The organism is Rhodococcus aetherivorans, from assembly GCF_011058165.1.
In the GTDB taxonomy this organism is placed as follows: domain Bacteria; phylum Actinomycetota; class Actinomycetes; order Mycobacteriales; family Mycobacteriaceae; genus Rhodococcus; species Rhodococcus aetherivorans.
On sequence record NZ_JAALEG010000024.1, the window covers coordinates 1 to 56,590 of the forward strand.

Here is a 56,590-nt window from a genome sequence, read left to right on the forward strand (position 1 = left end):
GGCGGCGGCGTGGTCGGTGCTGTCGAAGGTGTAGCTGGTGGTCTGGTAGATCGGCAGGGCGCGGGCGCGGGTGTCGCCGCCGCCGGGCTGGCCCACGTGGATCTGCTTGGTCTCGAAGCTCCAGCCGTCTTCGCGCCGGGTGTTCTCGCTGTCGGTCATGATGTCCTTCTGGCCGTGGTCGGGAGGTCGGGGCGGCTAGGGGCGACAGCTCATGATCACAACCCTCATGACGAATACCTCCATCGGACCGGCTTGTCGTGCGGCGTGGCGCCGGACGACCGGGTCATCACCCGGAGCACCCCACCCTGGCCGGAGGGTTGCCGACCAGCAAGCCGGGGCTTCACGCTGGTACTCATGACCTGGCGCGAGTCTAGCGGCTCGAACGGATGCTTCGGTAGGCGACCCATACCTCCCGGCGGGAGGCGCCTGAGCAGGCGAAAGTTACCCGCCGGTAGCCCGGGGCCCGCTTGGCGGACCGGGTCGATAGCAGTACGCTCGTCTTGTTTGGATCGTGTTCCGCACGTGTGAGCACGCCATAAATGGTTCATTGAGCCGACCACGATCGCACCCACAAAGTGCGATCGACTTGGGACCAGGGACACTTCCTAGGAGGACGCGAAGCGCACATGTCCAAGATCAAGGTTGAAGGAACGGTCGTCGAACTCGACGGCGACGAGATGACCCGCATCATCTGGCAGTTCATCAAAGACAAGCTGATCCATCCCTACCTGGATGTGAATCTCGAGTACTACGACCTCGGCATCGAGCACCGCGATGCAACCGACGACCAGGTCACCGTCGACGCAGCCAACGCCATCAAGAAGCACGGCGTCGGCGTCAAGTGCGCCACCATCACTCCCGACGAGGCCCGGGTCGAGGAGTTCGGCCTGAAGAAGATGTGGCGCTCGCCCAACGGCACAATCCGTAACATCCTGGGCGGCACCATCTTCCGTGCCCCGATCATCATCTCCAACGTGCCCCGCCTGGTGCCCGGCTGGACCAAGCCGGTCATCGTCGGCCGTCACGCCTTCGGTGACCAGTACCGCGCCACCGACTTCAAGGTCGACCGCCCGGGCACCGTCACCATCACCTTCACGCCGGAGGACGGCAGCGAGCCGATCCAGCACGAGGTGTGCCATATCCCCGAGGACGGCGGCGTCGTCATGGGGATGTACAACTACAAGAAGTCCATCCAGGACTTCGCGCGGGCCTCGCTGTCCTACGGTCTGCAGCAGAACTACCCGGTCTACCTCTCCACCAAGAACACGATCCTCAAGGCCTACGACGGCATGTTCAAGGACGAGTTCCAGCGGATCTTCGAGGAAGAGTTCAAGGCCGAGTTCGATGCCGCGGGCCTGACCTACGAGCACCGCCTCATCGACGACATGGTCGCCTCCTCGCTCAAGTGGGAGGGTGGCTACGTCTGGGCCTGCAAGAACTACGACGGCGACGTCCAGTCCGACACCGTCGCGCAGGGCTACGGCTCGCTGGGCCTGATGACGTCCGTGCTCATGACCCCGGACGGCAGGACCGTCGAGGCCGAGGCCGCGCACGGAACCGTCACCCGGCACTTCCGGCAGCATCAGGCGGGCAAGCCGACGTCGACCAACCCGATCGCGTCGATCTTCGCCTGGACCCGTGGCCTCGAGCACCGCGGCAAGCTCGACAACACCCCCGAGGTCATCGACTTCGCGCAGCAGCTCGAGGACGTCGTCATCAAGACCGTCGAAGCGGGACAGATGACCAAGGACCTCGCCCTGCTCATCGGCCCCGAGCAGGCATGGCTGACCACCGAGGAGTTCCTCGCCGCGCTCGACGAGAACCTCCAGAAGGCCCGCGCCTGACGCACGGACCGCACACGACGGGACGCCCCGCACCGGGGCGTCCCGTCGTCGTTTCGGGTCCGGCCCGTCGGCTACCGTGACCGTCGTGCCTCACGTCATCACCACCGTCAACGTCAACGGCGTCCGTGCCGCCGCCGGCAAGGGCCTGCTCGCGTGGCTGGCCACCGCGCAGGCCGACATCGTGTGCCTGCAGGAGGTGCGCGCCACCGAGCAGCAGTTCCACGCGGCGATCGCGCCCGCCCTCGACGCCGGGTGGTACGTGGTGTCCGCCGAATCGGAGGCCAAGGGCCGTGCCGGGGTCGCGATCCTGTCGCGGCGCCCGGCCGACGCCTCGCGCATCGGGTTCGACGAGGACGAGTTCGCGGCCTCCGGCCGGTACGTCGAGGCCGACTTCGGGGACGTGACCGTCGGCAGCCTGTACCTGCCCACCGGCGAGGCCGGCACCCCGAAGCAGGAGGAGAAGGAGCGGTTCATGGCGTCGTTCGCCACGCACCTGAACCACCGCGCCGCCGAGGCCGGGGCCGCGGCCCGGCACATGGTGGTGTGCGGGGACTGGAACATCGCCCACACCGAACGCGACATCAAGAACTGGAAGGGCAACGTCAAGAAGTCCGGATTCCTGCCGAGCGAGCGCGCGTGGCTCGACACGCTGCTCGCCGACGGCCGCTGGGTCGACGTGGTGCGCGCCCTGCACCCGGACGTCGACGGCCCGTACTCGTGGTGGTCCTACCGGGGCAAGGCGTTCGACACCGACGCCGGCTGGCGGATCGACTACCACCTCGTGACGGCGGAACTGGCCGAGCGGGCGAAGGAGGCCCGCGTCGAGCGTGCCGCCACCTATGCCGAGCGGTGGTCGGACCACGCCCCGGTCACCGTGCAGTTCCGCTGATCCGGGCGGATCCGCCGATCGGAGCCGACCTCCCGCGAGCGGCTCTCCGCGCACGTGAAAGTATCGACAACCATGGCGAGCACTGCAGAACAGAACACCACCGCGCCGACCGCCCGGCCCCGGGTGCTGTCGGGTATCCAGCCGACCTCCGACTCGTTCCACCTCGGGAACTTCCTCGGCGCGCTGCAACAGTGGGTTCCGTTGCAGGACGAGTTCGACGCCTACTACTTCATCCCCGATCTGCACGCGATCACCGTGCCGCAGGATCCGAAGGGGCTGCGCCGGCGCACCCTCCGCGCCGCCGCTCAGCTGCTCGCCGTCGGCATCGACCCGGACCGGTCGGTGCTGTTCGTCCAGAGCCAGGTGCCCGAGCACGCCGAGCTGGCGTGGGTTCTGAGCTGCATCACCGGTTTCGGCGAGGCCGGCCGGATGACGCAGTTCAAGGACAAGTCCGCCAAGGAGGGGACCGAGCACGCCAGCGTCGGCCTGTTCACCTATCCGGTGCTGATGGCGGCGGACATCCTGCTGTACCGCCCGCAGCGCGTGCCGGTGGGGGAGGACCAGCGCCAGCACCTCGAGCTGACCCGTGATCTCGCGCAGCGGTTCAACACCCGGTTCGGCAAGACGTTCGTCGTTCCCGAGCCGCAGATCATCAAGGGCACCGCCAAGATCTACGACCTGCAGAACCCCACTGCGAAGATGAGCAAGTCCGCGGCCACCCCGGCCGGTCTGATCAACCTGCTCGACGATCCGAAGGTGTCGGCGAAGAAGATCAAGTCGGCGGTGACGGACAACGAGCGCGAGATCCGTTTCGACCTCGAGAACAAGCCCGGCGTGAGCAACCTGCTCACCATCCAGGCCGCCCTGTCCGGCCGGCCGGTCGACGAACTCGTCGCCGGCTACGCGGGCAAGGGGTACGGCGACCTCAAGGCCGACACCGCGGAGGTGCTCACCGAGTTCGTCGTGCCGCTGCAGGCGAAGGTCGACGAGTACCTCGCCGACGAGGCGGAACTGCTGCGCATCCTGTCGACCGGCGCCGACCAAGCCCGCGAGGTGGCTTCCCGGACACTCGGGCAGGTCTATGACAGGGTGGGATTCCTGCCCCGCAAGTAGCCGGGGGCGTGCCCCGCACACAGCCCGGGGCGACGGAACGCGGAAGGAGTTGCCCACCGATGGCCGACGATTCCACCGAACCGTCGAAACCGGGATTCGTCGACCGGCAACGAGCAGCGCATCCGTCGCTCGACCACCTGGTGCGGGCCGGCCTGCGGTACCAGGAGCAGAAGGGCGACTACTACGCCGCGGGGATCACGTATTTCAGTGTGCTGTCCCTGATTCCCATCCTGATGCTGTCGTTCTCGGTGGCCGGTTTCGTGCTCGCGGGCCGGCCCGAGACCCTCGAGCAGCTGCAGACCGCGATCGCCCAGAACATCCCCGGCGAACTCGGTGCGACGGTGCAGGGTCTGGTGGACTCCGCGATCGCCTCCCGCAGCGCCGTCGGAACACTGGGCCTGCTCACCGCCGCGTATGCGGGGATCGGCTGGATCACCAACCTGCGGGACGCGCTCACGGCGATGTGGGACCATCCGCATGTCAAGGACGGGTTCGTGCGCACCAAGGTCAACGACGCGCTGACCCTCCTCGGCCTGGGCCTCGCCATCGTGGCGTCGCTGGCCCTGTCGGCCGCCAGCAGCGGCCCCGTCATGGACCTCTTCGTCGGGGTGCTGCGGCTCGAGAACGTGCCCGGCATCGGGGTGGCGCTGACGGTGGCGACGATCGCCATCGCCGTGTGCGCGACGTGGTTGCTGTTCACCTGGGTGATCGCCCGGCTGCCCCGGGAGCCCGTCACCTTCCGCAGCGCGATGCGGGCCGGCCTGCTCGCCGCCGTGGCGTTCGAGGTGTTCAAGCAGGTCGGCTCGATCTACCTTTCCCGGGTCACCAGCGGCCCCGCCGGGGTGGCGTTCGGCCCGATCCTCGGCGTGCTGGTCTTCGCGAACCTGACCGCCCGGATGGTGTTGTTCGCCACGGCGTGGGCGGCATCGTCCAAGGAGAATCTGGTCATGGCCCACGTGCCGCCGCCGGAGCTGGCTCGGATCACGCCGCGGGTGGAGGTGCACGAGGGGCCCGGCCTGCGCGGCGGTCTGGCGCTCGTCGGTGCCGGGGCCCTCGGCGGGGTCCTGCTCAGCGAGCGCTCGCGCGCCATTCGTCGAGCTGTGCGATCGCGGCTTCGGCGGTAGCGACCGCCTCGTCGCGGTCGACGCGGGCGAGCAGCAGCGTGCTCAGCGACAGCGACGCCAGCACCCGTACCCGGCGGGCCAGCGCCTCGTCGTCGGCGGCGGGGTCGAGGGCGCGCAGCGCGTGCGTGAACGCGGTGGTCAGTTCGGCGCGGTAGGCGGTGACGACCGCGCGTTGCGTCTCGTCGTGGGCCGCAAGGCCGGCGGTGCTGTTCAGCAGCAGGCAGCCGCGGCGCGGCGAGTCGTCCGGCAGGGCGGCCACGGTGCGGGCCAGTGCCCGGAAGTAGCGTGCCGCGGCATCGGGCGCGGTGGGCTCGTCGGTGAGGACGCGCAGCCGGGGTCGCACCACGCGGTCGAGGTAGTCGCGGACGGCGGCGTCGAACAATCCGCGCTTGCTGGTGAAGGCGTTGTAGAGGCTCGACCGGTTCAGCCCCGTCGCCCGCTCGAGCTCGGGGACGGAGGTGGCCTCGAAGCCTTTGTCCCAGAAAAGATCCCGTGCCCGTTCCACGACGTCTGCGGTGTCGAACTCCGGTGGCCGTCCCATGTGCCCTTCCGTTCCCTGTTGTGCAAAGACCGTTCCAGTATATATTGGAACGGTCAGTTCAATACTTCGGAGGCGCCCGGGGACAGCTCCCGGCGGCTCGGCACGTGAGGAAGGTTCACGCCCTGTGACCTCGAGTACCCAGATCCAGCTGGTCCGACGCCCCGTCGGCTGGCCGACACACGACGATTTCCGCACCGCGACGGTCGATCTGCCCGACCTCGGACCCAACCAGGTCCGCGTCGTCAACGAGTTCGTCTCGGTCGATCCCTACATGCGGGGGCGGATGAACGACGTCAAGTCCTACATCCCGCCGTTCGCGCTGGGGGAGACCATGACCGGCGGCGCGGTCGGCCGCGTCGTGGAGTCGACGTCGCCGGCCCACCCGGTCGACTCGGTCGTGCTGCACGACCTCGGCTGGCGCGACGTCGCGCAGGGCGACGCCGCGGCCTTCCGCGTGGTGGACGAGCTTCCGGGCGTCCCGAACTCCGCGTACCTCGGCATCCTCGGCCTGACGGGACTGACCGCCTACGTCGGCCTGATGCACATCGCCCGCATGCAGCCGGGCGACACCGTCTTCGTCTCCGGGGCCGCGGGCGCCGTGGGCACCGCCGTCGGACAGATCGCCCGGCTCGAGGGTGCGACCCGCGTGCTCGGCTCCGCCGGATCCGCGGACAAGGTCGCGATGCTCACCGAGCGCTACGGCTACGACGACGCGTTCGACTACAAGTCGGCGCCCGTGCGGCGCCAGCTCCGCCGTGCGGCACCCGACGGCATCGACGTGTACTTCGACAACGTCGGTGGCGACCACCTCGAAGCCGCGCTCGACGTCCTGCGCGACGGTGGCCGGGCCGCCCTGTGCGGCGCGATCGCCCTGTACAACAACACCGAGCGCACGCCCGGGCCGGACAACATGGCCAACATCATCACCCGCGGCCTGACCCTGCAGGGCTTCACCCTCGGCCACTACACCCACCTCTTCCCCGAATTCGCGGCGAAGATGGGGCCGTGGCTCGCCGCCGGCGACGTGGTGTTCGACGAGACGATCGTCGACGGGATCGACAACTCGGTCGATGCCTTCCTCGACCTGATGCGCGGGCGCAACGTCGGCAAGATGCTCGTCCGTGTCGCCTGACGTCCGGGGCCGGAACGGCCGGCGCCGCGCAGCGGAAGATTCGCTGCAGTATCGGGCGGGCACGCACCCCCGGCCGTAGAGTCGGGCGCATGAAAGCCGTCCAGTACACCGAGATCGGCTCCGAGCCGGTCGTTGTCGACATCCCCACCCCGACGCCCGGGCCGGGTGAGATCCTGCTGAAGGTCACCGCGGCCGGGCTGTGCCACTCGGACATCTTCGTGATGGACATGCCGGCGGCGCAGTACGCCTACGGCCTGCCGCTCACCCTCGGCCACGAGGGTGTCGGCACCGTCGCCGAACTCGGCGAGGGCGTCACGGGATTCGGGGTGGGGGACGCCGTCGCCGTGTACGGGCCGTGGGGCTGCGGTGCGTGCCACGCCTGCGCGCGCGGCCGGGAGAACTACTGCACCCGCGCCGCCGACCTGGGCATCACGCCACCCGGTCTCGGCTCGCCCGGATCGATGGCCGAGTACATGATCGTCGATTCGGCGCGCCACCTCGTCCCGATCGGAGACCTCGACCCGGTCGCCGCGGCGCCGCTCACCGACGCCGGTCTGACGCCGTACCACGCGATCTCCCGGGTCCTGCCGCTGCTGGGGCCGGGCTCGACGGCCGTCGTCATCGGTGTCGGCGGGCTCGGCCACGTCGGCATCCAGATCCTGCGCGCCGTCAGCGCGGCCCGTGTGATCGCCGTCGACCTCGACGACGACCGTCTCGCCCTCGCCCGCGAGGTCGGCGCCGACGCGGCGGTGAAGTCGGGCGCCGGTGCGGCGGACGCGATCCGGGAACTGACCGGCGGCCAGGGCGCGACGGCGGTGTTCGACTTCGTCGGCGCCCAGTCGACGATCGACACGGCGCAGCAGGTGGTCGCGGTCGACGGGCACATCTCGGTCGTGGGCATCCACGCCGGCGCACACGCCAAGGTCGGGTTCTTCATGATCCCGTTCGGCGCCTCCGTCGTGACCCCGTACTGGGGCACCCGGTCGGAACTGATGGAGGTCGTCGCGCTGGCCCGCGCCGGCCGGCTGGACATCCACACCGAGACGTTCACCCTCGACGAGGGGCCGGCGGCGTACCGGCGGCTGCGCGAGGGCAGCATCCGCGGCCGCGGCGTGGTGGTTCCCTGAAACGGGTGAAGGTCCCCGTCGCCCGGTGGAACCGGGTGACGGGAACCTTCACCGTGGAGCACAAGCAGATCAGCGGGCGAACAGCAGCGCGCGCTTGACCTCCTGGATCGCCTTCGTCACCTGGATGCCACGGGGGCACGCGTCGGTGCAGTTGAAGGTGGTGCGGCAGCGCCACACGCCCTCGACGTCGTTGAGGATGTCGAGGCGCTCGGCGGCACCCTCGTCACGGCTGTCGAAGATGAACCGGTGCGCGTTGACGATCGCGGCGGGGCCGAAGTAGCTGCCGTCGTTCCAGTACACCGGGCACGAGGTGGTGCAGCACGCGCACAGGATGCACTTGGTGGTGTCGTCGAAGCGGGCCCGGTCGGCCTGCGACTGGATCCGCTCGCGGGTCGGCTCGTTGCCGGTGGCGATGAGGAACGGCTTCACCGCGCGGAACGCGTCGAAGAAGGGTTCCATGTCGACGACGAGGTCCTTCTCGACCGGCAGGCCGCGGATCGGCTCGACGGTGATGGTCACCGGCTTGCCGTCCTTGGGCAGCATGTCCTTCATCAGGATCTTGCAGGCCAGGCGGTTGACGCCGTTGATCCGCATGGCGTCCGAGCCGCACACGCCGTGCGCGCAGCTGCGGCGGAACGTGAGGGTGCCGTCGAGGTAGCCCTTCACGTACAGCAGCAGGTTGAGCATGCGGTCCGACGGCAGCGCCGGAACCTGGAAGCTGTCCCAGTGCTGACCCTTGCCGTCCTCGGGGTTGAACCGCGCGATCTTGAGGGTGACCATGGTGGCACCCTCGGGCACGGGAGGCAGGTTCGAGACGTCGGCTTCGTTCTTCTCGAGGGTTGTCATCAGTACTTCCGCTCCATCGGCTCGTAGCGGGTCTGCACCACCGGCTTGTAGTCCAGGCGGATGGGGGAGATCAGCTCCGTCCCCTCCTTGTAGGCCATGGTGTGCTTGAGGAAGTTCTCGTCGTCGCGCGTCGGGTAGTCCTCGCGGGCATGGCCGCCGCGCGACTCCTTCCGGTTGAGCGCACCGGCGACGGTGACCTCGGCCATTTCGAGCAGGAAGCCCAGCTCGACGGCCTCGAGCAGGTCGCTGTTGTAGCGCTTGCCCTTGTCCTGGACGGTGATGTTCTTGTACCGCTCCTTCAGGGCGTGGATGTCCTCGAGCGCCTTGCTGAGCGTCTCCTCGGTGCGGAACACCGAGGCGTTGTTGTCCATGGACTGCTGCAGCTCGCTGCGGATGTCCGCCACGCGCTCCTTGCCACCGGCACCCAGGATCCGCTCGAGCCACTCCACGACGTTGCGGGCCGGGTCCTCCGGCAGGTCCACGTGGTCGTGGGTGTTCGCGTACTCGGCGGCCGCGATGCCGGCGCGGCGGCCGAACACGTTGATGTCGAGCAGCGAGTTGGTGCCGAGGCGGTTGGCGCCGTGGACGGAGACGCAGGCGCACTCGCCGGCGGCGTAGAGGCCCGGGACCTCGTCCTCGTTGTTGCGCAGCACCTCACCGTTGATCTTGGTGGGGATGCCGCCCATCACGTAGTGGCAGGTCGGGTACACCGGCACGAGCTCGGTGACAGGGTCGACGCCGAGGTAGGTGCGGGCGAACTCGGTGATGTCCGGGAGCTTCTCCTCGAGGACGTCCTCACCGAGGTGGGTCACGTCGATGTAGACGTAGTCCTTGTTCGGGCCGGCGCCGCGGCCCTCGAGCACCTCGAGCACCATCGAGCGGGCGACGATGTCGCGGGGCGCGAGGTCCTTGATGGTGGGGGCGTAGCGCTCCATGAAGCGCTCGCCGTCGGCGTTGCGGAGGATGCCGCCCTCGCCGCGCACGGCCTCGGAGATCAGGATGCCCAGGCCCGCGAGTCCCGTCGGATGGAACTGGTGGAACTCCATGTCCTCGAGCGGCAGGCCCTTGCGGAAGATGATGCCCATGCCGTCACCGGTGAGGGTGTGCGCGTTGGACGTCGTCTTGTACATGCGGCCCGAGCCGCCGGTCGCGAACACGATCGACTTGGCATGGAAGACGTGAATCTCGCCGGTGGCGAGCTCGTACGCGATGACGCCGGTCGCGACGGGGCCTTCGGGGGTTTCCGTCAGCGCGATGTCGAGCGCGTAGAACTCGTTGAAGAACTCCACGTCGTGCTTGACGCAGTTCTGGTAGAGCGTCTGCAGGATCATGTGGCCGGTGCGGTCGGCCGCGTAGCAGGCGCGACGCACCGGGGCCTTGCCGTGGTCACGGGTGTGGCCACCGAACCGGCGCTGGTCGATCTTGCCCTCGGGCGTGCGGTTGAACGGAAGCCCCATCTTCTCGAGGTCCAGCACCGCATCGATGGCCTCCTTGGCCATGATCTCCGCCGCGTCCTGGTCGACCAGGTAGTCGCCACCCTTGACGGTGTCGAAGGTGTGCCACTCCCAGTTGTCCTCCTCGACGTTCGCGAGGGCGGCGCACATGCCGCCCTGGGCGGCGCCGGTGTGGCTGCGGGTGGGGTAGAGCTTGGTCAGAACTGCGGTGCGGGCGCGGGGGCCGGCCTCGATGGCCGCACGCATGCCGGCGCCGCCGGCACCGACGATGACCACGTCATAACGATGTTCCTGCATGAAGTCGTAGCTCCCCTAGCTCGCAACGATGTTGGGGTCGAAGGTGAAGATCACATAGGTGCCCAGGCCCATGATCAGGATCATCGACACGACCAGGATCGTGTTGAGCCAGAATCGGGTCGAGTCCTTGCGGGAGTAGTCCGCGATGACCGTGCGCAGGCCGTTGCCGCCGTGCAGCTGGGCGAGCCAGAGCATCGTCAGGTCCCAGAACTGCCAGAACGGGCTGGACCAGCGGCCGGCGACGAACGCGAAGTTGATGCGGTGCACGCCCTCGTCCAGCATCAGCATGATGAACAGGTGGCCGAGCACCAGGATGATCAGTGCAAGGCCGGACAGGCGCATGAACAGCCACGCGTAGAGCTCGAAGTTGTTCTTCGCGGCGCGGCGCGGGGAGCGCGGGTTGTCCAGGCTGGCCGGGCGGTCGTACGCCGTGCCCAGAGTCTTCGCTTCAGTCATGTCAGTGCCCAATTCTTCGTCGCTGCGCTCATGTCAGTGCCCCGCAAACATGTTGTAGAAGATGCGACCGGCGGCGGGGATCATCACCACGAACCAGATCGCCAGGATCGTCCAGAGCATCACCCGCTGGTACTGCGGGCCCTTGGACCAGAAGTCCACGAGCATCACGCGCAGGCCGTTGAGGGCGTGGTAGAGCACCATCGCCACCAACCCGAGCTCCATGAGACCGACGACGGGATTCTTGTAGGTCTCGATGACACTGTCGTAGGTCTCGGGATTGACCCGGACGAGTGCCGTGTCCAGGACGTGAACGAAAAGGAAGAAGAATGTCGCCACGCCTGTGATCCGGTGCAGAACCCAGGACCACATGCCCGGGTCTCCCCGGTAAAGCGACCGTGTGCGCCCCGGTGCGGGAGCGGCTTCAGTCGTGCTGCTCATCGAGTGCTGTGCCTCCAACGTCAATGGTGGACGCGTCGAGCCTCTCCAGCCTCTGGGGGATTCCGCAGCACGGGCTCGACGTGAACCTGAACCGACTTGGACCGACTTTAGTCCTATCCGAAAGTCGGGAACTAATTCGAGTAGCGGTTCGTACGGCCTCCAAATAACAAGTTAGGTTTGCCTTTCCAACTGTGATCTGGCCCGGCCGGGCCGGTGAACCGTGGAATCGGCCACCGTGACAGGATGGACAACCATGCCGGACGTAGACTGGAAAACCTTGCGCGCCAAAGCACATGAGGTGATGGGCCGCGCGTACGCGCCCTACTCCCGATTCCCCGTGGGGGCCGCGGCACTGGTGGACGACGGACGGATCGTCGTCGGATGCAATGTGGAAAATGTCTCACACGGAGTGGGTCTGTGCGCCGAATGTGTACTGGTCGGTAACTTGATTTCCGGTGGTGGCGGGCGGTTGCGGGCCGTCGCCGTCTGCGATGCCCGCGGGGCCGTCCTGAGCCCGTGCGGACGCTGCCGGCAGATCCTCCTCGAACACGGCGGCCCCGAGCTCGAGGTCGACACGCGCCGCGGTCCGCGCCCCATCGCCGAGCTGCTGCCCGACGCGTTCGGCCCCGGTGACCTGGACGCGGTGCGCGAGGCGGGAGGTGCCGACCGTGCCTGACGCCCTGTCCATCATCACCCGCAAACGGGACGGCAAGGAGCTCAGCGGAGCCGAGATCGACTGGATCATCGAGGCGTTCACGCGTGGTGTCGTCGCCGACGAGCAGATGGCCGCCCTCGCGATGGCCGTCTACTTCCGGGGCATGACGCGCGCCGAGACGGCCCGCTGGACCACCGCCATGATCGACTCGGGCCGGCGGCTGGACTTCACCGGCCTGGGCCTGCCCACCGTCGACAAACACTCCACCGGCGGTGTGGGCGACAAGATCACCCTTCCGCTGGCCCCGCTCGTCGCCGCCTGCGGCGTCGCCGTGCCGCAGCTCTCCGGCCGCGGACTCGGCCACACCGGCGGCACCCTCGACAAGCTCGAATCGATCCCGGGCTGGCGCGCCGAGCTGAGCATCGCCGAGATCGCCGAAATCCTCGCCGACCCGGCGGTCGGCGCCGTCGTCTGCGCGGCCGGCGCCGACCTCGCCCCGGCCGACCGCCGGCTCTACGCCCTGCGCGACGTCACCGGCACCGTCGAATCCATCCCCCTGATCGCCAGCTCGATCATGAGCAAGAAGATCGCCGAGGGCACCGGCGCCCTCGTCCTCGACGTCAAGGTCGGTTCCGGGGCCTTCATGAAGGACCTCGGCGACGCCCGGGAACTCGCCCGCACCATGGTCGAGCTGGGCGAGGACGAAGGGCTGCACACCGTCGCGCTCCTCACCCGGATGGACGTCCCGCTCGGCCGGACCGCGGGCAACGCCCTCGAGGTGCGGGAGGCCGTCGAGGTGCTCGCCGGCGACGGCCCGCCCGACGTGGTCGAGCTGACCCTCGCCCTCGCCCGCGAGATGCTCGCCGCCGTCGGCCGGGACGACGTCGACCCCGCGGACAAGTTGCGCGACGGCACCGCCATGGACCGGTGGCGCGCGATGATCGCCGCGCAGGGCGGCGACCCCGACGCGCCCCTGCCGGTCGCCCGGCACACCGAGGTGCTGCGCGCACCCGGCGACGGCGTGCTCGCCGAACTCGACGCGATGGCGGTGGGTGTGGCCGCGTGGCGGCTCGGCGCCGGCCGCGAACGGCAGGGCGAACCCGTGCAGGCCGCGGCGGGGATCGAGCTGCACGTCAAGCCGGGGGACCGGGTCCGCGCCGGGGACGTGATCGCCACCCTGCACACCGACACCCCGGCGAAGTTCCCCGCCGCGATGGCGACGCTCGGTGAGGGCGTGCACATCTCCGACTCCACGCCGGCGACACGGCCGCTCGTCGTCGAGCGGATCACCGCCTAGCCGACTACCGTCGGGGCATGACGGAGCCGGCGACGACGACACTGACCGAATCCGCGCTGCGGACCGCGCCGAAAGTGCTTCTGCACGACCACCTCGACGGCGGTCTGCGGCCGGGAACCGTACTCGAGCTGGCCGATGCCTGCGGCTACCGGCTGCCGGCCGGCACGGAACCCGAGCTGGCGCGCTGGTTCCGGGACTCGGCCGACAGCGGCTCGCTCGAGCGGTACCTCGAGACGTTCGCGCACACCGTGGCCGTCATGCAGACCCCGGACGGCCTCGAGCGGGTCGCCCGCGAATGCGTGCTCGACCTCGCCGCCGACGGCGTCGTCTACGCCGAGGTCCGCTTCGCTCCCGAGCAGCATCTCGAGCGGGGGCTGGACCTGGACTCCGTGGTCGAGCACGTGCTCGAGGGGTTCCGGTCGGGGGAGTCCGCGGTGGAGGCCTCCGGCGCCCAGCCGATCCGGGTGCGGCTGCTGCTCACCGCGATGCGGCACGCGGCCCGGTCCCGGGAGATCGCCGAACTCGCGGTGCGGTTCCGCGACCGCGGCGTCGTCGGGTTCGACATCGCCGGTGCCGAGGCCGGCTACCCACCGAGCCGGCATCTCGACGCCTTCGAGTACATGCGCGCCGCCAACGCGCACTTCACGATCCACGCGGGGGAGGCCTTCGGGCTGCCGTCCATCCACGAGGCCATCGCGTTCTGCGGCACCGACCGCCTCGGCCACGGCGTGCGCATCGTCGACGACATCACCGTCGCCGCGGACGGCACCGCCACCCTCGGCCTGCTGGCGAACTACGTGCGCGACAAGCGGATCCCGCTCGAGCTGTGCCCGAGTTCGAACGTGCAGACCGGCGCCGTGGACACCCTCGAGCAGCATCCGTTCGACCTGCTGGCGCGCCTGCGGTTCCGGGTCACCGTCAACACCGACAACCGCCTGATGAGCGACACGACGATGAGCAAGGAGATGATGCGGCTGGTCGAGACGTTCGGGTACGGGTGGTCCGACCTGGAGCGGTTCACGATCAACGCGATGAAGTCCGCGTTCCTGCCGTTCGACCAGCGGCTCGAGCTCATCGACGACGTGATCAAGCCCGGCTACGCCGTCCTGATCGGCTGACAGTCCCCTCGTCGGACAGTACCCTCGGCGGACCTCACCTCGTAGGGTCGAGGTATGGGCGATCGCGTCCCGCCCTCGGCAACTCTCGGCGACGTGCTCGCCGCGCGCCGGCGGCGCCGGTTCGTCGGTCGTTCGGCCGAGCTCGAACTCGTACGTGCCGCCCTCGACTCGCCCCGGCCCCCGTTCTCGGTGCTGTACCTGTACGGGCCCGGAGGGATCGGTAAGACGAGCCTGCTCGACGAGGTGGCCGATCTCGCCGTCGGGGCCGGTTCGGTCCTCGTGCGTCTCGACGGGCGGGACCTCGTTCCCGCCCCGGCCGCCGTGCTCGCCTCGTTGGCGGAGCATCTCGACCTGGACGCGGATCGAATCGCCACCGCCTCCGGGCAACGGCTGGTGATGGTGATCGACACGTACGAGGCACTCGCACCGATCGACGGCTGGATCCGCCGGGATCTGTTGCCGCGGTTGCCGGACAGCGCGGTGACCGTGATCGCGGGGCGGAGTCCGCCGTCGCCGCAGTGGCGCTCGGACCTCGCATGGGGCGATCTGCTGCGGGTGGTGTCGATGCGCAATCTCGCACCCCGGGAGAGCGTCGACTACCTGCGCGCCGTCGGGGTCCGGGACGACCTGCACGACCGCCTCTGCCGCGTGGCACACGGCCATCCGCTGACGCTGTCGTTGCTCGCCGACGCGGTGCTCCGCGGCGGACGTGCCGACGCGGATCCGCTGAGTCCCGACCTCGTGGGGACGCTGCTGCGCCGGTTCGTCGACGAGGAACCGGGCACCGTGCATCGCCGGGCCCTGGAAGTGTGCGCACTCGCACGCGTGACCACCGAATCGCTCCTGCGGGACGCGCTGGGCACCGGCGACGACTGCGCCCACGACGCATTCCGGTGGCTTCGGGGCCTCTCGTTCGTCGAGACCGGGGCCGACGGCCTCCATCCCCACGACCTGGCCCGGGACGTCATCGACGCCGACCTGTGGTGGCGGGACGCCGACAGCTATGCCGACGTCTTCCGCCGGGTGTGGCGGCACATCCACCGAACCCTCGACTCGGCGACCGGCCGACGGCAACAGCAGGCGATCTTCGACCTGAAGTTCGTGTTCCGTCACCTCGCCGGCGTGCTCTCGCCGGTGCAGTGGGAGAGCTGGGGCCGGTACTATCCGGAACCCGCCACCGCCGCCGAGCACGCGGCGGTCGTCGAGCTGATCCGGACCGCGGAGGGAGCCGAGTCCGCCCGGCTCGCGCAGCGGTGGCTCGACCGGCAACCGGACGGCTTCTTCGTTCTGCGCTGCCCGGACGGAACCGTCCGCGGAGTGATCGGGCTGCTGGACCTCACCCGCGCCTCCGAAGAGGACCGGGACCGCGACCCCGGGGCCGCGGCGGCATGGCGGGCCGCGCGGCGAGGCACGCCGGTGCGCGAGGGCGACGTCGTCACCCAGACCCGATTCGTCGTGGACCGGGAGACGTACCAGGATCCCTCGCCGACGCTCAACGCGGTCCCGATCCTCACGATGCAGCGATACCTCACCACCCGGGGCCTCGCCTACGACGTGCTCGTCCTGGCCGAGCCGGACCGGTGGGACGACTACTTCGCCGTCGCCGACCTCCCACGGGTTGACGGCGGCGACTTCGTCGTCGGTCCCCGCCGATTCGGCCTGTTCGCCCACGATTTCCGGCGCGTCCCGGTCGGCGCCTGGCTCGAACGGGTGACGGAACGGGCGCTGGCCCGCGGTCCGTCGCCGCCGGTGCCCAGCGCACCCGTGCTGCTCGTACTCTCCCAACCCGAGTTCGCGCAGTCGGTCAAGCAGGGCCTGCACGACCTGCGGCAGCACGCTCTGCTCGCCCGCAATCCCCTGCTGCGCACCCGGGTGCTCCACGACCGGGCCGGCGCCGGTGAACCCGACGTCGCGCTGCTCGAGCAGGTGCTGCGCGACGCGGTCGCCACCCTCGCCGACCATCCCCGCGACGACAAACTGCTGCGGGCCGTGGACCGGACGTATCTGCGGCCGGCGGCGACCCAGGAGTCGGCCGCGGCAGCGCTCGGACTGCCGTTCAGCACCTATCGGAGGCACCTGGCCACCGGGGTGGAGCGGATCGTGTCGTGGCTGTGGGACCAGGAGGTGTACGGCCGCCGGCAGTGAGCACAACCGAGCACCGAACGGACTGGTGACCGAGCAGATTCCGGACGCATGCTTCTCGCACTCGAACGAGGAGGTGCCGGAAATGGTGACACGTATCGGTGATCGCGCCGTGGTCCTCGGCGCGGGAACGGCCGGTCTGCTCGCCGCGCGGGTGTTGTCGGATGCGTACTCGGACGTGGTGGTGATCGATCACGACAGACTGCCGGACGGTGCCGCGGCACGGCGCTGCGTACCGCAGGGTCGGCACATCCATGTGCTGGTGGCCGGCGGGATGCGCGCGATGGAGGAACTGCTGCCCGGGCTCACCGCCGATCTCGTCGGCGACGGTGCACCGATGGTGGACCAGTGCGGCGACGTGCGCTGGTATCTCGGTGGCCACCGCCTCCGGCAGGCGGAGAGCGACCTGACGGCGGTGAGCGCGAGCCGGCCGAATCTCGAACATCGGGTGCGGTCCCGCGTCGCCGCACGTCCCGGAGTGCGGATCGTCGATCGTTGCGACGCGCTGGGATTGACCGTGAGCCGGGACGGCCGAAAGGTCACCGGCGTGCGCGTGCTCCGCCGGGCGGACGGCAGCGTCGAGGAGGTTCTCGACGCCGATCTCGTCGTCGACGCCACCGGCCGTGGTTCACGAACCCCGGCGTGGCTCGAGCGGCTCGGATACCACCCGCCCGAGCGGGAGGAGGTGCGCGTCGACCTCACGTACGTCACGCGCACCTACGCCTCCGATCCGGCACTCATGGGCGGCGACCTGGGGATTCTGCTCGCGCCGTCGCCGCCGTACCCGCGCGGTGCCGCCATCCAGACGATCGAGAACGGTCGCTGCCTCGTGACGGCGGTGGGCATGCTCGGGCACCGGCCCCCGTCCTCGCCGGACGGCTGGGTGGACTTCCTGCGGTCCCTGCCCCGCCCGGACGTGTACGACGCGATCCGGGACGCCGAGCCGCTCGACGCGCCCCGGTCGTACCACTTTCCGGCGAGTCGGCGGCAGCGCTACGAACGGTGCCGGCGGCTGCCGGAGGGACTGCTGGTGACCGGCGACGCCGCATGCAGTTTCAACCCGATCTACGCGCAGGGAATGAGCGTCGCGGCGTTCGAAGCCGGGCTGCTCGCCGAACACCTGAAGGGCGGCCGGGAGCCGGACCCGCATCGATGGTTCCGGGATATGGCGAAGGTCGTCGACGTGCCCTGGGACATGGCCACCGGCGGCGACCTCGCCTGGCCGCAGGTCGAGGGCCGGCGCAGCGCGAAAGTGCGCCTGGCCAACCGCTACCTGCCGCTCGTCCACGCCGCCGCCGCGCAGGATCCCGAGGTGGTCCGCGCATTCTTCCGCGTCGCGGCGATGGTGGATCCGCCCGGGACGCTGTTCGCCGCGCCGGTGGTCGGGCGGGTGCTCCGCCGGACGATCAGTGCTTGTGCAGCCGGGTCTCGAACTCCCGCTCGAGAGCCCGCCACGCCTCGGCCTCCGCGGTGAACGGCGCGCTGGGCGCGAGCCGCGTCGGATCCGGCTCGAGCACGTAGTTGACGAACCAGCCCAGCTCCGTCGACCCGGCCAGCGCGGCGTCGGTGCTGTCGTCCTCGGCGTAGTTCGCGGCGTCGGTGAACAGTTCGACCGCCAGATCCAACTGATCGGCGTCCACCGCCTCCGTACCGTGCTCGATGTCGTCCGCGATCCCGGGCAGCACGTACACGTTCTCGTCCGTCACCTCGACCTCGAGGGAACCGTCCGTCGCCGCGTGCCGGATGTCGTCGTAGGTGCTGAGCGCCGCCAGATCGTGGTCGTGGTGGTCGGCCAGGTAGCGCGCCAGCGCCCGCTCCGTGGGGAACACGAGGATCGTCCCGTCGCGGCCGAGGAACAGCGCGTCGTCGTCGAGGTAGCAGCGCAGGGTGAACCACGTGCCGTCGGAGGCGATGATCTTGACCGGGTCGATTCCGACCGCCGTCCAGAAGCTCGTGTCCTCGTTCTCGTCCCCGTCGACGAACTCGTATTCCTCGTCCTCCGCCTCCTCGGCGGCGTCCTCGGCCTCGACGATGTTCTCCTCGGCCGCGACGAGTTCCGCCTCGGCCTCGGCGACGAGCCCGGCGTCGACCTCGGGGGACGTCACGACGGCGTCGAGCGCGTCGATCACCCCGTCCCAGTCCTCGGCGACGGCGGAGCCGACCCGGTTCCACAGCTCCCCGCCCTCGCGGCCCTCGAACGCCGCGACACCGTGGCTCAGCAGCGCCTCGATCTCCGCCCGTTCGAAGAACTTCGTCACCGACTCGAGCTCGCACACGTCGCCGAGGACGGAGACGATGTCGAACGTGTTCTGCAATTCGGCGACGGACTCCGGGTCCGCGTCGTCCGCCACCAGTTCCGGCACGCCGATCAGGTCGTACGAATGGCTCTCGTCCGGCTCGAACTCCTCCGCGGAGAGTTTCGCGACCACCGGCCAGGCCGGATGCTCGACGAGGTCGTTGTCGGCGCCGGAGCGGACGAACGCGACGAGCTCGGCCACCGCACCGAACGCGTACAGATCGTCACCGTGGCCGAGGAACGCCTCCCATTCGTCGTCGCCCTCGCGCCACCGCGGCGCCCAGAGGGTCACGACGTCGCCGTCGGTGAGACCGAGCTCGATCGGGACGATGTCTCCAGCCATGGTCGCCAAGCCTAGCCATGTCCCGGCCGAAGACATAGCTGGGCGCCGATGAGACGACCGTCACCCGAGTGCACCGCGAAGTTCCCCGAGCAGACGAGCTCGTTCGGCGGCGGCGGCCCGTGCCGCCTCGTGCGTCGTGGCCAGGATCGATGCCGCCACGTCGCGCGCGTGGAGCCCGTTCAGCGCCTCGTCGAGCCACAGCCTGGTCAGGGCGCCGTTGCCGTCCACCTCGGCCCGCACGAGGCCGTCCGGGCTCGTCGCGGCGCCCGACACCACGCCGAGTGCGGCCACACAGTCCTGCAGGGCCCCGAGCCGCGTGCGCACACCGTCCACGATCTCCGTGATCCGCTGATCGCTCGCCGACATCGCGCTCACCACCCGGTCGCCGACGGAGAGCCGGCCGTCCGCGCGTCGTCGCGGCGTGCGCGCTGCACGTCGTCGTGGGTGGGCAGTCCCAGCCGGTTCAGCAGTCCCTCCGGCATTCCCCTGCCCGCCAGCTCCTCTCGGTGCAGCGCGGCGGCCTCGAGTGTCGCGCGACGGCACAGCGACACGATCTGTTCGGCCAGTTGTGCTGCCCCGTAACGTAGTTCGCTCTTATCGATGTGCAGGTCGACGGGCAGGCCCTGTTCGGTGGTGCGCACCGAGACGGTGCCGGACCGGTTCCGGGCGGTCGCCGTCGTGATGGTCGTCTCCGCGGTGTCCATACCCGGTTGGACGCGACGCCGCGCCCCTCGGTTCCCGACCTAGCCGGTGGGGCCGGTGGGACGGAAGAAGCCCTGGAACCCCATCCCGCTGTTCGTGGTCCGGATCGGCGACAGCTGCACCGGGTCGCCGGCCTCGACCATGAGGCCGTTTCCGACGATCATCGCGACGTGCCCGTCCCACACCGCGAGGTCGCCGGGCTGCACCGCGCTCGCCTCGACGGGGGTGCCGACGTCCTGCTCCTGCGCAAGGCGCGGAATCTGCACCCCGGCCTGCCCGTACGCCCACTGGGTCAGGCCGCTGCAGTCGAGGCCCTGCCCCGGTGCGGTGCCACCCCACACGTAGGGCGTGCCCTGCTGGGAGAGCGCGTGACGCACCGCCTCGGCCGCCGCCCGATTGGGTGCCACGGCAACGCTGCCGTCGGGCAGCCGCACCTCGGTGCCGTTGCCGCCGAAGGCCCGCAGCTCGCCGGCCGGTGAGGCGGCCGGATCGCCGGCCGTCGGTGCTGCCGGTGCGGGCTCCGAGGGCATCAGCTCCGCCATCCTGGTCGTCTGCTCGGCGAGCGACGAGGTGACCCGGGTAAGCACGTCGAGCCCGGCCGCGATGTGCTCGATCGCCGCGACCAGCAACATCATCTGCCCCTGCGGTAGCGCCGCCAGGGGAGCGGAGCGCTCGGCCAGCGTCGTGAACGATTCGATCAGCCGGGCGATTTCGGCTGCACCGGTCAGGACGGTCGTGGTCGCGTCCGCCGCGACGTCGGCGATGGCCGTCCCGCGGTCGGCGGCGGCGACGAGGTCGGCGAGCGCCCGCTCGCCGCTGCGCACGGCCGTCTCCGCCGCGGCCCCCGCCCAGTCCCACGCGAGTTCGCCCAGCGCAACCCGGCCCACCGAGTGCACGCCGTCGACCAGTTCGGCGCACGACCGCAGCACGGCGGCCGGGTCGGTGCCGACCGCTCCGGCGCCGAACGCCGACAACAGCTCGGCCAGGGGAGCGGTGAGCAGATCCGCCCCCGGCGCCGCGGTCACCGCGGGGCCCCGGCGGCGTTCAGCCGTGCCGCCTGGGCGGCGACGACGCGTTCGTAGGCGGCCGCGGTGGCACCCGCGATGGCGCCCATGGCGTCGAAGGTGTCACCGAGACGGGTCAGTTCCGCTCCGTGGCCGCGGTGGGTGGCCGCGAACGCGGCGAGGAACTCGGCGCCGACCGGGCCGAACACCGTCGCGAGCGGTGCCGGATCGGCCGCGCGTGCGTCGGCGGCGGCGTCGTGCAGCCGCTCGCCCAGGGCCGCGGCGGTGTGCCCGAACGCCGCGATCGTCCCGGGCCGGGCGCGTACCACCTCGTGGTTGCCGTTGCCGGTGCCTGCGTCCATTCGGCCTGCTCCCCTCCGTGGAAACGGATCGTCCTTCCACCGCTTGGACGCAGCGGGCGGCGGCCCGGTTCCCTGCGGCCCCGCGGTACGGACGCCACGGGCGAGCGCGTCCCGCTGTCCCGCCACGCAGAGGGCGAATTTGTTCCCCGTCACGGGGTGTGGGACCGTGGACGCGAGCCTGCCTCACCGGGCTCCCGGACGAGGGGCGCCGTACCCGGTGTGCGACAAGACGGCCCGTCGGAGGCTGTGATGTCGTGGTTGGTTCTGGTGGTGTCCGGGGTGCTGGAGGCGGTGTGGGCCACCGCGTTGGATCGGTCCAGGGGACTCAGCCGGCTCGGCCCGTCGGTGGTGTTCGTCGCGGCGTTGGTCGCGAGCATGGCGGGACTGGCGTATGCCATGCGCCGGCTGCCGGTGGGGACGTCCTACGCGGTGTGGGTGGGGATCGGTGCGGTGCTCACCGTGGCGTTCGCGATGGCCACGGGCGAGGAGGCGGTGTCGGCGTCGAAAGTCGTGTTCCTGGGCATGATCGTCGGGGGCGTGATCGGGCTGAAGCTGGTGCACTGAACCCGTTCCGGAGGGACACCGCAACCGTCGGGGCCGGCCGCGAGGAGCACCGGCCCCGGAACCGGGCGCACGAATCCGCGCACGGCAGTGGCGGATCGGCCGTCACGGCGTGCGCGCGCCGGCGCCGTCGGGTCGTCGCGGCATGAGGAAGAAGACCAGCACCGCGACGACGAGCGGCAGCGCCGAGACGATCAGCATGGTGGTCGCGACGCCCTCGGTGAAGTCGACGCCGAGGGTCAGCCCGTGGGCGAGCTGCACCAGGTTGGGTCGTACCCGGTGGGGCCGCCGCTGTGGGACATCGTCATCGTGACGGCGTGCTCGGCCTGCTCCGCCTCCTGGACCGAGATGCCGCGAGTTTCGGCGTCCTCGAGCACTTCTCGCCGGTAGAACGCGTCGAGCAGCAGGATGTAGACGGTCGGGCCGAGGGCGTAGCCCATCATTCCGAACGCCGGCTGGACGGCGGCGATCGACCCGGTGTTGCCGGTCTCGGCCTGCGAGAGGATCGTGTCGGCGGTCGCGGTTCCGGCCACGAATCCGCCCAGATTGCTGGTCCACGTCGCCACGACGAGCGCCGCGACCGTCATCGTCGGGGCGACCGTCGCCGCCGTCACGAGGCCGCTCAGCACGATGACCAACAGTCCGGTCACCAGCACCGGGCGCGCGGTGTGCGCGGCGATCATCCGGCCGGCCAGCACGCTCGCCGCGGCGATCACGAGCGTGCCGGGAAGGTACAGCAGTCCGACGGCCTGCGAGGACATGCCCAGCACGTAGTCGCCGAGCTGGCCGAGCACGGTTCCCAGACCGGCCGCGAGCAGGTTCACGGTCAGGACCGCGAGCACCGCGAGGACGAAGGCGCGGCGCCCGAACAGCGACAGGTTCAGGGCCGGCTCCGGCGTCCTGCGTTCGTGCCACACGAACATCGCGGCGGCGGCGACGCTGACGCTCAGAGGCACCCAGGCGCGCGGTTCGGTGAGCCCGTCGGGCACCGCTCCGATCCCCGCCACCAGGCCGAGCAGCGCCACCCCGAACAGACTCACACCGAGGACGTCGACTCCGCCCGCGGCCCGGCGCGGTGGTTCGTCGACGAACCGGACGATCAGTGTCAGCGCGATCAGCGCGAGCGGCGGGGTGACGAGGAACAGCGATCGCCAGCCGAACGTCTCCACGACCCACCCGCCGACCGCCGGAGTGATGCCGTACAGGACCGTGTCGACGGCCATGAGGACGCCGAGAGCCGTCGACCGCAGTTCGGCCGGGACGGAGGCGGTGACGAGCGCCAGCGACAGTCCCAGCAGCGCGGTCAGCGCCAGGCCGTCCAGGAAGCGCATCAGCAGCAGCACCGGATAGTTCGGCGCCAGCGACGACAGCAACCCGACGGCGATGTTGGCGACGAGGGCCCACACGAGCATGCGCGCGAGCCCGAACCGGTCGCCGAGAGTCCCGACCGCGAGGACGGATGCGGCCACCATGAGGGTGGAGGCGGCGGCGAGCATCCCGATCCGGTCGGCGGGAACGTCGAGACCGCGGCCCACGGTGGACAGATTGAGGGTCAGCATCAGCGGGTCGACGGCCGCGATCGCGTAGGCGATCGCGGGACCGAGAACGGTCAGGAGGATCCGGCCGGTGAGGCGCGGCGCGGCCTCGGCGCGTTCGGCCATCACGCACACCCCGTCCTACTCGATGAAGCCCTTCTCCACGAGCCAGTCGTAGGCCACCTCGGCCGGCTCCCGGCCGTCGACGTCGATCTGCCCGTTCAGCTCGATGAGGGTCTCGTCGGTCAGCTCCCGGGTGACGGGTGCGAACAGGTCGGCGATCTGCGGATTCTCGGTGAGGGTCTCCTCGCGGACGACGACGGCCACGTTGTAGATGGGGAAGAACGTGCGGTCGTCCTCGAGCACCGCGAGATCGAGCGCCTCGATCCGTCCGTCCGTGGTGAACACCTCCCCGAAGTTGCATTCGCCCCGGGCCGTCGCCTCGTAGATCGCCCCGGTGTCCAGGGTCTTGATGTTCTCCCGCGGGACCCCGGAGCCGAGGGGGATCCCGTACGTCTCGAGCATCGGCTGCAGGCCGTCGTTGCGGTTGGCGAACTCGGATTCCACGCAGAAGGTGCGTTCGGCGACCGGGATGTTCGCGATGTCGGAGAGGGAGTCCACGCCGAGGCGCTGGGCGTTGCGGCTGGTGGCCGCGAAGCCGTAGGTGTTGTTCATGGGGGCGGGCGGCAGCCACGCCAGATCGTTCTCGCGCAGGTCCTCGTCGCGTACGGCCTGGTACTGGGCCTGCTCGTCCGGGATGGCCTCCTCGTGTCCGAGGTAGGCGATCCAGGCCGTTCCGGTGTACTCCCACTGGAGGTCGACCTGTCCCTCGAGGTGCGCCTGGCGGGAACTGGCGCTGCCGGGGATGTTGGTCAGATCCGTGACGTCCGCACCGGCCGAGCGCAGAAGGATCACCGCCATCTTCCCGAGCAGGACTCCTTCCGAGAAGTTCTTCGACCCGACCGCGACGCTCGCCCCGTCGAGCCGTTGGACGGACTGCAGGGGACCGGCGAGCTCGCCGGTGGGGACGAAGCCGCCGGCGGTTCCGAGTCCGCAGGCGGTCAGGGTCGCCGCGACGAGCAGGGATCCGACGATGCGGGGCAGCAGGATCCGGGTCACCGGCGCAGCCCCTTCGGTTGCACCGTGAGTTCGAGGACCCGGCCCGCCCAGTCGATGAGCAGGGCGAGCAGCGCCACGAGCAGGGCCCCGCTGACGAGCACCGGATACCGGAAGAGGGTGATGCCGGTGACGATGAGGGAACCGAGGCCGCCGGCGTTGATGAACGTGGCCAAGGTGGCGGTGCCCACGAGCAGGACGAGGGCGGTGCGCACGCCGGTCATGATCACCGGTACGGCGAGCGGCAGTTCGACGCGCAGCAGCACCCCGGCGCCGGACATGCCGATTCCGCGGCCGGCCTCGACGAGCGTGGGGTCGATGCCCTCGATCCCGGTGATCGTGTTCCGCAGCACCGGAAGGACGGCGTACAGGGTCAGGGCGACGACCGCCGTGCCGAATCCGAAGCCGAGCCAGATCGCGAGCAACACGATCAGGCCGATGGCCGGGGCCGCCTGGCCCGCGTTGGCGATCCCCACCGCCACGGGTGCGAGTGCGCGTGACCTCGGCCGGGTCAGGGCGATGCCGAGCGGGACGGCCACCGCCACGACGAGGATCGCCGAGACCACGGTGAGCCCGACGTGTTGCCAGAGCAGGGTCGTGATCGTGGTCCAGTCGAGTTGCCGGGCCTCGATCGAGTCGAGGTCGGCGTTGCCCCGCCACAGTGCCCACGCGGCGAACACCACCGCCACCAGGACGGGGATGACGACGAGCAGCCCCGTGTTCTCACGCCCCGCGCCGGCGTCGCGCGAGCGTGTCCCGGTTCCCGCGGCGCGCGACGGCGCGGCCGGCTCGGCGTCGAGGCTCATATGCGGCTCCCGGTGTCGTCGGCGCCGGGCCCCGCCGAGCGTGGACCGGTGGGGCGGATCCGGTTGGTGACGGACTCGAAGTTCACCAATCCGAGGAATTCGTCGTGCCGGCCGGTCACGATCGCGGCCCCGTGCGCCGAGGTGAGCATCGCGTCGAGCGCATCGTTCAACGTGGCGTGCCGATCGAGCGTGATCACGCCTTGCGGTTCGCCGGCCGGGACGGACTCGGCGCCCTCGAGCTCGTGCACCCACAGCCACGCCACCGGCCGCCGTCGCTGGTCGAGGACCACGACGGTGTCGTCGTCGTTCGCCGCGGCGCGGGAGACAGCCTCGGCGGCGGGGCTTCCCACGGTGGCGGTGGTGCCGTCGACGAGGTCGAGGTCGTCGACCCGGCTGAGGGACAGCTGCTTGAGGGTGGACCCGGCGCCGACGAACTTCTCGACGAACCGGTTCGCCGGTGCCGAGAGGATCACCTCGGGAGTGTCGTACTGGGCGACGTGCGCGCCCTCCTCCATGATCAGGATGCGGTTGCCCAGCTTCACGGCCTCGTCGATGTCGTGGGTGACGCACACGATCGTCTTGCGCAGTTCCTCGTGGATGCGCAGCAGCTCGTCCTGCAGCCGGTGCCGGGTGATCGGATCGACCGCCCCGAACGGCTCGTCCATCAGCACCACGGGCGGGTCGGCGGCCAGGCCCCGCGCGACGCCGACCCGCTGCTGCTGGCCGCCGGAGAGCTCCCGCGGGTACCGGTCGCAGTACTTGCCGGGATCCAGGTTGACCAGTTCGAGCAGCTCCACGACCCGGTCCGCGGTCCGTCGCTTGTCCCAGCCCAGCAGCCGGGGCACGATCGAGATGTTCTGGGCGACCGTCATGTGCGGGAAGAGGCTGCCGCCCTGGATCACGTACCCGATCCGCCGGCGCAGGTCGTCGACGTCCGCGGAACGGACGTCCTCACCCCCGATCAGGATGGTGCCGGAGGTGGGTTCGACGAGCCGGTTGATCATCTTCAGCGACGTGGTCTTGCCGCAACCGGACGGACCGACGAACATCACGATCTCGCCCGCCGGGATGTGCAGGCTCAGTCCGTCGACGGCGGGCCGGGCCTGACCGGGGAAGGTCTTCACCACGTCGACCAGGTCGATGTCGGTGCCGCTGATGCCCCCGGCGGAATGTGCTGGCGTGTTCATCGGGCTCGGATTCCCTTCGAGACGGTGACCTTGCCGATCGCGAGGAGCAGTGCGTCGAGAGCGAGGGCGAGCACGACCACGCCCACCGTGCCCACGAGCGCGGAATTCAGGGCGTTGGCGCCACCGATCTGGGACAGGCCCGTGAAGATGAACGAGCCCAGGCCGGGGCCGAGGACGTAGGCGGCGATGGCGGCGACCCCCATGGACATCTGGGTGGAGACCCGCACCCCGGCGAGGATGACCGGCCAGGCCAGGGGGAGCCGTACGCGGGTGAGGGTGCCGACCTCGCCCATGCCGAGGCCTCGCGCCGACTCGACGAGCGCCCGGTCGACGCCCTGCAGGCCGACGACCGCATTGCGCAGCACGGGCAGCGCCGCGTAGAACGCCACGGCGATGAACGCCGGGGTGACGCCGATTCCGACGAGCGGGATCAGGATGCCGAGCAGGGCGAACGACGGGATCGTCAGACCGATGGCACTGAGCGCGTTCGCCACCGGTTCGAGCCGCGGGACGCGCGTGACGATCACCGCGATCACGACGGCGACGATCGTGGCGAGGAGGACGGCCTGCACGACCAGGCTCACGTGCTGGTAGGCGCTGAAGGCGATCTGCGCCTTCCGCTCGTCGACGAATTCCCACATGCGCACCCGTCCCGTCTCCCCGCACGCCCGACTGTCACGATGGCACACCTGCGGTGGGCTTCGCGCCGAGACGGAGAACCGCGACGGAGAACCCGGCAGGCACGGACCGTCGATCGCCGCCCGAGGGCGGGTGGTCCGCGGCCCCACTCGGCGGCAGGCACACGGTGGCCGCGTTCTATCCTTCCGGCATGGATTCGCTCGTCGTCGACCATCCGCTCGCCGCCGCTCTCCTCACGACCCTGCGTGACGAGCGCAGCGACAACGCCGCCTTCCGGTACGCGCTGCGCCGGCTGACCCAGATGCTGATCTACGAGGCGATCCGGGACGCCCCGGTGGAGCAGTTCGAGGTGCGCACGCCCGTCGCGACCACGACCGGTGTGCGCCTGCAGCAGCCCCCGCTGCTGGTGCCGGTGCTGCGCGCGGGGCTCGGCATGGTGGAGCAGGCGCACGCGCTGATCCCGCAGGCGCGCGTGGGCTTCGTGGGATTGGCCCGGGACGAGAAGACGTTCGAGCCGGTGCCGTACCTCGAGTCGCTCCCGGACGACCTGTCCGGCCTGCCGGTCTACGTGCTCGACCCGATGCTCGCCACCGGCGGCTCCATGGTCCACACGATCGAGCTGCTGGTCACGCGCGGAGCAACCGACGTCACCGCGGTGTGCGTGGTCGCGGCCCCGGAGGGGGTGGCGGCGCTCGCCGACTCCGGTCATCCGGTCCGGTTGGTGACCGCGACGATCGACGAGGGACTCAACGAGGACAGGTACATCGTCCCGGGACTCGGGGACGCCGGCGACCGCCAGTTCGGACCTCGCTGAGGCGGCTCGCGGATCCGCTTGCGCCGCATCGGAGATCCGCATCGCCGCCGATAGAGTCCTGTATGTCCCCTTTGTCTGTTGTGTGACAGGATTACAATAGAGTTTCTTTTGGGATCTGGCGCGGGTCGGCTCCGTGGCATTGCGCGCCTCGCCGGCATCCGGCCCGGAACCCGCGAATCCGCAGGGCAGGAAGAGATTCCGGTCGCGGTGCCGGACGTGAGGGGGTCCGGTCCGGAGCGGCGGTGTGTCCGGCCGATTCCGTCTCGTTTCGGCGAAGATGATCAACTCGCCTTCCGGACGGGGCTTCTGTGGTTACGCTCGCCGAGATCGGTTGGTTCGTCCACTGCCCTCGACCGTCCACGAAAATGAGGTCCGCTCGATGATCAACACCTTCTCCGGCAACAGGTTTCGACAGTGCGCCCGGGCCACCGCACTCGGTGCGGCCGCAGTGCTGGGCATGGTGGTGGGGTCCGGCAGTGCCGGAGCCGCTGTCGACAATGCCCGGACGCTGCCCCTCGGCAACAACAACGCCATCGAAGTCCTCCAGGCCGACACGTCGATCCAGTCCTATCCGCCGCTCGACAGCTCGCCCGTCAGCTTCGAGTTCTTCCACGACGAGGTCGTATCGGTCAACATCACCGGTCCCGATGCCGACGCGTTCCAGGACACCAAGCTGACCATCGGGTACCAGATCGGCTACCCGGTCGCCCTCACGGGTGGCACCGTGACCATCAACACCCCGAACCTCGACTGGGAGGTCGGCAACGACTTCGGCGTCGGCGTCGAACTCGCCCCCGACTTCGCCCTCGGGCTCGACGCGGGCACCAGTGCGTCGCTCGGCGGATCGATCATTCCCTCCCAGGAGATCGCGGTCGATCTCGCGCCCGGCGGCATCACCGACGTGCCGTTCGTCCAGGACATGGAGTTCGACGGCAGGACGGCGACCGTCCGGCTGGCGGGAGTGCACGGCTCGGTCTCGGGAGCGCTCGGGCCGGTCACGATCCGGCCGTACGCCAGGGCTGTCACCTCGAACAACGACACCGTCGTCACGTACGGGGTGCCGCACCGCCTTTGAGAATCGTCGTCGCTCCGGTGCCGGCGGTGACCGCGACACGCGGGCACCGCCGGCACCGACGTGCGTGGTTACCCGTCGCTCAGCGCGGATGCCCACGCGCGCAACGCCCGTAGGCGCGCCGTCGCGCCGCCGCGGTCACCGTCCGGGGCGACCGCCTCGAGATAGCACTTGAGCTTCGGCTCGGTGCCCGAGGGCCGCACCACGACGCGCACCGACGCCCCCTCGAGTACCACCGCGTCCGTGCGCAGCGGGCCGGCCGCCGTCGCGAGGTCGGTGGCCGTGACCGGCTCCCCGGCGAGTTCGGCCGGCAGCGCGGACCGCAGCCGGCTCATGATCGCCCCGATCCGCGCGAGGTCGGTCACCCGGATCGAGACCTGATCGCCGAGATGCAGCCCGAACTCGCGGTACAGGGCGTCGAGAGCGTCGACGAGCGTGCGCCGCCGGGTCTTCAGCTCCGCGGCGTAGTCCGCGACGACGATCGCCGTGGCGATGCCGTCCTTGTCGCGCACCGCATCCGGGTCGACGCAGTGTCCGAGGGCCTCTTCGTACGCGTACACCAGCCCGTCGCCCGCGCGGGCGAGCCACTTGAAGCCCGTGAGGGTCTGCGCGTAGCGGGCGCCCCGCGCGGCGGCGAGCTTGCCGAGCAGGGACGAGGAGACGATCGTCGTCGCCACCAGTGCACCGCGCGGGGCCCCCGCGAGAATCCGGTCGCCCAGCAGCACCCCGGTCTCGTCGCCACGCAGCATCCGCCAGCCGTCGGGCGTGGGGACGCCCACGGCACACCGGTCGGCATCGGGATCGAGGGCGACGGCGATGTCGGCGCCGACCTCGGCAGCGAGCGCGAGCAGGGCGTCGGCGGACCCCGGCTCCTCCGGGTTGGGGAACTCGACGGTGGGAAAGCGCGGGTCGGGCGCGAACTGTGCGTCGACGACATGCACGTCGCCGAAGCCGGCCGCGCGCAGGGCTGCCACCGCGGTCTCCCCGCCGACGCCGTGCAGCGGCGTCAGCGCGACGCGGAGTTCCCGCGCCGCGGAGCGCGGCAGCGACGCGACGCGCGCGAGATACCGTGCCACCAGTTCGTCCCCCGCGGGTGCGACGGTGACGCGCGGCACCGACGCCGCGTCGCCGACGGCGTCGATCGCCGCCTCGATCTCCCGGTCGTCCGGCTCGACCAGTTGTGCGCCGCCGCGGGTGTAGACCTTGTAGCCGTTGTCCGTGGCCGGGTTGTGCGACGCGGTGATCTGCACACCCGCGACCGCGTCGAGCGTCCGCACGGCGTACGCCGTCACCGGGGTCGGGAGCGGGCGCGGCAACGCCACGACGTCGAAACCGGCGGCCGCGAGAACCTCTGTGGCGGCGGCGAAGAACTCGGCCGATCCGGTGCGCGCGTCGCGGCCGACGACCACGGTGCCGCCGGAGCCGCGCGCGTCGAGCCAGCGGGCCAGGCCCGCGGTGGTGCGGACGACCACGTCCTCGTTCATGCAGTCCGGGCCGTCGCCGACGGGGCCGCGCAGCCCGGCGGTGCCGAAGCGCAGGGTCACAGCCGGCCCGCCAGCTCACGCAGCAGGTCGCCCATGCGGGTGGCGGCGGCCCGTCCCGCCGCAAGGACCTCGTGGTGGTCGAGGTGCTCGCCGGTGATCCCCGCCGCGGCGTTGGTGACCAGGGAGATGCCGAGGACCCGGGCGCCGGCGGCACGCGCGGCGATGGTCTCGTGGACGGTGGACATGCCCACCAGGTCCGCGCCGAGGGTGCGCAACATGCGGATCTCGGCGGGGGTCTCGTAGTGCGGGCCGGGCAGGCCGGCGTACACGCCCTCGCCGAGGGTGGGGTCGATCTCGCGGGCGAGGGCGCGCAACCTCGGGCAGTAGGCGTCGACGAGGTCGACGAACTGGGCGCCGACGAGCGGCGAGCGTCCGGTGAGGTTGAGGTGGTCCGAGATCAGGACCGGCTGACCGACCGCGTGATCGGGCCGGATGCCGCCGGCGGCGTTGGTGAGCACGACGGTGCGCGCGCCGGCGGCGACGGCGGTGCGCACCGGATGCACGACGCGGCTCAGGTCGTGCCCTTCGTAGGCGTGGGTGCGGCCCGCGAGGAGCAGCACCGGGGTCTCGCCGACCCGCACCGAATGCACGGTGCCCGAATGTCCTTCGGCGGTGGGCGGGGCGAATCCAGGCAGTTCGCTCATCGGAACGTCGGCGACCGCCGTGCCGAAGCGCTCCACCGCGGCGCGCCAGCCGGAGCCGAGCACCACCGCGACGGAGTGCTCGGGCACGCCGGTGCGCTCGGCGAGTGCCGCGGCGGCGCGGGCGGCCTCGGCAGGGGGGTCGGCGATGGCGTCGGGTACTCCCATGTCGGTCGACCCTAGCGCCAACCGTGTTGTTACTCACCGGTAGGTTCTGGCGCTATCCTCTCCGCATGCCATACCTCGAACGCGACGGCGACGTCTTCGTCCTCCACCTCGGCGACCGCTCCGGCGGCGACACCGAGAACCGCTTCCACCCCGACTGGCTCTCCGCCGTCCACGCGCTGCTCGACGAGGTCGTCGCGCACGACGGCCCCGCGGCGCTCGTCACCGCGGCCACCGGGAAGTTCTGGAGCAACGGCCTCGACACCGACTGGATCTTCGGGAACCTCCCCGGGCTGCCGGGTTACCTCGATTCCGTCCACGAGTTGTACGCGCGGATCCTCACCTTCCCCGCGGCCACCGTCGCGGCGGTGCAGGGCCATGCGTTCGGTGCCGGTGCGATGCTCGCGCTGACCCACGACTTCCGCGTGATGCGGGCCGATCGCGGCTTCTGGTGCCTGCCCGAGGTGTCGCTGAACATGCCGTTCACCGTGGGCATGTCCGCACTGCTGCGCGAGCGGCTGCCGATCCAGGCCGCGGTCGAGGCGACCACGACCGGCCGCCGGTTCGGCGGTGGTGACGCCCTCGCGGCGGGCATCGTCGATCGCGCCGTCGACGGCGACACCGTGCTGGCCGCCGCCGTCGAGCGGGCCGCCGCCCTGACCGGCACCCGGGGCGCCAACCTGGCGGGCATCAAGCGCGGTCTGCACGCGCCGCTGATCGCGGCGCTCGAGACGAAGACGGACGAGTCGAACTTCCGCCTCGGGTGAGGTGCCCTCGTTCCGCCCGTGCCAGACTGAGCGGGTGACGAGCGATGCGGACAGGGCGATCGAGGCTGCGTCGGACGGCCTGATCGCCCTGTCGCATTCGATCCACGCCGAGCCGGAGCTGGCCTTCGACGAACACCGCAGCGCCGCGAAGATCGTCGAACTGCTGCGCGGCGGCGGATTCGAGGTCCGCACCGGGATCGCCGATCTGCCCACCGCGTTCGACGCCCGGTTCGGCAGCGGGGAACTCGTCGTCGGCATCTGCGCCGAATACGACGCCCTGCCCGGCATCGGGCACGCGTGCGGGCACAACATCATCGCCGCCGCCGCCGCCGGCGCGGGCCTGGGTCTCGCCGCGGTCGCCGACGCCCTCGGCATCACCGTCCGCGTCATCGGCACGCCCGCCGAGGAGACCGGCGGCGGCAAGGTGCTCATGCTCGAGCGCGGCGTGTTCGCCGACGTCGGCATGGCCCTGATGGTGCACCCGGGCCCGTTCGACATCACCGGGGCGACGTCGCTGGCCCTCGCCGACATCGCCGTCACCTACACCGGTCGCGAGGCGCACGCCTCCGCCGCCCCCGAATACGGCCGCAACGCCGCCGACGCCGCGACCGTCGCGCAGGTCGCCGTCGGCCTGCTGCGTCAGCATCTGCTGCCCGGCCGGCAGATCCACGGCATCGTCAGCGACGGCGGCACCGCCCCGAACATCGTGCCCGCGCACACCGAACTGCTGTACTACCTGCGGGCGACGACCGCGGACTCCCTCGCCGACCTGTCCGAGCGCGCCGGGAACTGCTTCGCCGCCGGGGCTCTCGCCGCCGGCTGCACGCACGAGATCCGCACCGTGTCGCCGACCTATACCGAACTGACTCCCGACCCGTGGCTGGTCCGGGCTTATCGTGAGGAGATCATCGGTCTCGGGCGCACGCCGCTGCCCGTCGAGGAGGAAGGATCGCGCCCGCTGGGCAGCACGGACATGGGAAACGTGACGAACGTGGTGCCGGGTATCCACCCGGTGATCGGTCTCGACTCGGGTGGGGCGGTGACCCACCAGGCGGCGTTCGCCGCCGCGTGCGTCACCGCCTCGGCGGACCTCGCCGTCCTCGACGGCGCCCGCGCGCTCGCCGCGACGGCGGCCCGGGCGGCGACCGATCCCACGCAGCGTGCACGGCTGCTCGAGAACGTGGTGCGCCGATGAACCCGTACATCGAGAAGTGGCTGGGCGAGCACACCGACGACCTGTCGGCGTGGCGCCGGCACATCCACGCCAATCCCGAACTGGCCCGTCAGGAGTACGCCACCACCGAGTTCGTCGGGAGCACGCTCGCCGCCGCCGGGCTCGAACCGAAGGTGTTGCCGCGCGGCACGGGCCTGATCTGCGATCTCGGCCCCGAGGGTCCGCGGATCGCCCTGCGTGCCGACATGGACGCGTTGCCCATGCAGGAGCTGACGGGCCTGCCGTTCGCCTCCACCGTGCCGGGCGTGACACACGCCTGCGGGCACGACGCACACACCACCGTCCTGCTCGGCACGGCGCTGGCGCTGCACTCGGTGCCCGAGCTGCCGGTGGGTGTGCGGCTGATCTTCCAGCCGGCCGAAGAGGTGATGCCGGGCGGCGCGCTCGACGTGGTCGCCGCGGGCGCGCTCGAGGGGGTGGCCCGGATCTTCGCGTTGCACTGCGATCCGCGGCTCGAGGCGGGCCGGGTCGGGGTGCGGGTCGGGGCGATCACCTCGGCCGCCGACACGGTCGAGTTGGTCCTCGACTCGCCGGGCGGGCACACCTCCCGCCCGCACCTGACGGGCGATCTGGTGTACGGGCTCGGCACCGTGATCACCGGGCTGCCGGGCATGCTCAGCCGGCGCATCGACCCGCGCACGAGCACGGTGATGGTGTGGGGCGCGGTGACGGCGGGCAAGGCCGCGAATGCGATTCCCCGCACCGGCATGCTGACCGGCACCGTCCGCACCGGCGACCACGAGACCTGGGAGCTGCTCGAGCCGATGGTGCGCGAGATCGTGCACGGTCTGCTCGCGCCGACCGGCCTGAGCTACGAGCTGGACTACCGGCGCGGTGTGCCGCCCGTCGTCAACGACGAGGTGTCGGCCCGGATGGTCGAGGACGCGGTGCGCGCGATCGACCCGGACGCGCTGGCGGACACCCCGCAGTCCGGGGGTGGGGAGGACTTCTCCTGGTACCTCGAGCAGGTTCCGGGGGCGATGGCCCGGCTGGGTGTGTGGCGGGGGACCGGGCCGAAGCTCGACATCCACCAGCCCGACTTCGATCTCGACGAGCGGGCCCTGGCCGTCGGCGTACGGGTGATGACGAACCTGGTCCTGGGATCAGGTTAGGCTTGCACAACCTGTACGTTGCCTGTGAGTCGTCGCTCACGCCAGGAGGTCCGGATGCATTTTCGACGCAGAGCTGTCGCCGTACTGTCGGCCGGGGTCGTCGCCGCCGTGTTGGCCGCGTGCGGCAGCGACTCGGGATCGGGTGAGTCCGAGGGCGGTTCCACCGGTGCGCTCACCCTGTACTCCGGGCGCAGCGAGAACCTGGTCGGGCCGCTGATCGACCAGCTCGAGGGCACCCTCGGCTTCGAGGTCGACGTCGTCTACGGCAGCACCCCCGAGATCACCGGAAAGCTGGTCGAGGAGGGCGGCTCCTCGCCGGCCGACGTGGTGTTCACCCAGGACGCCGGTGCGCTCGGCCTGCTGGACCAGGCGGGGCTGCTCGAGACGCTGCCGGCGTCGGTGACCGAGCTGGTTCCCGCCGACTACCGCGCCGCCGACGGCACCTGGGTGGCGACCTCCGCGCGCGCCCGCGTGCTCGTCTACAACGACGAGAAGGTGCAGCCGCAGGATCTGCCCACCGGCATCGACGGCCTGCTGGACCCGAAGTGGAAGGGCCAGATCGGCTTCGCCCCGACCAACGCGTCGTTCCAGGCGTTCGTCACCGGGCTGCGCGTCGCGCGCGGCGAGGACGGGGCCCGCGCCTGGCTCGAGGCCTTCAAGGCCAACGAGCCGGTGGCCTTCGAGGGCAACGGCCCGCTGATGGAGGGTGTGGACACCGGCCAGGTCACCCTCGGCCTGACCAACCACTACTACTGGTACGGCCTCGCGGACGAGCGCGGTGCCGAGAACCTGAACGTGCAGGTCTACTACTTCCAGGCCGGTGATCCGGGCGCGCTGGTGAACATCGCCGGGGCCGGCGTGCTGAAGACCACGGACCAGAAGGAGCAGGCGGAGCAGTTCGTCGCCGCGCTGCTCTCGCCCGAGGCCCAGGCCTACTTCGCCGACGAGACGGCCGAGTACCCGGTCGTCGAGGGCGTCGAGACCAAGGACCAGCTGCGTCCGCTGTCGGAGATCGGCAACTCCGACATCGAACTCGCCGAACTCGCCTCGCTCGAGCAGACCCAGGCGTTGCTGCAGGAGCTGGGATTCATCTGATCCAGCTCGCCGCTCTCCGTCCCACCCGGCGCAGCCGGCCCGTTCTCACGCTGGCTGCGCTGGGTGTCTCGGTGTTCGCGCTCGCCCCGGTGGCACACCTGGTCATGCGTGCGTTCGCAGACGGCCCCGACCGCGTGTGGTCGCTGGTGTTCCGGCAGCGCACCCTCGATCTGGTGTGGCGCAGCGGCATTCTCGCGCTCACCGTCACCGTCGCCTGCCTCGTGATCGGCGTCACCGCCGCGTGGCTCACGGCACGCACCGACCTGCCCGGCCGGCGGTGGTTCGCCCTGGCGCTGAGTGTTCCGCTCGCCATCCCGTCGTACGTGTCCGGCTTCGTCTACATCGCCCAGTTCCCCGGCCTCGCGGGTTTCGCGGGGGCCGCGCTGGTCCTCACCGCGGCGAGCTTCCCGTACGTGTACCTGCCGGTGTCCGCCGCGCTGGCCTCGGTCGATCCGGGACTCGAGGAGGTGGCCCGCACCCTCGGCCGGTCCCGGCTGCGCACCACGCTCACCGTGACCCTGCGTCAGGTGTGGCCGACCGCGGCGGCCGGCGGCCTGCTGGTGGCGCTGTACACCCTCAGCGACTTCGGCGCCGTCGCGCTGATGCGGTACGAGGCCTTCACCCTCGCCATCTACGGCAGCTACCGGGGGCTGCTCGACCGCACCCCGGCCGCGGTGTTCGGCTTGGTGCTCGTCGTTCTCGCCGTCGCGCTGACGGTCTCCGAGCGCCGGGTGCGCCGCGGGGCCACCGCGCGCGTCGGTTCCGGCGCCCCACGAGCCGCCGCGGCCGTGCCGCTGGGCGGGCAGCGGTGGACAGCCCTGGCGTTCCTCGCCGTCGTGCTGGTGGTGAGCGTCGGCGTGCCGCTGGCCGGACTTGCGCGCTGGCTGTGGTTCTCGCAGCAGGCGGCGATCGACTGGGCGGGGATCTGGACGGCGACGACGTACACGCTGTGGGTGGCGGCCCTGGGGGCGTTGCTGACGACGGCGCTGGCCCTGCCGGTGGGCACCCTGGCGGCGCGTTCGACCTCGCCGGTGGCGCGGTTCACCGAGAGCGCCTCCTACGTCGGGTTCGCGCTGCCCGGCATCACCGTGGGTCTGGCTCTGGTCTTCTTCGGTATCCGGCTGCTGCCGCAGTGGTACCAGCACACCCCGATGCTCGTGATCGGCTACGCGGTGTTGTTCCTGCCGCTCGCCGTCGGGTCGATCCGCGCGGCCGTCGCCTCGATCCCACTCGGCCTCGAGGACGCGTCCGCGACCCTCGGCAGCGGACGGCTGCGGACCGGCGTCCGGGTGATGATCCCGCTGGCCGCGCCCGGTGTCGTGGCGGGCGCGGCGCTGGCGTTCCTCACCATCGCGAAGGAACTGCCCGCGACGTTGTTGCTCGTGCCGATCGGGGAGGACACCCTGGCGTCACGGATGTGGAAGTACACCGAGACCCTCGAATACGGTTCGGCGGCCCCGTACGCCGCGATCCTGGTGCTCATCGCCGCGCTGCCGTCGCTGGTGCTGGGCCGACTGTTGCGGGGCCGGGTCGATGCGGAAAGTGGCGGTGAGGAATGAGCGGGCTCTCCATCGAGGGCGTATGCGCCCGGTACGGGCGGACCGAGGTCGTCAGCGACGTCTCGCTGACGGTGGAGCGAGGCGCGTTGCTGGCCGTACTCGGGCCCTCGGGCGGGGGCAAGACCACGCTGCTGCGCGTCGTCGCGGGTCTGCACCCGGCGAGCGCGGGGCGCGTCGTCGCGGACGGACGCGACCTCACGGCTCTGCCGCCGGAGCGCCGGGGGGTGGGGCTGGTGCCGCAGGAGGGTGCGCTCTTCCCGCATCTGAGCGTGGCGCGCAACGTCGGCTACGGGCTGGTGCAGCCGACGTGGCGATCGATGGTGCGGCAGAAGTCCGTCCGGCACCGCCGCGTGGCGGAACTGCTCGACCTGGTCGGCCTGGCCGGCACCGGTCAGCGCAAGCCGTCGCAGCTGTCCGGCGGCCAGCAGCAGCGCATCGCGCTGGCGCGGGCGCTGGCCCCGAACCCGTCCGTCGTACTGCTCGACGAGCCGTTCAGCGCCCTCGACGCCGGGCTGAGGGCCAGTCTGCGCGCCGAGGTCCGCACCCTGCTGCGGGACCAGGAGGTCGCCTCCGTGCTGGTCACCCACGACCAGGCCGAGGCCCTGGCCATCGCGGACACGGTCGCGGTGATGCTCGGCGGGCGTGTCGCCCAGGTGGGCACCCCGGAGGAGGTCTATCGGTGGCCCGCGACGCTCGAGGTGGGCGCATTCGTGGGGGATTCGGTCGTGCTCGACGCCGATGCGGACGGCGACCGCGCGCACACGGTGATCGGTGCGGTCCCGCTCGCCGCCCCGGCCCACGGCAAGGGTCACGTGCTCGTGCGCCCGGAACAGGTGCAGGTCGCCGCGGCCGACGAGCCGTCGAAGTTCACCGTGCTCGACATCGCCTTCGGCGGGGCACTGACGGAGGTGCGGGTGACCGGCGCCGGGCAGACGATCCGGGCGCAGCGGGCCGCGTCGCACGACGTGCAGGCCGGGGATCCGGTGACGCTGCGGGTCGGCGTCCCCGTGCCGTTCTACCCGGACCGCCCGGCCGGGGACTAGAAGCTGTCGGGCCGGCCCGGCCCGACGTTGCGGCTGTTGCGGGTGCGCAGGTCGCGCACGTAGTCGGCGGGGGCTCCCGCGATCTCGGCGGCGTCGGCCATCACGCCCAGGTAGCGGGCCGACGGCAGGCCGCCCTCGTACGCGTCGAGGACGTACAGCCAGGCGAGCACGGGACCGTCGTCGGTGTCCACGCGCAGCCGGATCTTGCGGTGGATGCCGAGTTCGGAGCCCTCCCACCGGTCGAGGCTGCGTTCGTCCTCGTCGGGTACGTCGTACAGCACCACGAACACCTTCGAGTCGGGATCCTCGACGACGGTGGCGAGCGCACCCTCCCAGCCGATGTCGCCGCCGCTGAACGTCAGCCGCCAGCCGTGGAGCCAGCCGGTTCCGGCCATCGGCGAATGCGGGCAGCGCTGCAGCATCTGCTCGGGATGCATGTTGGAGCCGTAGGCGGCGTAGATCGGCACGGGGTACAGGCTAATGGCTGACCGTCCGGCGCAGGACACGGGGCGCTGGCCGCTGCGTGGCCGAGTCCGCGTGCGCAGGACGGGGCCGGTGGCATAGCGTGTCTGCGGACGTTCGGCAACCCCGGCGCCCGCACACCCGGACCGAGGACCATCTCGGAATCGATACAGAGGAGAACAATGACCCGGATCGTGATCATCGGCGGCGGCCCTGCGGGCTACGAGGCGGCGCTGGTGGCGGCTCAGTACGGCGCGACCGTGTCACTGATCGATTCGGACGGGGTCGGCGGTGCCTGCGTGCTCTTCGACTGCGTGCCGTCCAAGACGTTCATCGCGTCCACCGGCATCCGCACCGACATGCGCCGAGCCGCCGACCTCGGCGTCCAGCTCGAAAGCTCCGGGGTGGCGCTGCCCGAGGTCAACGCCCGGGTCAAGAGCCTCGCCCGCGCGCAGTCCGCGGACATCCGCACCAAGCTCGAGGCGGCCGGCGTGCAGTTGCTCAGCGGCCGCGGCGAGCTCATCGACAGCCAGGTCGGGATGGCGGCGCACCAGGTGCGCGCCAACCTCTTCACCGGCGAGGAGCGGATCCTCGACGCCGACGTCGTGCTCATCGCGACCGGCGCGAGCCCGCGGGTGCTGCCCGGCGCGGAGCCGGACGGCGACCGCATCCTCAACTGGCGTCAGCTCTACGACCTCGACGCGCTGCCCGAGCACCTCGTGGTCGTCGGTTCCGGTGTCACCGGCGCCGAGTTCGTCTCCGCCTACACGGAGGTCGGTGTTCAGGTGACGCTGGTCTCGAGCCGCGACCGGGTGCTGCCGCACGAGGACGAGGACGCCGCCCTCGTGCTCGAGGACGCCTTCGCCGAGCGGGGCGTGAACCTGGTCAAGCACGCCCGTGCCGACGCCGTCGAGCGCACCGCGAACGGGATCCGGGTCAAGCTGGCCGACGGGCGCATCGTCGAGGGCAGCCATGCCCTGATGACGGTCGGCTCGGTGCCGAACACCTCCGACCTCGGGCTCGAGAAGGTCGGCCTGCAACTCGACCGGGGCGGTTACCTCCAGGTCGACCGGGTCTCGCGCACGTCCGTCTCGGGTATCTACGCCGCCGGCGACTGCACCGGGCTGCTGCCGCTGGCGTCGGTGGCCGCGATGCAGGGCCGCATCGCGATGTACCACGCCCTCGGCGAGGGGGTGAGCCCGATCCGGCTCAAGACCGTCGCCTCGGCGGTGTTCACGCGGCCCGAGATCGCCACGGTCGGCGTCAGCCAGGCCGCGATCGACAACGGCGAGGTGCCGGCCCGCACCGTGATGCTGCCGCTGCACACCAATCCCCGTGCGAAGATGTCGGGGCTGCGCCGCGGCTTCGTGAAGATCTTCTGCCGTCCCGCCACCGGCGTCGTGATCGGTGGCGTGGTGGTCGCCCCCACCGCCTCGGAGCTGATCCTGCCCATCGCGATCGCGGTGCAGAACAATCTCAGCGTCGACGATCTCGCCCACACCTTCTCGGTGTACCCGTCGCTGACCGGGTCGATCACCGAGGCGGCGCGCCAGCTGATGCGGCACGACGACCACCTGGGCTGAGCGGGATGACCGGCGTCGACGTTCTTGACTCTCTCGCTGGGGGAGGGTCGACGGTGGACGCATGCGAACGAACAGCATCTTCCCCGTGGTCCCCGCTCACGACGTCGCCCGCAGCCGCGACTTCTATGCCGGGCTGCTCGGTCTGCGTGTGGTTTTCGACAGCGGCTGGTATGCGCAGCTGCAGGCGGCGACCGACGAGACCGTGCAGCTCGGTCTCGTGGCACGCGGCCACGAGACGATTCCCCGAGCCCACCTCTCCGCTCCCGCCGGCGTGCTGATCTCGGTGGAGGTCGACGACGTGGACGCCGTGTATGCGCGCGCCGGCGACCTCGCACTCCCGGTCGCGTTGGAACTGCGCGACGAGGACTTCGGGCAGCGGCACTTCATGACCGTCGATCCCGACGGCCTGCTCGTCGACGTCATCACGGTGATCCCGTACGCGCCGGAGGTTGCCGGAAGCGGGGCGGTGGTGACCGGGTGAGCCCGGCCGACGGATGGCTGAGCATCGGCGAGTTCGCGCGGATGTCCCGGCTGAGCGTCAGGACGCTGCGCCACTACGACCGCGAACGGCTGCTCGCTCCAGGCCGGGTCGATCCGCGTACCGGATACCGGTACTACTCGCGCGAGCAGCTCGCCTCGGCTCTGCGCATCGCGGTATTGCGCAGAGCCGAGGTATCCGTCCCCGCGATCCGTCTCCTCCTGCAGGACCCCGGACACACCGAGGTCGTCCTCGCCGCGGAGCGGGAACGGTTCGAGCGCGAGGCCGCCCGTAAGCACCGGGCGCTCGCCCTCGTCGCCTCCCTCGCCGAGGCCGAAGCCGGCGGCCTCGCCGTGCGCCGGCACTGGATCGAGGATCGAACGGTCTTGTGGCGCAATGGGGAATCGACCGCCGAATCTCTGGATTCGAATGTGACGAACCTCGTGACGGCGCTGCTGGCCGACGCGTCGAGCGCCGGGCTGCCCACCGACGCGCCGGTGGTGGGGCAGTACCCGGCCACCCTCGACGGCGTGGTGCAGTTCGGCGTCGGTCTCGAGTTGCGGTCCCCGCTCGGACGTGCGGAAACTGCCACGACGACGCTGCCGGGCGGGACTTTCGCGGGCGTGGACTTCGTCGGTCCGGTCGCGCTGCTGCCGGTCGCCTACCACGCACTGTTCGGGTGGCTCGACGAGCGCGGTCTCGCGGCCGAGGGGCCGTTCCGGGAGTACTACCTCACCGACCCGCGTGACGTCGCTGCCGATGCGATGCGTACGCGGGTGCTGCACCCCCTGCCGGGTGAGCACGTTCCGGGATGAGGGTTCCCCGAGGCCGGCGCGCCGCGGCTCCCGCGCCGGCTTCGCCCCACCGGATCAGTGTTCCATAGTGCGGGATCAGCATTCCACGCTATGGGCAGGTGGTGCTACGGTGGGGCGAGGACCGGATCCGGTCCGTCATCGACAGCCTCGCGCCGACCGCGGACCCGGGACGAAAGAGGTCTTCTCTCAACCCGTCCAGGAGTTCCCGTGTCCGTCGACGGCAGTATCCGCACCGCCCGCAGGTTGCGCGGCCTGCGCAGCTCCGCCATCCGTGACCTGCTCGCCCTGACCGCCCGACCGGACGTCCTCAGCCTCGCCGGCGGGCTCCCCGCGCCCGAGCTGCTGCCCACCGCGGAGATCGCCGACGCGGCCGCCACCGTGCTCCGTGACCCGGCTGCCGCCCAGTACGCCGCGACCTCCGGTCGCGGGGACCTGCGCGCCGTGCTCGCCGCGCGGGAGGGCGAGCGGCTCGGACGCGCCGTCCACCCGGACGAGGTCGTCGTCACCCACGGCTCCCAGCAGGCGCTGAGCCTGCTCGCTCAGGTGCTGCTCGACCCGGGTGACACGGTGATCGTCGAGGAGCCCGCGTACACCGGTGCGCTGCAGGTCTTCCACGCCGCCGAGGCCCGCGTGCTCCCGGTACCGCTCGACGACGACGGCATGGACACGGAGGCGCTCGAACGCCTCCTGGCGGCGGGGGAGCGGCCGGTGCTCGTGCACACCGTCGCCACGTTCCACAACCCGCGCGGGGTCGTGTTGTCCGCGGCTCGGCGCCGGCACCTCGCGGCCCTCGCCGACCGGTACGGATTCCGCGTCGTCGAGGACGATCCGTACGGCGAGCTGTGGTTCGGACAGGCACCTCCGGCGCCCGTCGCGTCCTGGTCGGACCGCGTCGTCCGGCTCTCGAGTGCCTCGAAGACCCTCGCCCCGGCATTACGGGTGGGCTGGCTGCACGGCGACCGGCGGCTGTGCGCGGCCGTGGAGCTGCTGAAACAGGGCGCCGATCTGTGCGGCTCGTCCCTGACCCAGGCGATCGCCGCCGCGCTCCTCGCCGACGGGCCCTGGTACGCCGGGCATCTCGACCGGCTCCGGGGCACCTACGGCGCCCGGGCCACGGCGCTGTCGACCGCCCTCGCCGCGGAGTTCGGCGACGCGGTCGTCTCCTCCGCCGTGCGCGGCGGCATGTTCACCTGGGTGCGGTTCGCCGGTGAGCTCGACACGGCCGAGTTGCTGCCCGTCGCGGCCGAGCACGGTGTCGCGTTCGTGCCGGGGACCGCCTTCGCGGTGTCCGGGGACCACGGTCGCACTGCACGGCTGTGCTTCGCCACCGCCGGGGAGGCCGACCTCGCCGAGGCGGCGCGCCGGCTCGGCCGCGCCGTGCGCGCCCTGCAGCACAGGACGGCCCGTGCGTAACGCGGCTCAGGCCCAGCCGTAGGTCCGCTCGACCGCCTTGTTCCACTCGGCGTAGAGCCGCTCCCGCTCGGCGGCGTCCATCTTCGGTTCCCAGGTGCGGCCGGCCGCCCAGTTGCGCCGGATGTCGTCCTCGCCGTCCCAGAAGCCGACCGCCAGGCCCGCCGCGTAGGCCGCGCCGAGCGCGGTGGTCTCGGCGACCACGGGCCGGACCACCGGGGCGCCGAGGATGTCCGATTGGAACTGCATCAGGGTTTCGTTGACGACCATCCCGCCGTCCACCTTCAGGGTGTGCAACTCGACGCCGGAGTCGGCGTGCATCGCCTCGATCACCTCGCGGGTCTGGTAGGCGGTCGCCTCGAGCGCGGCGCGCGCCAGGTGCCCCCGGTTGACGAAGCGGGTGAGCCCGGCGATCACGCCGCGCGCGTCGGGGCGCCACCGCGGCGCGAACAGGCCGGAGAACGCCGGCACGAAGTACGCGCCGCCGTTGTCGGGGACGGTCGCGGCGAGATCCTCGATCTCCGCTGCCGTGCGGATGAGCCCGAGATTGTCGCGCATCCACTGCACGAGCGACCCCGTGACCGCGATCGAACCCTCGAGGGCATACACCGCCGGGGCGTCGCCGACGCGGTAGCAGACGGTGGTCAGCAGCCCGTGCTCGCTCCGGACCGGCGTCGTCCCGGTGTTGAGGAGCAGGAAGTTCCCGGTCCCGTAGGTGTTCTTCGCCTCGCCCGGCGACAGGCACGCCTGGCCGAACGTCGCGGCCTGCTGGTCGCCGAGGATGCCCGCCACCGGGACGCCGGCGAGCGGCCCGCGTTCGCGGGCGTACCCGTAGATCTCCGACGAGCTGCGGATCTCCGGCAGCATCGACATCGGGATCCCGAAGTCCGCGCAGATGTCCGGATCCCATTGCAGCGTCTCGAGATTCATGAGCATCGTGCGAGAGGCGTTGGTGACGTCGGTGAGATGCACTCCCGGCTGCCGGTTGCCCGCGCCGGTGCCGCCGGTGAGGTTCCACAGGATCCAGCTGTCCACCGTCCCGAACGCGAGCTCGCCGGCCTCCGCCTTCTCCCGGGCGCCCTCGACGTTGTCGAGGATCCACCGCACCTTCGGGCCCGCGAAGTACGTCGACAGCGGCAGGCCCGTGGCCTTGCGATACCGGTCCACGCCCGCGTCGCCGGCGAGCTGCTCGACCAGGCGATCGGTGCGGGTGTCCTGCCACACGATCGCGTTGTGGACGGGCCGGCCGGTGGAGCGTTCCCACACGACCGTCGTCTCGCGCTGGTTGGTGATGCCGATCGCGGCGATGTCGGCGCGTGTCAGATCCGCCTTCGCCAGGGCCAGGGCGGCGACTTCGCGGGTGTTGAGCCACAGCGTTTCCGGATCGTGTTCCACCCAGCCGGCGCGGGGGAGGATCTGCTCGTGCTCGGTCTGGGCCCAGGCCACGATGCGGCCGTCGTGGTCGAAGATGATGCAGCGGCTCGACGTGGTCCCCTGATCGATCGCGGCGATGTATCGGGTCACGGCAACCTCTCCGGGCGTATGGTTCGGGACGGCAGTCTGCGGACGAACCTACTAGCCTGAGTGCGGAAACGTCGGCGACTCACGGGAGCGATGCGGTGACCAACCAACCAGGCGTCCAGATTCTCGGGCCGCAGCAGCGCCGTGACGCGTGGCGACGGCTCGGTTCGGAGCAGTTCGACGTGGTGGTCATCGGCGGCGGCGTCGTCGGCGCCGGTGCCGCCCTGGACGCCGCCACCCGCGGGTTGAAGGTCGCCCTCGTGGAGGCACGGGACTTCGCCTCCGGCACGTCGAGCCGCTCGTCGAAGATGTTCCACGGTGGGCTGCGGTATCTCGAGCAGCTCGAGTTCGGGCTCGTCCGCGAGGCGCTGCGGGAACGCGAGCTGTCGCTCTCGACGCTGGCGCCGCATCTGGTCAAGCCGTTGAAGTTCCTCTTCCCCCTCACCCACCGGGTGTGGGAGCGCCCGTACATTGCCGCGGGCATCTTCCTGTACGACCGGATGGGCGGCGCCAAGTCCGTGCCCGCGCAGAAACACCTGACCCGCTCCGCGGCGTTGCGCATGGCGCCCGGGCTCAAGCGCGACTCGCTCGTGGGCGGGATCCGGTACTACGACACCGTCGTCGACGACGCCCGTCACACCATGACCGTGGCCCGCACGGCCGCGCACTACGGCGCCGTGGTGCGGACCTCGACCCAGGTGGTCGGGTTCCTGCGCGAGGCCGACCGCGTCTCCGGCGTGCGGGTGCGCGACTCGGAGGACGGGTCGGTCACCGAGGTGAAGGGGCACGTGGTGATCAACGCCACGGGGGTGTGGACCGACGAGATCCAGGCCCTGTCCCGGCAGCGCGGCCGGTTCCGGGTGCGCGCCTCGAAAGGCGTGCACATCGTGGTGCCGCGCGACCGGATCGTCAGCGACTCGGCGATCATCCTGCGCACCGAGAAGTCGGTGCTGTTCGTGATCCCGTGGGGCAGCCATTGGATCATCGGCACCACCGACACCGATTGGAACCTCGACCTCGCCCACCCGGCCGCGACGAAGGCCGACATCGACTACATCCTCGACCACGTGAACCGGGTCCTGGTCGTCCCGCTGACCGACGACGACATCGACGGCGTGTACGCGGGCCTGCGGCCGCTGCTGGCCGGGGAGAGCGACGAGACGTCGAAGCTGTCGCGCGAGCACGCCGTCGCCCGGGTCGCACCCGGCCTCGTGGCGATCGCCGGCGGCAAGTACACCACCTACCGCGTGATGGCCGAGGACGCCGTCGACCTGGCGGCCGAGGATATCCCCGCGCGGATCGCCCCGTCCATCACCGAGCGGGTGCCGCTGGTGGGTGCCGACGGCTATTTCGCGCTCGTGAACCAGACGATGCAGCTCGCCGAGCGGTACGGCCTGCACCCGTACCGGGTCAAGCATCTGCTCGACCGGTACGGGTCGCTGATCGACGAGATGCTGGAACTGGCGGCCGACCGTCCCGAGCTGCTCGAGCCGCTCACGGATGCGCCGCAGTACCTGCAGGTGGAGGTCGTGTACGCGGCGGCCGCGGAGGGAGCGCTGCATCTCGAGGACATCCTCGCCCGCCGCACCCGCATCTCCATCGAGTACCCGCACCGCGGCGTGCACTGCGCCGAGCAGACGGCCCGCCTGGTCGCCCCCGTCCTCGGCTGGGATGCCGCGACGGTGGAGCAGGAGATCGCGACCTACCGGGCCCGGGTCGAAGCGGAGATCCGCTCGCAGAGCCGGCCCGACGACGAGTCCGCCGATGCGCTGCGGGCCGCCGCCCCGGAGGCCCGCGCGGAGATCCTCGAGCCGGTCCCGACGGGCGTCTGAGGCGCCACCGGCGCGCGTCCCAGCCCTGTCGGTGGCCGGGAAGGTCGGTGGCCGGGAAGGTCAGTGGCCGGGAAGGTCAGTGGGTCAGGATGACCTTGACGAGCACCACGGTCGCGGCAACCGCGGTGAGTGCGACGGCACTCACCAGTGAGGTCCGCCCCGGCCGCTCCCCGTTGAGGCGGCCGATGACGAAGACGATGCCACCGATCCGCAGCAGCACGGCGACCTCGGCGAGCAGCTGGGCCGTGCGCGGCTCGAGCCAGCCCAGCCAGCCGAGTCCCAGGATCACGCACGGCAGGACCGCCGAACTCAGGATCGGCACCGAATTGCGCAGTTCGGCGATCTTCTCCGCCCGGGTCAGCGGGGTCCCCTGGCGCACGGTGTGCCCGACCGCCTCGGCGAATGCGTGGGCGACGAACGTCGACAGCGCCGTACCGAGCACGATCGCGATGCCGACGTACTTCGGGCCGGTGATGATCGGTACCAGCGCCGCGAGCACCAGGACGTTGCCGTAGATGTAGGCGCTGATACGGCTGGCGGCGTTGTCCCGGTCCAAAGGTGTGCGCCGGGAGAACAACGGACCGTGCAGGAGCGCGTGGGCATCGGAGTCCATGCCGACAAGGGTGACAGACGGCGGTCGCACGGAGCCTGCGACCGCACACATTCGCTGCGTCCGGGCCGCGGCGTAGGATCCGACGACGCAGGTGGTCGACGACGGGATCGCGGTGGTGGAGAGGGTGCGACGGCGCTGGGGCGGCACCGACATGGCGGAACGCCGGCGGGCACGCCGCGACGCGCTGCTCTCGGTGGGCATCGATCTGCTCGGCGCGCCCGAGGGGCCGGCGGTCAACGTGCGCGCCGTGTGCCGGGCGGCCGGACTGACGGAACGGTACTTCTACGAAAGCTTCGACGACCGGGACGCGTTCGTGCGCGCCGTGTATGCCGCCGTCGGCGAACGGGTGCGCACGGCGCTGGAGGCCGCGGTCGGTACGGCCCCGCGACCGGGGGATCTTCCCGAGGCGGCGGTCCGGGCCTTCGTCGAGCTGATCGTCGACCGCCCGGCCCTGGGCCGGGTGCTGCTGCTCGGCCCGCTGCGGGAGCCGTCGCTCGGTGGTCAGGGACTCGACCTCGCTCCCACGTTCGTGCTGCTCGTCCAGCAGCAGCTCACGGCGATCGCCGACCGCGAGGAGCGGCACATGGTGGCGGTCGGGCTCGTCGGGGCGCTGACGAGCCTGTTCATCGGCTATCTGGACGGCACCGTCGTGGTGTCGCCGGAGCGGTTGGTGCGGCACTGCGTGGGCCTGCTCGTCCAGGCCGGAAGTGTAGAGCCGCAGGCGGAGGGGTATTCGCGAGACGACGGCACGCTCGACGAAGGGAGGGGCATCATGCCCAGGTCGTCGATCAAGGACGAGAAGCTGTATCAGGAACTGCGCGACGACGGCGCCTCCAAGGAGAAGGCCGCCCGGATCTCGAACGCGGCGGCGAAGCGCGGCCGGTCCTCCGTCGGCCACAAGGGCGGTACGTCGGGGTCCTACGAGGACTGGACCGTCGACGAGTTGAAGAAGAGGGCCAAGGAGCTCGGGATCTCGGGCTACTCGTCCAAGCGCAAGGGCGAGCTCATCGACGCGCTGCGCAACCACTGAGCTGCGCAACCACTGAGCTGCGCAACCACTGAGCTGCGCAACCACCGAGCTGCGGGACGACCGAGCCGGCGGGACGCGCCGGCTCAGCCGCCCCCGTCGCGCGGCTGACAGTGCGGGCACCAGTCGATCTTGCGATCCGGGTCGCTCGCCGACCCCAGCATGCCGGTCCGGATCGTGGTTCCGCACCGGCGGCACGGCTTGCCCGCGCGTCCGTACACCCATGTGCCCCGGCCGGGCCGGCGGTCGCCGGTGGTGATCCGGCTGACGCGGTCCCGGTTGAACACCAGCAGGCGGTGCGCCAGATCGACCCAGGCGGCCGCATCTCCCGCGTCCGCGACCGGTGTCGACGGGTGCACGCCCCGCAGGAAGCACAGCTCGCACCGGTACACGTTGCCCACCCCGGCCATCACCCGTTGATCGAGCAGCGCCAGACCGACGGGTCGGCCCGGATCGCGCATCAGGTTCGCGGCGGCGGCTGCCGGGTCCCAGTCCGGGCCGAGCAGATCGGGTCCCAGGTGTCCCACGGCCTCCTCCTCGCGGTCGCGGTCCAGCACCTCGACGATCCCGAGGTCGAAGCCCACGGCCTCGGCGTCCGCGACCGCGAGCACGATCCTGGCGTGATATCCCTGACGGCGCCAGCGGGTCCCGGGCGCGTGGACGTCCCACACCCCCTCCATCTTCAGGTGGGTGTGGAGGGTGTGCGCACCGACGCGGACCAGAAGATGCTTGCCCCGGGCGAGCACCTCGTCGACCACGGTGCCGGTCAGATCGACCGTCGCGTACCGGGGCACGCGGATGTCGCAGCGCGTCAACGGCTTTCCCGCGAGGGCGCGGCGCAGCCGGGTGGCCGCCTGGAAGACGGTGTCGCCCTCGGGCATCAGGCCCTCAACCGGAAACCGCGGGGGGTGGCCGAGAAGCCGGCCTCGGCGAGGAATTCCGCGAACAGGTGACCGTGAATGGAACTGCCGTCGACCTTCTCGACGACGAGCGTGTCGAGGCCCCCGCCCTTGACCGACCCGGCCAGTGACGCGCACGCACCGCGGAGTATCCCCGGGTCCTCGGTGAACGTCAGTACCGTGCGGCCGCCGCGTTCGACGAACAGACCCAGCTCGCCGTCGACGAGCACCACCAGCCCCCCGGCCTTGCGGCCGGGGCGGTGCCGCGGCGAGTCCTCGGGCGCCGCCGACTTCGGCCAAGGCAGTGCCGCGCCGTACGGGTTCGCCGGGTCGCACGCGGCCAGCGTCACCGCGGGTGTGCCGGTGTGGCGGCCCTCGAGTGACTCGCCGTAGGACCGCAACCGGTCCACGACCTCCGGGGTGGAGAACTGCGCACCGCCGAGCGTGTCGACGAAGTAGCCGCGGCGGCACCGCCCCGTCTCCTCGAACCGGCTCAGCACCTTGTACATCAGAGCGAAGCCGCCCGGCACGCCCTCGGCGACGACCGCGCCGCGGGTGACCACACCGTAGCGCTCGAGCAGCAGGTCCGCGGCGGCGTGGGCGCGCACCGTCGGATCGGTTTCCCGGTCGGGCAGCAGCGACCACCGCCCACCGACCGTCGGTGGCCCGGTCCGGCTCGGCAGCGCCGGACGGCCGCGGTACATCCGGGCGCGCGGGGCGCGTCGGGGCGTGCGGTGCGCGGGGGTCGCGCGGGAGGTGTCGCCGACGAGGGCGCGCAGCGCGGCCGGTGTGTCCCCCGAGACGAGGCCGGCCCACACGAGATCCCACAGTGCCGAGGCGGTTTCCGTGTCGGTGGTGCCGAGGGCCTCGGTGAGCTGACGGAAGAAGAACGCCCCGCCGCCCGCGAGCGTGTCCAGGATGCCGCGGTGGACGTCGGTCTGTTCGATCTCGGCCGCCGGCGCGAGGGTCAGGGGGGCGGTGTCGGTCAGGTGCAGCGACACCCAGCCGTCCTTGCCGGAGATCTGCCCCGACCCCGCCCACAGCACCTCGCCCGTCGTGGTGAGTTCGTCGAGCATCGCGGGGGAGTAGTCCCGCACCCGCGGCGCGAGGATCAGCGGCTCGAGAGCGCTCGCCGGCACCGGCACCCCGGCCAGTTGCTCGACGACCGCGGCCACCCCGTCCACCCCGCGCAGGCCGCCGCCCACGTGCTGCCACGCCGGCAGGAACCGGCCGAGGGTGGCGGTGCCGACCGGCTCCACCTCGTGTCGTGCCGCCGCGAGCGACCGTCGCCGCAGCCGCCGCAGCACCTCGGTGTCGCACCACTCGGCGCCCGTCGTGCCGGGCCGGAACTCACCTGCGCTGACCCGCTTCTCGGCGGCCAGCCGGTGCAGCACGTCCTGCACCACCGCGGTGCCGAGCCCGAACCGGGCCGCCGCCTCCGCCGCGGTGAACGGGCCGTGGGTGCGGGCGTACCGGCCGATCAGGTCGCCCAGCGGATCGGGCACCGGCTCGACGAACGCCGTCGGCACGCCGATCGGCAACGGCACCCCGAGCGCGTCCCGGAGACGCGAGGCGTCCTCGATGGCCGACCACCGCTCGTGGCCGGCGAAGGACACCTTCAGCACCCGTCGCTGCGCATCCAGCTCGTCGAGCCATGCGGCGGGATCGGCCGTGGTGCGCTCGGCGATCTCGGTCTCGGTCAGCGGGCCGAGCAGCCGGAGCAGGTCCGCGACACCTTCGGCGTCGCGGGCCTTGCGGTCCGGGGCCAGGTGCTGCAGCTCCAGTTCGGCCCGGGCAACGACGTCGGCGTCGAGCAGTTCCCGCAGCTCCACACGCCCGAGCAGTTCGGCGAGCAGTGTCGAGTCCAGCGACAGGGCCGCGGCACGCCGTTCTGCCAGGGGGCTGTCGCCCTCGTACATGAACGCGCCGACGTAGTCGAACAGCAGTGAGGTCGCGAACGGTGACGCGGTGGCCGTCTCGACCTCCACGATGCGGACCTGCCGCCGGGCGACGCGGCCGAGCAGGTCCCGCAGGGCGGGCAGGTCGTAGACGTCCTGCAGGCATTCCCGCACCGTCTCGAGCAGGATCGGGAAGGTGGGGTAGCGACGGGCCACGTCGAGCAGCTGCGCCGAGCGCTGCCGCTGCTGCCACAGCGGCGCCCGCTTGCCGGGCGTGCGCCGCGGCAGCAGCAGTGCCCGCGCCGCGCACTCCCGGAAGCGGGAGGCGAACAGCGCCGAGCCGCCCACCTGCTCGGTGACCAGGTCCTCGATCTCGTCGGTGTCGAAGGCGAACACCTCCGCGCCGGGCGGGGCGTCCTCGGTGTCGGGGAGCCGGACGATGATGCCGTCGTCCGAGGCCGTGGGCGCGGCCTCGACGCCGTACCGGTCGAGCAGCCGTGCGCCCACGGCGAGCGCCCACGGCGCGTGCACGCGCATCCCGTACGGGGAGTGCAGCACGAGGCGCCAGTCGCCGAGTTCGTCGCGGAACCGCTCGACCACCAGGGTCCGGTCGGTGGGCAGGTGGCCGGTGGCGTTGCGCTGCTCCTCGAGCAGCCGTGTCAGGTTGGCGGTCGCGTTGTCGTCGAGGCCGCCGCGACGGCACCGGGCGGCGGCGTCCTCCGGATCGGCGTGCCCCAGTTCGCGCACGAACGCCCCCAGGGCGGCGCCGAGTTCGGCCGGGCGGCCGACTCCGTCACCGTGCCAGAACGGCAGCCTGCCGGGCTGCCCGTAGGCGGGGGAGACCAGCACCCGGTCGAAGGTGATCTCCTCGATGCGCCAGCTCGTCGCGCCGAGCGCGAACACGTCGCCCACCCGGGACTCGTACACCATCTCCTCGTCGAGTTCTCCGACCCGGGTGGCCTTCTCGCCGACCATGTACACGGTGAACAGGCCGCGGTCGGGGATCGTGCCGCCCGAGGTGACGGCCAGCCGCTGCGCGCCCGGCCGGCCGGTGAGGGTGCCGGCGGTGCGATCCCACACCACCCGGGGCCGCAGCTCGGCGAACTCGTCCGACGGGTACCGCCCGGCCAGCAGGTCCAGCGTCGACTCGTACGCCGAGCGGGGCAGCGTCGCGAAGGAGCCGCTGCGCCGCACCGTGTCGAACCACTCGTCCACGTCGAGCGGCTCGAGGGCGACCGCGGCGACGGTCTGCTGGGCGAGCACGTCCAGCGGGTTGGCCGGCACCTGCAGGGCCTCGATGTGCCCGCCCACCATCCGTTCGACCGTGACCGCGCAGTGCACCAGGTCGGTGCGGTGCTTGGGGAACAGCACCCCGCGGGAGACCTCGCCCACCTGGTGGCCCGCCCGCCCGACGCGCTGCAGTCCGCTCGCCACCGACGGTGGTGCCGACACCTGGATCACGAGGTCGACCGCACCCATGTCGATGCCGAGTTCGAGGCTCGAGGTGGCGACGACGCAGCGCAGCCGCCCGGACTTCAGGTCGTCCTCGATCAGCGCCCGCTGGTCCTTGCTCACCGAGCCGTGGTGCGCCCGCGCCAGCAGCGGCTGCGCGCCGAACGCGACCTCGGTGGGCGCCCCGATCTGCGCCGGGGGCGGGGGCCGGCGGTCCACCGCCTCCCCCTCGCGTTCGGCGTGGATCTCGTTGAGCCGGGCCGTCAACCGCTCGGCGAGGCGGCGGGAGTTGGCGAACACGATGGTGGAACGGTGCGCGACGATGAGGTCGACGATCTGCTCCTCGACGTGCGGCCAGATCGACCCGGCCTGCGGAACCCCCGGCATCCCGTCGTCCGAGGGTTCCGGCTGCACGCCCAGTTCGGTCATGTCCTCGACGGGCACCCGCACCGTGAGATCCCACGTCTTGGCGGACGGCGGGGCGACGATGCGGATCGGCGCGGTCCCGGCGAGGAACCGGCCCACCTCCTCGTGCGGGCGCACCGTCGCCGACAGGCCGATCCGCTGCGCCGGCCGCCCGAGCAGCAGATCGAGCCGTTCGAGAGAAAGAGCAAGGTGCGCACCGCGTTTCGTTCCGGCGACGGCGTGCACCTCGTCGACGATGACGGTCTCCACGCCGGCGAGCGTCTCGCGCGCTGCGGAGGTGAGCATGAGGAACAGCGACTCGGGGGTGGTGATGAGGATGTCCGGCGGGGTGCGGATCAGGGCGCGCCGGTCCGCCGCCGACGTGTCGCCCGAGCGTACGCCGACGGTGATCTCCGGCGGCTCGAGGCCGAGCCGCCGCGCGGTCTGGGTAATGCCGACCAGCGGCGAGCGCAGGTTCCGTTCCACGTCCACCGCGAGGGCCTTGAGCGGGGAGACGTAGAGCACGCGGGTGCCGGAGTGCTCGGTCGGTGTGGCCGCGAGGCGGTCGAGCGACCACAGGAACGCCGAGAGTGTCTTACCCGACCCGGTGGGGGCCACCACCAGGGTGTGCGCGCCGGACGAGATCGACTCCCAGGCCCCGAGCTGCGCGGCGGTCGGGGCCTCGAACGCGCCCGCGAACCACTGCCGGGTGGGCTCGGAGAAACGGGTCAGGACGTCGGTCACCGTTCCATGGTGCACCGCCGGTACGACACGCCGGAGGTTTCCCGGACGCCGCGCTCGTGCCGGTGGCCCCCGGCCGGCGGGTCGGGGGCCGGACGTCAGTCGGCCAGCGCGAACCGAGCGAGCTGCGCGCAGTGGTGAGCCGACCATCGGCACTTGCCGTTGCGCATCACGCGTCCGACGAGTGCGGCGGCGGCCGGCTCCCACGGTACGGCGGCGAACTGCGCGCGGCTGGCGGGTCCGTCGGACCAGCCGATCGACACGACCGGCCCGTCGGGGCGGAACCGCAGGTCCGAGTGGGCCGCCGCGAGCACGTCCACGCTCGTTCCGGCGGCCGCCTCGAGGTCGTCGACGGCCACGGTGACCCGGCCGCCGATCCGGCGGGGCTGCGCCGCCGGGGCCTCCACGTACAGCCCCGCGGCCTCGATCGCGCCGACGTGCACGCTCACCAGCGGTTCCGCCTCGATGGAGCCGTCGTGCGGCGGCAGGCACACCGCCGACCAGTACTCGCGTTCACTCATCCTCGGGTTGGGCACCGCGGCGCGCACGTAGTCGCGCAGCCAGGCTGTCGCCGCGGCGAACTCCGGGTACTGCTCGAACGTCCGGTAGCGGGTGTCGCGCAGCGGCAGGCCCGCCGGCGACAAGGGCGTACGGGCGTTCACTGGATTCGGTCCTCACGCACGCGGCCACCGTACTCGATCTTGCTTCAGAGGATGACGCCCGGATTGAGGATGGATTCCGGGTCGAGCGCCGCCTTGATCCGCCGGGTCAGGGCCATCACGTCGGGACCCACCTGATCCGGCAGCCACGCCTTCTTCAGCCGGCCCACCCCGTGCTCCCCGGTGATGGTGCCGCCCAGCGCGATCGCCAGGTCCATGATCTGCCCGAAGGCCACGTGCGCGCGGGCCGTCTGGTCGGCGTCGGCGGGGTCGTACACGATCAGCGGATGGGTGTTGCCGTCGCCGGCGTGCGCGATCACCGCCACCGTCACCGCATTGCGGTCGGCGATCTCGGCGACACCCCCGACCAGTGCCGGCAGGGCCGGCAGGGGCACGCCGACATCCTCGAGCAGCAGGCTGCCGGTCCGTTCGACCGCCGGGATGGCCATCCGCCGCGCCGCCGCGAACGCCTCGCCCTCCTCGGGGTCGTCGGTCGAGAACACCTCCTCGGCACCGGCATCCTCGCACGCCCGCACCATCGTCGCGATCTCCTGCGCCGAGGCCGTGCCCGGCGCGTCGGACCGGGCGATGAGCATCGCCTCGGTGTCGCGGTCCAGTCCCATGTGCAGCGCGTCCTCGACCGCATTGATCGAGGCGCGGTCCATGAACTCGAGCATCGCCGGGCGCAACGTGGCCGTCACGGCCAGCACCGCGTCGGCCGCGGCCTGGACCGAGCCGAACGTGGCGACCATCGTCGATGCCGGCGGTTGCGGCGGGAGGAGCCGCAGGGTCACCTCGGTGATGATGCCGAGGGTGCCCTCGCTGCCGACGAACAGCTTGGTCAGCGACAGGCCAGCCACGTCCTTGAGGCGGGGTCCGCCGAGCCGCACCGCGGTGCCGTCGGCGAGCACCACCTCGAGGCCGAGGACGTAGTCCGTGGTGACGCCGTACTTCACGCAGCACAGCCCCCCGGCGTTGGTCGCCGCGTTGCCGCCGATCGTGCACATCTCGAACGAGGACGGGTCGGGCGGATACCACAGCCCGTGCTCGGCCGCGGCCCGCTTGACCTCGGCGTTGAGCAGTCCCGGCTGGACGACCGCCGTGCGGGTGACCGGGTCCACGGTGATCGCCCGCATCCGCTCGGTGCTCAGCACGATCCCGCCCGGCACCCCGCCCGCCCCGCCGGACAGGCTGGTGCCCGCGCCGCGCGGCACCACGGGCACCCGGTGGGCGCTCGCCCATCGCAGTGTGGCTTGCACGTCCGCCGTGCGCGTGGCCCGCACGACCGCGCGCGGCACCGCCGCGTCCGGATCGCGCGCCCAGTCCTGCCGGTACCCGGCGAGCAGGTCCGGATCGGTGATCAGCGCGCCGGCCGGGAGCTGGTCGGCGAGTTCGGCGAGATCGGCGGACACGGTCAGCCTGCCGGGGTGAGGTAGCGGGCGCGCAGCTTGTGTTTGACGAGCTTGCCGGTGGGCGTGCGCGGCAGGTCGTCGGAGAAGTCGATGCTGCGCGGCGCCTTGAAGTGGGAGACGCGCTCGCGGACGAAGTCGAGGAGCTCGCGCTCGACCTCGGGTCCGGGCTCGACGCCGTCGGCGAGCTGGACGACGGCCTTGACCTCCTCGCCCATCTCCTCGTTGGGGACCCCGATCACCGCGACGTCGTACACCTTGGGGTGCAGGGTGAGGACGTTCTCCGATTCCTGCGGGTAGATGTTCACGCCGCCGGAGATGATCGTGAACGCGGCCCGGTCGGTGAGGTACAGGTAGCGCTCCTCGTCGAGGTATCCGATGTCGCCGCTGGTGGTCCAGGTCGGATGATCGGGGTGCGTCGCCTCCTCGGTCTTCTCCGGGTCGTTGTGGTACTCGAACGGCCGCTCGTCGCGCTCCCACCACACCGTGCCGGTGGCACCGACCGGCAGCTCGGCGCCGCTGTCGTCGCAGATGTGGACGACGCCCATCACGCCGTCGCGACCCACGGATCCCGGGTGTGCAAGCGCCTGCTCCGAGTCGATGAACGTGGCGCCCGCGCCCTCGGTGGAGGCGTAGTACTCGTACACGATCGGGCCCCACCACTCGATCATGGCGCGCTTGATCTCCGGCGGGCACGGCGCCGCCGCGTGGATGGCGACCTTCAGGCTCGACATGTCGTACTTGCCACGCACCTCCTCGGGGAGCTTGAGCATCCGCACGAACATCGTCGGCACCCACTGGCTGTGGGTGACGCGGTAACGCTCGATCAGGGCGAGCGCCTCCTCCGGCTCGAACCGGTCCATGAGGACCACCGTGCCCCCGACGGACTGCACCACTCCGCAGAAGCGAAGCGGCGCAGCGTGATACAGCGGGGCCGGGCACAGGTACACCGACTCGGCATCGAAGCCGTACATCGGGGCGAACACCGCCGTGTAGGGGTCCGGGACGTCCTGGACCTGTCCCTCGGGCAGCTTCGGCTTGATGCCCTTGGGCCGGCCGGTGGTGCCCGAGGAGTAGAGCATGTCCTGACCACGCGGCTGCGACTCCAGCGGCGAGGCGTCGAATGCCGCGAGCGCGTGGGCGTAGTCGTCGAAGCCGGGCAGTGCACCGCCGTACACGAGCCGGCGGATCACGTTCGGGTAAGCCCCGGAACGGGTGTCGATCGCGGTCGCCGCGCCCGCCGAGGCGAGGAGCACCTTCGCGCCGCAGTCGTTGACCACGTAGGCGGCCTCGGCGGGGGTGAGGTGCCAGTTGAC

The 56,590-nt window shown here is 71.3% G+C and carries 52 protein-coding genes, 2 pseudogenes and 2 riboswitches (1 of these 56 cut by a window edge); of the genes and pseudogenes, 27 read left to right on the top strand and 27 right to left on the bottom strand.

Translation table 11 applies throughout. From position 1 onward, the window contains the following. Positions 1-159: pseudogene (locus G6039_RS30575) on the bottom strand (PLP-dependent transferase); the annotation flags it as partial. Between the two features lie 85 nt (positions 160-244). Beyond that, positions 245-360, bottom strand: a riboswitch (SAM riboswitch). Between the two features lie 266 nt (positions 361-626). Between G6039_RS30575 and G6039_RS12100 the strand changes: the two are divergent. The 4 genes from G6039_RS12100 (at position 627) to yhjD (ending at position 4,970) form a co-directional block, all read left to right on the top strand. Continuing rightward, on the top strand, positions 627-1,844 hold the full coding sequence (locus tag G6039_RS12100) for an NADP-dependent isocitrate dehydrogenase (protein WP_006939696.1): 1,218 nt from the start codon (positions 627-629) through the stop codon (positions 1,842-1,844). Positions 1,845-1,929: 85 nt separating this feature from the next. Then, entirely contained in the window at positions 1,930-2,733 is an 804-nt protein-coding gene (locus G6039_RS12105) for an exodeoxyribonuclease III (protein ID WP_029544732.1), read from the top strand. A gap of 72 nt (positions 2,734-2,805) precedes the next feature. Continuing rightward, positions 2,806-3,846 (top strand): tryptophan--tRNA ligase, encoded by a 1,041-nt coding sequence (gene trpS / locus G6039_RS12110; RefSeq protein WP_006939694.1) that lies wholly within the window; start codon positions 2,806-2,808, stop codon positions 3,844-3,846. Between the two features lie 59 nt (positions 3,847-3,905). Further along, the gene (gene yhjD / locus G6039_RS12115; RefSeq protein ID WP_043801408.1) at positions 3,906-4,970 is read left to right on the top strand and encodes an inner membrane protein YhjD; all 1,065 of its coding nucleotides are present in this window, start codon (positions 3,906-3,908) and stop codon (positions 4,968-4,970) included. Here the strand turns inward: yhjD and G6039_RS12120 are convergent. After that, complete coding sequence (locus G6039_RS12120; protein WP_029544730.1) at positions 4,915-5,511, bottom strand: TetR/AcrR family transcriptional regulator; 597 nt, start codon at positions 5,509-5,511, stop codon at positions 4,915-4,917. The genes yhjD and G6039_RS12120 overlap by 56 nt on opposite strands. 124 nt (positions 5,512-5,635) lie before the next feature. Here G6039_RS12120 and G6039_RS12125 point away from each other — a divergent pair, with 124 nt between their 5' ends. Then, entirely contained in the window at positions 5,636-6,643 is a 1,008-nt protein-coding gene (locus G6039_RS12125; RefSeq protein ID WP_006939692.1) for an NADP-dependent oxidoreductase, read from the top strand. Positions 6,644-6,732: 89 nt separating this feature from the next. Further along, positions 6,733-7,770, top strand: coding sequence for an NAD(P)-dependent alcohol dehydrogenase (locus G6039_RS12130; RefSeq protein ID WP_043801412.1), 1,038 nt, complete (start codon positions 6,733-6,735; stop codon positions 7,768-7,770). Positions 7,771-7,839: 69 nt separating this feature from the next. Here the strand turns inward: G6039_RS12130 and G6039_RS12135 are convergent, their stop codons facing one another. From G6039_RS12135 to sdhC, 4 genes are read right to left on the bottom strand one after another with little or no spacing between them, the layout of a single operon-like run. Then, entirely contained in the window at positions 7,840-8,616 is a 777-nt protein-coding gene (locus tag G6039_RS12135; protein WP_003935736.1) for a succinate dehydrogenase iron-sulfur subunit, read from the bottom strand. Further along, positions 8,616-10,367, bottom strand: a complete 1,752-nt coding sequence (sdhA, locus tag G6039_RS12140) for a succinate dehydrogenase flavoprotein subunit (RefSeq protein ID WP_006939688.1) — start codon at positions 10,365-10,367, stop codon at positions 8,616-8,618. Before sdhA ends, G6039_RS12135 begins: the two co-directional genes overlap by 1 nt. 15 nt (positions 10,368-10,382) lie before the next feature. Further along, positions 10,383-10,823 (bottom strand): succinate dehydrogenase hydrophobic membrane anchor subunit, encoded by a 441-nt coding sequence (locus tag G6039_RS12145; protein WP_029544728.1) that lies wholly within the window; start codon positions 10,821-10,823, stop codon positions 10,383-10,385. A gap of 33 nt (positions 10,824-10,856) precedes the next feature. Next, on the bottom strand, positions 10,857-11,261 hold the full coding sequence (gene sdhC / locus G6039_RS12150; protein ID WP_072635622.1) for a succinate dehydrogenase, cytochrome b556 subunit: 405 nt from the start codon (positions 11,259-11,261) through the stop codon (positions 10,857-10,859). A 253-nt stretch (positions 11,262-11,514) separates the two neighbouring features. Here sdhC and G6039_RS12155 point away from each other — a divergent pair, with 253 nt between their 5' ends. The 5 genes from G6039_RS12155 to G6039_RS12175 all read left to right on the top strand — a co-directional run bounded on the left by G6039_RS12155 (position 11,515) and on the right by G6039_RS12175 (position 17,947). Then, complete coding sequence (locus G6039_RS12155; RefSeq protein ID WP_029544723.1) at positions 11,515-11,937, top strand: cytidine deaminase; 423 nt, start codon at positions 11,515-11,517, stop codon at positions 11,935-11,937. Next, positions 11,930-13,213 (top strand): thymidine phosphorylase, encoded by a 1,284-nt coding sequence (locus G6039_RS12160; protein WP_006939678.1) that lies wholly within the window; start codon positions 11,930-11,932, stop codon positions 13,211-13,213. The genes G6039_RS12155 and G6039_RS12160 overlap by 8 nt, the downstream gene beginning before the upstream one ends. A 17-nt stretch (positions 13,214-13,230) precedes the next feature. Then, the gene (locus G6039_RS12165; RefSeq protein WP_006939677.1) at positions 13,231-14,331 is read left to right on the top strand and encodes an adenosine deaminase; all 1,101 of its coding nucleotides are present in this window, start codon (positions 13,231-13,233) and stop codon (positions 14,329-14,331) included. Positions 14,332-14,385: 54 nt separating this feature from the next. Continuing rightward, the gene (locus G6039_RS12170) at positions 14,386-16,476 is read left to right on the top strand and encodes an AAA family ATPase (RefSeq protein ID WP_029544719.1); all 2,091 of its coding nucleotides are present in this window, start codon (positions 14,386-14,388) and stop codon (positions 16,474-16,476) included. 82 nt (positions 16,477-16,558) lie between these two features. Further along, positions 16,559-17,947 carry an NAD(P)/FAD-dependent oxidoreductase gene (locus G6039_RS12175; protein WP_029544717.1) on the top strand — a complete coding sequence of 463 codons (1,389 nt, stop codon included), beginning with the start codon at positions 16,559-16,561 and terminating at the stop codon, positions 17,945-17,947. Here G6039_RS12175 and G6039_RS12180 read toward each other — a convergent pair. Genes G6039_RS12180 through G6039_RS12200 form a run of 5 tightly spaced genes read right to left on the bottom strand, consistent with a single transcriptional unit; the run spans position 17,880 to position 21,180 of the window. Continuing rightward, a complete protein-coding gene (locus G6039_RS12180; RefSeq protein ID WP_006939675.1) occupies positions 17,880-19,112 on the bottom strand; it encodes a hypothetical protein in 1,233 nt (410 codons plus the stop codon). The genes G6039_RS12175 and G6039_RS12180 overlap by 68 nt on opposite strands. A gap of 60 nt (positions 19,113-19,172) precedes the next feature. Beyond that, a complete protein-coding gene (locus G6039_RS12185) occupies positions 19,173-19,478 on the bottom strand; it encodes a YbaB/EbfC family nucleoid-associated protein (RefSeq protein WP_029544715.1) in 306 nt (101 codons plus the stop codon). 5 nt (positions 19,479-19,483) lie between these two features. Continuing rightward, positions 19,484-19,816 carry a hypothetical protein gene (locus tag G6039_RS12190; RefSeq protein WP_006939671.1) on the bottom strand — a complete coding sequence of 111 codons (333 nt, stop codon included), beginning with the start codon at positions 19,814-19,816 and terminating at the stop codon, positions 19,484-19,486. A gap of 39 nt (positions 19,817-19,855) precedes the next feature. After that, complete coding sequence (locus G6039_RS12195; RefSeq protein ID WP_029544713.1) at positions 19,856-20,839, bottom strand: C40 family peptidase; 984 nt, start codon at positions 20,837-20,839, stop codon at positions 19,856-19,858. Next, the gene (locus tag G6039_RS12200; RefSeq protein WP_029544711.1) at positions 20,836-21,180 is read right to left on the bottom strand and encodes a hypothetical protein; all 345 of its coding nucleotides are present in this window, start codon (positions 21,178-21,180) and stop codon (positions 20,836-20,838) included. Before G6039_RS12200 ends, G6039_RS12195 begins: the two co-directional genes overlap by 4 nt. A 171-nt stretch (positions 21,181-21,351) precedes the next feature. Further along, a riboswitch (guanidine-III (ykkC-III) riboswitch) is annotated at positions 21,352-21,419 on the top strand. A 10-nt stretch (positions 21,420-21,429) separates the two neighbouring features. Here G6039_RS12200 and G6039_RS12205 point away from each other — a divergent pair. Next, positions 21,430-21,744 carry a DMT family transporter gene (locus tag G6039_RS12205; RefSeq protein ID WP_006939659.1) on the top strand — a complete coding sequence of 105 codons (315 nt, stop codon included), beginning with the start codon at positions 21,430-21,432 and terminating at the stop codon, positions 21,742-21,744. 102 nt (positions 21,745-21,846) lie between these two features. Here G6039_RS12205 and G6039_RS31240 read toward each other — a convergent pair whose 3' ends face one another. Genes G6039_RS31240 through G6039_RS12230 form a run of 6 tightly spaced genes read right to left on the bottom strand, consistent with a single transcriptional unit; the run spans position 21,847 to position 27,026 of the window. Then, complete coding sequence (locus G6039_RS31240; protein WP_308936533.1) at positions 21,847-22,002, bottom strand: hypothetical protein; 156 nt, start codon at positions 22,000-22,002, stop codon at positions 21,847-21,849. Further along, positions 21,981-23,402, bottom strand: coding sequence for an MFS transporter (locus G6039_RS12210; RefSeq protein WP_308936532.1), 1,422 nt, complete (start codon positions 23,400-23,402; stop codon positions 21,981-21,983). The genes G6039_RS31240 and G6039_RS12210 overlap by 22 nt, the downstream gene beginning before the upstream one ends. Positions 23,403-23,417: 15 nt before the next feature. Further along, positions 23,418-24,395 carry a glycine betaine ABC transporter substrate-binding protein gene (locus G6039_RS12215; protein ID WP_029544709.1) on the bottom strand — a complete coding sequence of 326 codons (978 nt, stop codon included), beginning with the start codon at positions 24,393-24,395 and terminating at the stop codon, positions 23,418-23,420. After that, positions 24,392-25,198, bottom strand: coding sequence for an ABC transporter permease (locus G6039_RS12220; RefSeq protein WP_043801414.1), 807 nt, complete (start codon positions 25,196-25,198; stop codon positions 24,392-24,394). Before G6039_RS12220 ends, G6039_RS12215 begins: the two co-directional genes overlap by 4 nt. Next, entirely contained in the window at positions 25,195-26,385 is a 1,191-nt protein-coding gene (locus G6039_RS12225; RefSeq protein WP_029544705.1) for an ABC transporter ATP-binding protein, read from the bottom strand. The genes G6039_RS12220 and G6039_RS12225 overlap by 4 nt, the downstream gene beginning before the upstream one ends. Beyond that, positions 26,382-27,026: an ABC transporter permease gene (locus G6039_RS12230; protein ID WP_029544703.1), complete on the bottom strand. Its 645-nt coding sequence runs from the start codon at positions 27,024-27,026 to the stop codon at positions 26,382-26,384. Before G6039_RS12230 ends, G6039_RS12225 begins: the two co-directional genes overlap by 4 nt. Before the next feature lie 188 nt (positions 27,027-27,214). On the opposite strand from G6039_RS12230, the gene upp reads away from it, so the two are divergent. Together upp and G6039_RS12240 are read left to right on the top strand one after the other, a co-directional pair. Then, the gene (gene upp, locus G6039_RS12235) at positions 27,215-27,838 is read left to right on the top strand and encodes a uracil phosphoribosyltransferase (RefSeq protein WP_029544701.1); all 624 of its coding nucleotides are present in this window, start codon (positions 27,215-27,217) and stop codon (positions 27,836-27,838) included. A 379-nt stretch (positions 27,839-28,217) separates the two neighbouring features. Then, a complete protein-coding gene (locus tag G6039_RS12240; protein WP_029544699.1) occupies positions 28,218-28,913 on the top strand; it encodes an MspA family porin in 696 nt (231 codons plus the stop codon). A gap of 68 nt (positions 28,914-28,981) precedes the next feature. On the opposite strand, the gene G6039_RS12245 is transcribed toward G6039_RS12240, so the two are convergent. Both G6039_RS12245 and G6039_RS12250 read right to left on the bottom strand, forming a co-directional pair. Then, positions 28,982-30,454: a phospho-sugar mutase gene (locus tag G6039_RS12245; RefSeq protein ID WP_051446143.1), complete on the bottom strand. Its 1,473-nt coding sequence runs from the start codon at positions 30,452-30,454 to the stop codon at positions 28,982-28,984. Further along, positions 30,451-31,263: a purine-nucleoside phosphorylase gene (locus G6039_RS12250; protein ID WP_029544695.1), complete on the bottom strand. Its 813-nt coding sequence runs from the start codon at positions 31,261-31,263 to the stop codon at positions 30,451-30,453. Before G6039_RS12250 ends, G6039_RS12245 begins: the two co-directional genes overlap by 4 nt. A gap of 65 nt (positions 31,264-31,328) precedes the next feature. Between G6039_RS12250 and G6039_RS12255 the strand changes: the two genes are divergently transcribed. The 6 genes from G6039_RS12255 (at position 31,329) to G6039_RS12280 (ending at position 38,070) form a co-directional block, all read left to right on the top strand. Next, the gene (locus tag G6039_RS12255) at positions 31,329-32,027 is read left to right on the top strand and encodes an enoyl-CoA hydratase/isomerase family protein (protein WP_029544693.1); all 699 of its coding nucleotides are present in this window, start codon (positions 31,329-31,331) and stop codon (positions 32,025-32,027) included. 34 nt (positions 32,028-32,061) lie between these two features. Beyond that, on the top strand, positions 32,062-33,222 hold the full coding sequence (locus tag G6039_RS12260; protein ID WP_043801463.1) for a M20 family metallopeptidase: 1,161 nt from the start codon (positions 32,062-32,064) through the stop codon (positions 33,220-33,222). Further along, complete coding sequence (locus G6039_RS12265) at positions 33,219-34,373, top strand: M20 family metallopeptidase (RefSeq protein ID WP_006939637.1); 1,155 nt, start codon at positions 33,219-33,221, stop codon at positions 34,371-34,373. Before G6039_RS12260 ends, G6039_RS12265 begins: the two co-directional genes overlap by 4 nt. Positions 34,374-34,427: 54 nt before the next feature. Further along, positions 34,428-35,468 (top strand): iron ABC transporter substrate-binding protein, encoded by a 1,041-nt coding sequence (locus G6039_RS12270; RefSeq protein ID WP_006939636.1) that lies wholly within the window; start codon positions 34,428-34,430, stop codon positions 35,466-35,468. A 104-nt stretch (positions 35,469-35,572) separates the two neighbouring features. After that, a complete protein-coding gene (locus G6039_RS12275; RefSeq protein WP_170914114.1) occupies positions 35,573-37,027 on the top strand; it encodes an ABC transporter permease in 1,455 nt (484 codons plus the stop codon). Next, positions 37,024-38,070: an ABC transporter ATP-binding protein gene (locus tag G6039_RS12280; RefSeq protein ID WP_043801417.1), complete on the top strand. Its 1,047-nt coding sequence runs from the start codon at positions 37,024-37,026 to the stop codon at positions 38,068-38,070. The genes G6039_RS12275 and G6039_RS12280 overlap by 4 nt, the downstream gene beginning before the upstream one ends. On the opposite strand, the gene G6039_RS12285 is transcribed toward G6039_RS12280, so the two are convergent. Further along, complete coding sequence (locus G6039_RS12285) at positions 38,067-38,537, bottom strand: gamma-glutamylcyclotransferase family protein (RefSeq protein WP_006939627.1); 471 nt, start codon at positions 38,535-38,537, stop codon at positions 38,067-38,069. The two genes, G6039_RS12280 and G6039_RS12285, sit on opposite strands and share 4 nt — an antisense overlap. Positions 38,538-38,714: 177 nt before the next feature. Between G6039_RS12285 and G6039_RS12290 the strand changes: the two genes are divergently transcribed. The 4 genes from G6039_RS12290 to G6039_RS12305 all read left to right on the top strand — a co-directional run bounded on the left by G6039_RS12290 (position 38,715) and on the right by G6039_RS12305 (position 42,821). Continuing rightward, a complete protein-coding gene (locus G6039_RS12290; RefSeq protein WP_043801419.1) occupies positions 38,715-40,115 on the top strand; it encodes an NAD(P)H-quinone dehydrogenase in 1,401 nt (466 codons plus the stop codon). Positions 40,116-40,176: 61 nt separating this feature from the next. Further along, entirely contained in the window at positions 40,177-40,596 is a 420-nt protein-coding gene (locus G6039_RS12295) for a VOC family protein (protein WP_029544686.1), read from the top strand. Next, positions 40,593-41,408: a MerR family transcriptional regulator gene (locus G6039_RS12300; RefSeq protein WP_043801421.1), complete on the top strand. Its 816-nt coding sequence runs from the start codon at positions 40,593-40,595 to the stop codon at positions 41,406-41,408. The genes G6039_RS12295 and G6039_RS12300 overlap by 4 nt, the downstream gene beginning before the upstream one ends. Positions 41,409-41,615: 207 nt before the next feature. Then, positions 41,616-42,821, top strand: a complete 1,206-nt coding sequence (locus G6039_RS12305) for an aminotransferase-like domain-containing protein (RefSeq protein ID WP_043801422.1) — start codon at positions 41,616-41,618, stop codon at positions 42,819-42,821. Between the two features lie 6 nt (positions 42,822-42,827). On the opposite strand, the gene glpK is transcribed toward G6039_RS12305, so the two are convergent. Further along, positions 42,828-44,342 (bottom strand): glycerol kinase GlpK, encoded by a 1,515-nt coding sequence (gene glpK / locus G6039_RS12310; RefSeq protein WP_006939621.1) that lies wholly within the window; start codon positions 44,340-44,342, stop codon positions 42,828-42,830. A gap of 95 nt (positions 44,343-44,437) precedes the next feature. Between glpK and glpD the strand changes: the two genes are divergently transcribed. Further along, complete coding sequence (glpD, locus tag G6039_RS12315) at positions 44,438-46,171, top strand: glycerol-3-phosphate dehydrogenase (RefSeq protein ID WP_006939620.1); 1,734 nt, start codon at positions 44,438-44,440, stop codon at positions 46,169-46,171. Positions 46,172-46,247: 76 nt separating this feature from the next. On the opposite strand, the gene G6039_RS12320 is transcribed toward glpD, so the two are convergent. Beyond that, the gene (locus G6039_RS12320; RefSeq protein WP_006939619.1) at positions 46,248-46,784 is read right to left on the bottom strand and encodes a hypothetical protein; all 537 of its coding nucleotides are present in this window, start codon (positions 46,782-46,784) and stop codon (positions 46,248-46,250) included. 151 nt (positions 46,785-46,935) lie between these two features. Between G6039_RS12320 and G6039_RS12325 the strand changes: the two are divergent. Further along, positions 46,936-47,487 (top strand): annotated as a pseudogene (locus tag G6039_RS12325) (TetR/AcrR family transcriptional regulator); the annotation flags it as partial. 69 nt (positions 47,488-47,556) lie between these two features. Next, positions 47,557-47,814, top strand: coding sequence for a DUF7218 family protein (locus tag G6039_RS12330; protein WP_029544682.1), 258 nt, complete (start codon positions 47,557-47,559; stop codon positions 47,812-47,814). 83 nt (positions 47,815-47,897) lie between these two features. On the opposite strand, the gene G6039_RS12335 is transcribed toward G6039_RS12330, so the two are convergent. From G6039_RS12335 to G6039_RS12355, 5 genes are all read right to left on the bottom strand, one after another. Beyond that, positions 47,898-48,692, bottom strand: coding sequence for a DNA-formamidopyrimidine glycosylase family protein (locus G6039_RS12335; RefSeq protein WP_029544680.1), 795 nt, complete (start codon positions 48,690-48,692; stop codon positions 47,898-47,900). Continuing rightward, positions 48,692-53,209: an ATP-dependent helicase gene (locus G6039_RS12340; RefSeq protein WP_029544678.1), complete on the bottom strand. Its 4,518-nt coding sequence runs from the start codon at positions 53,207-53,209 to the stop codon at positions 48,692-48,694. The genes G6039_RS12335 and G6039_RS12340 overlap by 1 nt, the downstream gene beginning before the upstream one ends. 95 nt (positions 53,210-53,304) lie before the next feature. After that, positions 53,305-53,868: a hypothetical protein gene (locus G6039_RS12345; RefSeq protein WP_029544676.1), complete on the bottom strand. Its 564-nt coding sequence runs from the start codon at positions 53,866-53,868 to the stop codon at positions 53,305-53,307. Between the two features lie 44 nt (positions 53,869-53,912). After that, positions 53,913-55,283: an FAD-binding oxidoreductase gene (locus G6039_RS12350; RefSeq protein ID WP_029547231.1), complete on the bottom strand. Its 1,371-nt coding sequence runs from the start codon at positions 55,281-55,283 to the stop codon at positions 53,913-53,915. Beyond that, positions 55,280-56,590, bottom strand: partial view of an AMP-binding protein gene (locus G6039_RS12355; protein ID WP_006939612.1) — the 3' portion only. The gene runs 234 nt beyond the window's last position; the window shows 1,311 of its 1,545 coding nt (coding positions 235-1,545); its start codon lies beyond the right edge, outside the window — the gene reads right to left on this strand; it ends in the stop codon at positions 55,280-55,282. Before G6039_RS12355 ends, G6039_RS12350 begins: the two co-directional genes overlap by 4 nt.

Bases quoted from the DNA above. Each gene is read 5' to 3' on its own strand.
- G6039_RS12130 (WP_043801412.1), top strand. From the start codon at position 6,733: ATGAAAGCCGTCCAGTACACCGAGATCGGCTCCGAGCCGGTCGTTGTC.
- G6039_RS12295 (WP_029544686.1), top strand. From the start codon at position 40,177: ATGCGAACGAACAGCATCTTCCCCGTGGTCCCCGCTCACGACGTCGCC.
- G6039_RS12120 (WP_029544730.1), bottom strand. From the start codon at position 5,511: ATGGGACGGCCACCGGAGTTCGACACCGCAGACGTCGTGGAACGGGCA.
- G6039_RS12255 (WP_029544693.1), top strand. From the start codon at position 31,329: ATGCCATACCTCGAACGCGACGGCGACGTCTTCGTCCTCCACCTCGGC.
- G6039_RS12165 (WP_006939677.1), top strand. From the start codon at position 13,231: ATGACGGAGCCGGCGACGACGACACTGACCGAATCCGCGCTGCGGACC.
- G6039_RS12230 (WP_029544703.1), bottom strand. From the start codon at position 27,026: ATGTGGGAATTCGTCGACGAGCGGAAGGCGCAGATCGCCTTCAGCGCC.
- G6039_RS12270 (WP_006939636.1), top strand. From the start codon at position 34,428: ATGCATTTTCGACGCAGAGCTGTCGCCGTACTGTCGGCCGGGGTCGTC.
- G6039_RS12320 (WP_006939619.1), bottom strand. From the start codon at position 46,784: ATGGACTCCGATGCCCACGCGCTCCTGCACGGTCCGTTGTTCTCCCGG.
- G6039_RS12265 (WP_006939637.1), top strand. From the start codon at position 33,219: ATGAACCCGTACATCGAGAAGTGGCTGGGCGAGCACACCGACGACCTG.
- trpS (WP_006939694.1), top strand. From the start codon at position 2,806: ATGGCGAGCACTGCAGAACAGAACACCACCGCGCCGACCGCCCGGCCC.
- G6039_RS12190 (WP_006939671.1), bottom strand. From the start codon at position 19,816: ATGGACACCGCGGAGACGACCATCACGACGGCGACCGCCCGGAACCGG.
- G6039_RS12175 (WP_029544717.1), top strand. From the start codon at position 16,559: ATGGTGACACGTATCGGTGATCGCGCCGTGGTCCTCGGCGCGGGAACG.
- G6039_RS12220 (WP_043801414.1), bottom strand. From the start codon at position 25,198: ATGAGCCTCGACGCCGAGCCGGCCGCGCCGTCGCGCGCCGCGGGAACC.
- G6039_RS12200 (WP_029544711.1), bottom strand. From the start codon at position 21,180: ATGGACGCAGGCACCGGCAACGGCAACCACGAGGTGGTACGCGCCCGG.
- sdhA (WP_006939688.1), bottom strand. From the start codon at position 10,367: ATGCAGGAACATCGTTATGACGTGGTCATCGTCGGTGCCGGCGGCGCC.
- G6039_RS12225 (WP_029544705.1), bottom strand. From the start codon at position 26,385: ATGAACACGCCAGCACATTCCGCCGGGGGCATCAGCGGCACCGACATC.
- sdhC (WP_072635622.1), bottom strand. From the start codon at position 11,261: ATGAGCAGCACGACTGAAGCCGCTCCCGCACCGGGGCGCACACGGTCG.
- G6039_RS12100 (WP_006939696.1), top strand. From the start codon at position 627: ATGTCCAAGATCAAGGTTGAAGGAACGGTCGTCGAACTCGACGGCGAC.
- G6039_RS12280 (WP_043801417.1), top strand. From the start codon at position 37,024: ATGAGCGGGCTCTCCATCGAGGGCGTATGCGCCCGGTACGGGCGGACC.
- G6039_RS12250 (WP_029544695.1), bottom strand. From the start codon at position 31,263: ATGGGAGTACCCGACGCCATCGCCGACCCCCCTGCCGAGGCCGCCCGC.
- G6039_RS12210 (WP_308936532.1), bottom strand. From the start codon at position 23,402: ATGGCCGAACGCGCCGAGGCCGCGCCGCGCCTCACCGGCCGGATCCTC.
- G6039_RS12275 (WP_170914114.1), top strand. From the start codon at position 35,573: ATGCGTGCGTTCGCAGACGGCCCCGACCGCGTGTGGTCGCTGGTGTTC.
- G6039_RS12290 (WP_043801419.1), top strand. From the start codon at position 38,715: ATGACCCGGATCGTGATCATCGGCGGCGGCCCTGCGGGCTACGAGGCG.
- G6039_RS12240 (WP_029544699.1), top strand. From the start codon at position 28,218: ATGATCAACACCTTCTCCGGCAACAGGTTTCGACAGTGCGCCCGGGCC.
- yhjD (WP_043801408.1), top strand. From the start codon at position 3,906: ATGGCCGACGATTCCACCGAACCGTCGAAACCGGGATTCGTCGACCGG.
- G6039_RS12170 (WP_029544719.1), top strand. From the start codon at position 14,386: ATGGGCGATCGCGTCCCGCCCTCGGCAACTCTCGGCGACGTGCTCGCC.
- G6039_RS12205 (WP_006939659.1), top strand. From the start codon at position 21,430: ATGTCGTGGTTGGTTCTGGTGGTGTCCGGGGTGCTGGAGGCGGTGTGG.
- G6039_RS12180 (WP_006939675.1), bottom strand. From the start codon at position 19,112: ATGGCTGGAGACATCGTCCCGATCGAGCTCGGTCTCACCGACGGCGAC.
- G6039_RS12185 (WP_029544715.1), bottom strand. From the start codon at position 19,478: ATGTCGGCGAGCGATCAGCGGATCACGGAGATCGTGGACGGTGTGCGC.
- G6039_RS12145 (WP_029544728.1), bottom strand. From the start codon at position 10,823: ATGACTGAAGCGAAGACTCTGGGCACGGCGTACGACCGCCCGGCCAGC.
- G6039_RS12330 (WP_029544682.1), top strand. From the start codon at position 47,557: ATGCCCAGGTCGTCGATCAAGGACGAGAAGCTGTATCAGGAACTGCGC.
- G6039_RS12155 (WP_029544723.1), top strand. From the start codon at position 11,515: ATGCCGGACGTAGACTGGAAAACCTTGCGCGCCAAAGCACATGAGGTG.
- G6039_RS12335 (WP_029544680.1), bottom strand. From the start codon at position 48,692: ATGCCCGAGGGCGACACCGTCTTCCAGGCGGCCACCCGGCTGCGCCGC.
- G6039_RS12135 (WP_003935736.1), bottom strand. From the start codon at position 8,616: ATGACAACCCTCGAGAAGAACGAAGCCGACGTCTCGAACCTGCCTCCC.
- upp (WP_029544701.1), top strand. From the start codon at position 27,215: ATGGATTCGCTCGTCGTCGACCATCCGCTCGCCGCCGCTCTCCTCACG.